General features: G+C 36.1%; 57 protein-coding genes and 1 riboswitch (2 of these 58 only partly in view). Of the genes, 29 read left to right on the forward strand and 28 right to left on the reverse strand.

Annotated elements, in window-relative coordinates; translation table 11 throughout:
* Positions 1 to 208, reverse strand: partial view of a low molecular weight protein-tyrosine-phosphatase gene (locus tag GFU89_RS15760; protein ID WP_318848042.1) — the start only. The gene continues 245 nt to the left of window position 1, outside the view; the window shows 208 of its 453 coding nt (coding positions 1-208); its start codon is at positions 206 to 208; its stop codon lies beyond the left edge, outside the window.
* A gap of 99 nt (positions 209 to 307) precedes the next feature.
* Positions 308 to 1762, reverse strand: coding sequence for a chromosomal replication initiator protein DnaA (gene dnaA / locus GFU89_RS15765; RefSeq protein ID WP_318848043.1), 1455 nt, complete (start codon positions 1760 to 1762; stop codon positions 308 to 310).
* A 136-nt stretch (positions 1763 to 1898) separates the two neighbouring features.
* Between dnaA and GFU89_RS15770 the strand changes: the two genes are divergently transcribed.
* The 5 genes from GFU89_RS15770 (at position 1899) to GFU89_RS15790 (ending at position 7326) form a co-directional block, all read left to right on the forward strand.
* Positions 1899 to 2309: a thioesterase family protein gene (locus GFU89_RS15770; protein WP_318848310.1), complete on the forward strand. Its 411-nt coding sequence runs from the start codon at positions 1899 to 1901 to the stop codon at positions 2307 to 2309.
* A 200-nt stretch (positions 2310 to 2509) separates the two neighbouring features.
* Complete coding sequence (gene pheA, locus GFU89_RS15775) at positions 2510 to 3358, forward strand: prephenate dehydratase (protein ID WP_318848044.1); 849 nt, start codon at positions 2510 to 2512, stop codon at positions 3356 to 3358.
* 362 nt (positions 3359 to 3720) lie between these two features.
* Positions 3721 to 4431, forward strand: a complete 711-nt coding sequence (locus tag GFU89_RS15780; RefSeq protein ID WP_318848045.1) for a hypothetical protein — start codon at positions 3721 to 3723, stop codon at positions 4429 to 4431.
* Between the two features lie 110 nt (positions 4432 to 4541).
* A complete protein-coding gene (locus tag GFU89_RS15785) occupies positions 4542 to 6773 on the forward strand; it encodes a DUF2339 domain-containing protein (RefSeq protein WP_318848046.1) in 2232 nt (743 codons plus the stop codon).
* 115 nt (positions 6774 to 6888) lie between these two features.
* On the forward strand, positions 6889 to 7326 hold the full coding sequence (locus GFU89_RS15790; RefSeq protein WP_318848047.1) for a hypothetical protein: 438 nt from the start codon (positions 6889 to 6891) through the stop codon (positions 7324 to 7326).
* A 48-nt stretch (positions 7327 to 7374) separates the two neighbouring features.
* Here the strand turns inward: GFU89_RS15790 and GFU89_RS15795 are convergent, their stop codons facing one another.
* Positions 7375 to 8652, reverse strand: a complete 1278-nt coding sequence (locus GFU89_RS15795) for a replication-associated recombination protein A (RefSeq protein WP_318848048.1) — start codon at positions 8650 to 8652, stop codon at positions 7375 to 7377.
* Between the two features lie 102 nt (positions 8653 to 8754).
* Between GFU89_RS15795 and yidD the strand changes: the two genes are divergently transcribed.
* Both yidD and lgt read left to right on the forward strand, forming a co-directional pair.
* The gene (gene yidD / locus GFU89_RS15800) at positions 8755 to 9006 is read left to right on the forward strand and encodes a membrane protein insertion efficiency factor YidD (protein WP_047423501.1); all 252 of its coding nucleotides are present in this window, start codon (positions 8755 to 8757) and stop codon (positions 9004 to 9006) included.
* Positions 9007 to 9449: 443 nt separating this feature from the next.
* Positions 9450 to 10331: a prolipoprotein diacylglyceryl transferase gene (gene lgt, locus GFU89_RS15805; RefSeq protein ID WP_318848311.1), complete on the forward strand. Its 882-nt coding sequence runs from the start codon at positions 9450 to 9452 to the stop codon at positions 10329 to 10331.
* A 99-nt stretch (positions 10332 to 10430) separates the two neighbouring features.
* Here lgt and GFU89_RS15810 read toward each other — a convergent pair whose 3' ends face one another.
* Positions 10431 to 11948 (reverse strand): NAD(P)H-hydrate dehydratase, encoded by a 1518-nt coding sequence (locus tag GFU89_RS15810; RefSeq protein ID WP_318848049.1) that lies wholly within the window; start codon positions 11946 to 11948, stop codon positions 10431 to 10433.
* 245 nt (positions 11949 to 12193) lie between these two features.
* Here GFU89_RS15810 and mscL point away from each other — a divergent pair, with 245 nt between their 5' ends.
* Positions 12194 to 12571 carry a large conductance mechanosensitive channel protein MscL gene (gene mscL, locus GFU89_RS15815; protein ID WP_318848050.1) on the forward strand — a complete coding sequence of 126 codons (378 nt, stop codon included), beginning with the start codon at positions 12194 to 12196 and terminating at the stop codon, positions 12569 to 12571.
* A 70-nt stretch (positions 12572 to 12641) separates the two neighbouring features.
* Here mscL and GFU89_RS15820 read toward each other — a convergent pair whose 3' ends face one another.
* Both GFU89_RS15820 and GFU89_RS15825 read right to left on the reverse strand, forming a co-directional pair.
* Positions 12642 to 13601, reverse strand: coding sequence for a D-2-hydroxyacid dehydrogenase (locus GFU89_RS15820; protein ID WP_318848051.1), 960 nt, complete (start codon positions 13599 to 13601; stop codon positions 12642 to 12644).
* Positions 13602 to 13688: 87 nt separating this feature from the next.
* Entirely contained in the window at positions 13689 to 14099 is a 411-nt protein-coding gene (locus GFU89_RS15825; protein WP_318848052.1) for a phosphoheptose isomerase, read from the reverse strand.
* Between the two features lie 319 nt (positions 14100 to 14418).
* Here GFU89_RS15825 and idi point away from each other — a divergent pair, with 319 nt between their 5' ends.
* From idi to gcvT, 3 genes are read left to right on the forward strand one after another with little or no spacing between them, the layout of a single operon-like run.
* Complete coding sequence (gene idi / locus GFU89_RS15830; protein WP_318848053.1) at positions 14419 to 14928, forward strand: isopentenyl-diphosphate Delta-isomerase; 510 nt, start codon at positions 14419 to 14421, stop codon at positions 14926 to 14928.
* Entirely contained in the window at positions 14929 to 15402 is a 474-nt protein-coding gene (locus tag GFU89_RS15835; RefSeq protein ID WP_318848054.1) for a hypothetical protein, read from the forward strand.
* A gap of 9 nt (positions 15403 to 15411) precedes the next feature.
* Positions 15412 to 16488, forward strand: a complete 1077-nt coding sequence (gene gcvT, locus GFU89_RS15840; RefSeq protein ID WP_318848055.1) for a glycine cleavage system aminomethyltransferase GcvT — start codon at positions 15412 to 15414, stop codon at positions 16486 to 16488.
* 57 nt (positions 16489 to 16545) lie between these two features.
* On the opposite strand, the gene GFU89_RS15845 is transcribed toward gcvT, so the two are convergent.
* Both GFU89_RS15845 and GFU89_RS15850 read right to left on the reverse strand, forming a co-directional pair.
* Positions 16546 to 16734 (reverse strand): hypothetical protein, encoded by a 189-nt coding sequence (locus GFU89_RS15845; RefSeq protein WP_318848056.1) that lies wholly within the window; start codon positions 16732 to 16734, stop codon positions 16546 to 16548.
* A 165-nt stretch (positions 16735 to 16899) separates the two neighbouring features.
* A complete protein-coding gene (locus GFU89_RS15850; RefSeq protein WP_318848057.1) occupies positions 16900 to 17253 on the reverse strand; it encodes an arsenate reductase family protein in 354 nt (117 codons plus the stop codon).
* Positions 17254 to 17374: 121 nt separating this feature from the next.
* Here GFU89_RS15850 and GFU89_RS15855 point away from each other — a divergent pair, with 121 nt between their 5' ends.
* The 5 genes from GFU89_RS15855 (at position 17375) to GFU89_RS15875 (ending at position 22363) form a co-directional block, all read left to right on the forward strand.
* The gene (locus GFU89_RS15855; RefSeq protein WP_109738137.1) at positions 17375 to 17842 is read left to right on the forward strand and encodes an acyl-CoA thioesterase; all 468 of its coding nucleotides are present in this window, start codon (positions 17375 to 17377) and stop codon (positions 17840 to 17842) included.
* Positions 17843 to 17942: 100 nt separating this feature from the next.
* The gene (locus GFU89_RS15860; protein ID WP_318848058.1) at positions 17943 to 18773 is read left to right on the forward strand and encodes a GLPGLI family protein; all 831 of its coding nucleotides are present in this window, start codon (positions 17943 to 17945) and stop codon (positions 18771 to 18773) included.
* A gap of 89 nt (positions 18774 to 18862) precedes the next feature.
* Positions 18863 to 18930: riboswitch (Fluoride riboswitch) on the forward strand.
* A 31-nt stretch (positions 18931 to 18961) separates the two neighbouring features.
* Positions 18962 to 20269: a voltage-gated chloride channel family protein gene (locus GFU89_RS15865; RefSeq protein WP_318848059.1), complete on the forward strand. Its 1308-nt coding sequence runs from the start codon at positions 18962 to 18964 to the stop codon at positions 20267 to 20269.
* Between the two features lie 104 nt (positions 20270 to 20373).
* On the forward strand, positions 20374 to 21249 hold the full coding sequence (locus GFU89_RS15870; protein ID WP_318848060.1) for a LysR substrate-binding domain-containing protein: 876 nt from the start codon (positions 20374 to 20376) through the stop codon (positions 21247 to 21249).
* A gap of 178 nt (positions 21250 to 21427) precedes the next feature.
* Positions 21428 to 22363 carry a YeiH family protein gene (locus GFU89_RS15875; protein ID WP_318848061.1) on the forward strand — a complete coding sequence of 312 codons (936 nt, stop codon included), beginning with the start codon at positions 21428 to 21430 and terminating at the stop codon, positions 22361 to 22363.
* Between the two features lie 79 nt (positions 22364 to 22442).
* Here GFU89_RS15875 and GFU89_RS15880 read toward each other — a convergent pair whose 3' ends face one another.
* The 8 genes from GFU89_RS15880 to GFU89_RS15915 form a co-directional block, all read right to left on the reverse strand.
* Positions 22443 to 22625 (reverse strand): hypothetical protein, encoded by a 183-nt coding sequence (locus GFU89_RS15880; RefSeq protein WP_318848062.1) that lies wholly within the window; start codon positions 22623 to 22625, stop codon positions 22443 to 22445.
* A 169-nt stretch (positions 22626 to 22794) separates the two neighbouring features.
* Positions 22795 to 24036, reverse strand: coding sequence for an MFS transporter (locus GFU89_RS15885; protein ID WP_318848063.1), 1242 nt, complete (start codon positions 24034 to 24036; stop codon positions 22795 to 22797).
* Between the two features lie 73 nt (positions 24037 to 24109).
* Entirely contained in the window at positions 24110 to 25678 is a 1569-nt protein-coding gene (gene rny / locus GFU89_RS15890) for a ribonuclease Y (RefSeq protein WP_318848064.1), read from the reverse strand.
* 229 nt (positions 25679 to 25907) lie between these two features.
* Positions 25908 to 26195 carry a cell division protein ZapA gene (locus GFU89_RS15895; RefSeq protein ID WP_103233999.1) on the reverse strand — a complete coding sequence of 96 codons (288 nt, stop codon included), beginning with the start codon at positions 26193 to 26195 and terminating at the stop codon, positions 25908 to 25910.
* On the reverse strand, positions 26195 to 26497 hold the full coding sequence (locus GFU89_RS15900; protein WP_318848312.1) for a hypothetical protein: 303 nt from the start codon (positions 26495 to 26497) through the stop codon (positions 26195 to 26197). The genes GFU89_RS15895 and GFU89_RS15900 overlap by 1 nt, the downstream gene beginning before the upstream one ends.
* 138 nt (positions 26498 to 26635) lie before the next feature.
* Positions 26636 to 27418, reverse strand: coding sequence for a porin family protein (locus GFU89_RS15905; protein WP_318848065.1), 783 nt, complete (start codon positions 27416 to 27418; stop codon positions 26636 to 26638).
* A 3-nt stretch (positions 27419 to 27421) separates the two neighbouring features.
* Positions 27422 to 28153 carry a bifunctional demethylmenaquinone methyltransferase/2-methoxy-6-polyprenyl-1,4-benzoquinol methylase UbiE gene (gene ubiE, locus GFU89_RS15910; protein WP_318848066.1) on the reverse strand — a complete coding sequence of 244 codons (732 nt, stop codon included), beginning with the start codon at positions 28151 to 28153 and terminating at the stop codon, positions 27422 to 27424.
* A 3-nt stretch (positions 28154 to 28156) separates the two neighbouring features.
* Entirely contained in the window at positions 28157 to 28726 is a 570-nt protein-coding gene (locus GFU89_RS15915) for a hypothetical protein (RefSeq protein ID WP_318848067.1), read from the reverse strand.
* A gap of 101 nt (positions 28727 to 28827) precedes the next feature.
* Here GFU89_RS15915 and GFU89_RS15920 point away from each other — a divergent pair, with 101 nt between their 5' ends.
* Both GFU89_RS15920 and GFU89_RS15925 read left to right on the forward strand, forming a co-directional pair.
* Positions 28828 to 29895 carry a ketoacyl-ACP synthase III gene (locus GFU89_RS15920; RefSeq protein ID WP_318848068.1) on the forward strand — a complete coding sequence of 356 codons (1068 nt, stop codon included), beginning with the start codon at positions 28828 to 28830 and terminating at the stop codon, positions 29893 to 29895.
* A 68-nt stretch (positions 29896 to 29963) separates the two neighbouring features.
* Positions 29964 to 31169, forward strand: a complete 1206-nt coding sequence (locus GFU89_RS15925) for a metallophosphoesterase (protein ID WP_318848069.1) — start codon at positions 29964 to 29966, stop codon at positions 31167 to 31169.
* A 141-nt stretch (positions 31170 to 31310) separates the two neighbouring features.
* On the opposite strand, the gene GFU89_RS15930 is transcribed toward GFU89_RS15925, so the two are convergent.
* Both GFU89_RS15930 and GFU89_RS15935 read right to left on the reverse strand, forming a co-directional pair.
* Entirely contained in the window at positions 31311 to 32063 is a 753-nt protein-coding gene (locus GFU89_RS15930; RefSeq protein WP_318848070.1) for a polysaccharide deacetylase family protein, read from the reverse strand.
* A gap of 84 nt (positions 32064 to 32147) precedes the next feature.
* Positions 32148 to 33113 (reverse strand): NAD-dependent epimerase/dehydratase family protein, encoded by a 966-nt coding sequence (locus tag GFU89_RS15935; protein ID WP_318848071.1) that lies wholly within the window; start codon positions 33111 to 33113, stop codon positions 32148 to 32150.
* A 215-nt stretch (positions 33114 to 33328) separates the two neighbouring features.
* Between GFU89_RS15935 and ggt the strand changes: the two genes are divergently transcribed.
* Together ggt and GFU89_RS15945 are read left to right on the forward strand one after the other, a co-directional pair.
* The gene (gene ggt / locus GFU89_RS15940; protein ID WP_318848072.1) at positions 33329 to 35017 is read left to right on the forward strand and encodes a gamma-glutamyltransferase; all 1689 of its coding nucleotides are present in this window, start codon (positions 33329 to 33331) and stop codon (positions 35015 to 35017) included.
* 249 nt (positions 35018 to 35266) lie between these two features.
* Positions 35267 to 36547, forward strand: a complete 1281-nt coding sequence (locus GFU89_RS15945) for a dicarboxylate/amino acid:cation symporter (protein WP_318848073.1) — start codon at positions 35267 to 35269, stop codon at positions 36545 to 36547.
* A gap of 182 nt (positions 36548 to 36729) precedes the next feature.
* Here GFU89_RS15945 and GFU89_RS15950 read toward each other — a convergent pair whose 3' ends face one another.
* The 6 genes from GFU89_RS15950 to gyrB form a co-directional block, all read right to left on the reverse strand.
* A complete protein-coding gene (locus tag GFU89_RS15950) occupies positions 36730 to 37620 on the reverse strand; it encodes a diacylglycerol/lipid kinase family protein (protein ID WP_413228598.1) in 891 nt (296 codons plus the stop codon).
* Positions 37621 to 37624: 4 nt separating this feature from the next.
* Complete coding sequence (locus GFU89_RS15955; protein ID WP_318848074.1) at positions 37625 to 38449, reverse strand: RsiV family protein; 825 nt, start codon at positions 38447 to 38449, stop codon at positions 37625 to 37627.
* Positions 38450 to 38551: 102 nt separating this feature from the next.
* Positions 38552 to 40486 carry a DUF3857 domain-containing protein gene (locus tag GFU89_RS15960; RefSeq protein WP_318848075.1) on the reverse strand — a complete coding sequence of 645 codons (1935 nt, stop codon included), beginning with the start codon at positions 40484 to 40486 and terminating at the stop codon, positions 38552 to 38554.
* 2 nt (positions 40487 to 40488) lie between these two features.
* The gene (locus GFU89_RS15965) at positions 40489 to 42381 is read right to left on the reverse strand and encodes a DUF3857 domain-containing protein (protein ID WP_318848076.1); all 1893 of its coding nucleotides are present in this window, start codon (positions 42379 to 42381) and stop codon (positions 40489 to 40491) included.
* 398 nt (positions 42382 to 42779) lie between these two features.
* A complete protein-coding gene (locus tag GFU89_RS15970) occupies positions 42780 to 43202 on the reverse strand; it encodes a DUF5684 domain-containing protein (RefSeq protein ID WP_318848077.1) in 423 nt (140 codons plus the stop codon).
* Positions 43203 to 43284: 82 nt separating this feature from the next.
* A complete protein-coding gene (gene gyrB, locus GFU89_RS15975) occupies positions 43285 to 45219 on the reverse strand; it encodes a DNA topoisomerase (ATP-hydrolyzing) subunit B (protein ID WP_309434878.1) in 1935 nt (644 codons plus the stop codon).
* Positions 45220 to 45453: 234 nt separating this feature from the next.
* On the opposite strand from gyrB, the gene GFU89_RS15980 reads away from it, so the two are divergent.
* From GFU89_RS15980 to GFU89_RS15990, 3 genes are read left to right on the forward strand one after another with little or no spacing between them, the layout of a single operon-like run.
* Positions 45454 to 46797, forward strand: a complete 1344-nt coding sequence (locus GFU89_RS15980; RefSeq protein ID WP_318848078.1) for a cytochrome ubiquinol oxidase subunit I — start codon at positions 45454 to 45456, stop codon at positions 46795 to 46797.
* Complete coding sequence (locus GFU89_RS15985; protein WP_318848079.1) at positions 46794 to 47798, forward strand: cytochrome d ubiquinol oxidase subunit II; 1005 nt, start codon at positions 46794 to 46796, stop codon at positions 47796 to 47798. Before GFU89_RS15980 ends, GFU89_RS15985 begins: the two co-directional genes overlap by 4 nt.
* A gap of 7 nt (positions 47799 to 47805) precedes the next feature.
* Positions 47806 to 48321: a ClbS/DfsB family four-helix bundle protein gene (locus GFU89_RS15990; RefSeq protein ID WP_318848080.1), complete on the forward strand. Its 516-nt coding sequence runs from the start codon at positions 47806 to 47808 to the stop codon at positions 48319 to 48321.
* 36 nt (positions 48322 to 48357) lie between these two features.
* On the opposite strand, the gene lysS is transcribed toward GFU89_RS15990, so the two are convergent.
* The 4 genes from lysS to GFU89_RS16010 form a co-directional block, all read right to left on the reverse strand.
* On the reverse strand, positions 48358 to 50058 hold the full coding sequence (lysS, locus tag GFU89_RS15995) for a lysine--tRNA ligase (RefSeq protein WP_318848081.1): 1701 nt from the start codon (positions 50056 to 50058) through the stop codon (positions 48358 to 48360).
* Positions 50059 to 50217: 159 nt separating this feature from the next.
* Positions 50218 to 51150, reverse strand: coding sequence for a 23S rRNA (adenine(1618)-N(6))-methyltransferase RlmF (gene rlmF, locus GFU89_RS16000; protein WP_318848082.1), 933 nt, complete (start codon positions 51148 to 51150; stop codon positions 50218 to 50220).
* A 3-nt stretch (positions 51151 to 51153) separates the two neighbouring features.
* Positions 51154 to 51528, reverse strand: coding sequence for a c-type cytochrome (locus GFU89_RS16005; RefSeq protein ID WP_318848083.1), 375 nt, complete (start codon positions 51526 to 51528; stop codon positions 51154 to 51156).
* On the reverse strand, positions 51528 to 51746 hold the full coding sequence (locus GFU89_RS16010; protein ID WP_318848084.1) for a hypothetical protein: 219 nt from the start codon (positions 51744 to 51746) through the stop codon (positions 51528 to 51530). Before GFU89_RS16010 ends, GFU89_RS16005 begins: the two co-directional genes overlap by 1 nt.
* A gap of 201 nt (positions 51747 to 51947) precedes the next feature.
* Here GFU89_RS16010 and GFU89_RS16015 point away from each other — a divergent pair, with 201 nt between their 5' ends.
* From GFU89_RS16015 to trpC, 6 genes are all read left to right on the forward strand, one after another.
* On the forward strand, positions 51948 to 52400 hold the full coding sequence (locus GFU89_RS16015) for a cupin domain-containing protein (RefSeq protein WP_318848085.1): 453 nt from the start codon (positions 51948 to 51950) through the stop codon (positions 52398 to 52400).
* A 301-nt stretch (positions 52401 to 52701) separates the two neighbouring features.
* Positions 52702 to 53343: a hypothetical protein gene (locus GFU89_RS16020; protein WP_318848086.1), complete on the forward strand. Its 642-nt coding sequence runs from the start codon at positions 52702 to 52704 to the stop codon at positions 53341 to 53343.
* 253 nt (positions 53344 to 53596) lie between these two features.
* On the forward strand, positions 53597 to 55021 hold the full coding sequence (locus GFU89_RS16025) for an anthranilate synthase component I family protein (protein WP_318848087.1): 1425 nt from the start codon (positions 53597 to 53599) through the stop codon (positions 55019 to 55021).
* A gap of 85 nt (positions 55022 to 55106) precedes the next feature.
* Positions 55107 to 55706 carry an aminodeoxychorismate/anthranilate synthase component II gene (locus GFU89_RS16030; protein WP_318848088.1) on the forward strand — a complete coding sequence of 200 codons (600 nt, stop codon included), beginning with the start codon at positions 55107 to 55109 and terminating at the stop codon, positions 55704 to 55706.
* 41 nt (positions 55707 to 55747) lie between these two features.
* Complete coding sequence (gene trpD, locus GFU89_RS16035; protein ID WP_318848314.1) at positions 55748 to 56734, forward strand: anthranilate phosphoribosyltransferase; 987 nt, start codon at positions 55748 to 55750, stop codon at positions 56732 to 56734.
* Between the two features lie 183 nt (positions 56735 to 56917).
* Positions 56918 to 57671 carry the 5' portion of an indole-3-glycerol phosphate synthase TrpC gene (gene trpC, locus GFU89_RS16040; RefSeq protein WP_318848089.1) on the forward strand. The gene runs 20 nt beyond the window's last position, so 754 of the gene's 774 nt are visible here — the first part of the coding sequence; the start codon lies at positions 56918 to 56920; the stop codon falls past the right edge of the window.

Below are 57671 nucleotides of genomic sequence, written 5' to 3' on the forward strand. Positions count from 1 at the left end.
TGGTAATGGGTCTTGATTTCTGTTTTGAGATATCAATATTATGATTCGCGGCAGTTTTAATGGCTCTTTTGTCGGGATGTTCTCCTTCATGCATTGAAATAGTTCCGGCTGAGTCTACTACAAAAGTTTCCGGCACTTTTGTTTTCATAATTCCTTCTGCCAGAGGACTTCTGCAAATATTTCCCAGACAAACCATTAATATTTTCATATTCTATCTATTTAAAAAGAGTCTTTTGTCTCAACAAAACTAAATAAAAAATGAAGAATAAAACTATCCTTCATTTCAATTTATTTCTGGTCAACAATATTATTGTTTGATTCTTTCTGCAAGGTCTTTTACGTACTTCTTGATTTCTTTATCAATTTTCGATACGTCTTTGATGGTATCACAAGCATACATTACTGTAGAGTGATCTTTACCTCCCATTTCCTCACCGATTTTACTAAATGTAGAATTGGTTAATTCTTTAGAAAAATACATAGCAAGCTGTCTTGGTAAAGCAATTTCTCTTTTTCTTGTTTTTGAGAGTAACTGTTCTTTTTTGATTCCGAAATAATCACATACAACTTCCTGGATGTAAGGAATATTGATGATTTTTTTCTGGTTAGCCGCAATTCTGTTGATGGTCTCTTTTAACAGTTCAAGACTCAGGTCTCTCTTATATACTGTAGAGTAAGCGATCACAGAGTTGATCACTCCGATAAGTTCTCTTACGTTGGTTTTCGTTTCCACAGCAAGGAAGTCAAGCATATCTCCCGGAAGAACAATTCCGTCTCTGCTTAGTTTATCTTCAATGATTTGTCTTCTTGTAGATAGATCCGGAGATTTGATTTCTGCAGAAAGTCCCCATTTGAAACGGGAAACAATTCTGTCCTGAATATCCATAATATCAGCAGGCGCTTTATCTGAAGTAAGGATGATCTGTTTTCCGTTTTGATGCAGGTGATCAAAAATATGGAAGAAACTATCCTGCGTAGCTGATTTTCCGGATAAGAACTGAATATCATCAATAATCAGTACGTCCACCATTTGGTAGAAATTCGCAAATTCAGTCTGTTTGTGTGCTTTGGCAGCAGAGATAAACTGCTGGATAAACTTTTCAGAAGACAGATAAAGGACTACTTTATCAGGGAACTGGTTTTTTACTTCAAGCCCTACCGCTTGTCCTAAGTGGGTTTTTCCAACTCCGTAACCTCCATATAAGAATAACGGGTTGAAGGCAGTTGCTCCAGGTCTTTTTGCAATGGATCTGGCTACAGTCGCTGCAAATTTATTGCTTTCCCCTTCTACATAACTATCAAAAGAATAGTCAGGCTTAAGGTTTGAATCTATATTTACTTTTCTTATTCCAGGTACTACAAAAGGGTTTACAATATTAGCAGAGAATCCCTGCGGCATTGTTTCCTGTGTTTTTGGAGTAGGAACACTTTGTCCCTTGATGTTCATGGTAACCGGTTTTTCTTCACCTTTTGGTCTGTTTTCCATCACAGAATACCATAATTTCACTCCTTTTCCAATATTTTTCTTCAGGGCAGCAGAAAGTAAGGACAGGTAATTGTCCTCTATATATTCCTTGTAAAAATCGCTCGGTACGATAAGCGTAAGGTTGTTTGCTACTAATGAAAGCGGCTGAACCTTATCGAATAACATATCGAAAGATTTTTCAAGTTTTTTCAGGTCAGAATTGTCTTCAGCTGCGTTCAGGTTATCACGCATAAACTGAAGGCATTTCTGCCATATCATCATTAAATTGTCATCCATTTTTTATGCCCCGATTATTCTTTGTTTGTACTGTGTTTAGAAGGAAGACAAAGGTCCAATTTTTTCTTTTCAAAAAAAAATATTGCAGGTATTGATTATTTAAAAATATATTTGTATGTATAATTTAACACCTAAAATGATACACACAACACACTCAATAAGAGTACGTTACGCAGAAACAGATCCAATGAAATATGTATACTATGGCAACTATGCAACGTACTTCGAAGTGGGGAGAGTTGAGCTCTTCAGAAGCATAGGAATTTCATACGATGAAATTGAAAACCAAGGAATTTGGCTTCCTGTTTCGGACTATAAAATTAAATATATCCGACCAGCTTTGTATGATCAAAAATTAGAAATTCATACTTATGTTAAAAAAATTCCGGGAGTAAGGATCGAATTTGAATATGAAATCTACAATGAAGAGCATGTTAAAATAACAGAAGCTTCCACTACTCTATTCTTTTTGGATGCAAAAACCAACAAGATTATCAAGTGCCCTGATTTTCTAATGGAAATGATTGAGAAGAATTGGAACGAGTAGTCAGGTGACAGGAATTAGGTGGCAGGTTGTAGGGATTAGAAGTTTTAAAGCTAAAGACCCAAGGTTTATGTAACCAGCATCCTGCATCACATAACTCGCATCACGTAACCCGCAACTTTATACCCCGAAAATTGAACTCTATTTATGAATTAATTCGCACCTTTGTACCTTTATTTTAATCATCCCTTATATATTATATTATGAAGATTGCATTTTTGGGACCTCATGCCAGTTTTACCCAGCTTGCCGCAGCGCAGCTTTTCCCTGACGAAGACTTATTACCACAAGCCAGTATTCTGGATTGTTTTAATGCTGTTGAAAACAGAGAAGCAGTAAAGGCAGTTGTACCTTTGGAGAACTCTATTGAGGGAACAGTTTCTATGACGCTGGACTATTTATATAAGACCCCGTCTATTAAGATTGAAGCAGAAGCAGTGATGCCTATTGCGCACCACCTGATGATTCATCCGGAAAATTCTGTTGAGAATATTGAAAGAATATATTCCCACCCTCAAGCTCTGGCACAGAGCTTCCATTTTCTGGATACTCATTATAAGGACATTCCAAAACAGGATTTTTCTTCTACAGCCGCGGCTGCAAAATTTGTTTCAGAGAATAAGGATACTGCTATTGCTGCTGTTGCCAATCAGTATGCCGCCAATTTGTATGGACTGAAGATCATCAATCGTAACATTCAGGATTTCGAACAAAACCATACCCGCTTTATTATTATCTCTAAACAACAATGCATCTACCAAAATAACAATCTGGAAACTTTAGGAGAAAAAGCAGGAATGCTGATCACGCTTCCGGAAGATCATCCCGGTGGGTTACACCAAGTTTTATCTGTTTTTGCATGGCGAAAGATGAACCTCAGCAAAATTGAATCCAGAACTTTAAAGACCGGACTAGGCAATTATTTCTTCTTTATCAATGTGGAAGGCCCCTGGGAAGAAGTCTTACATGGAAACGCCCTGAAAGAGCTTGAATCTATCAATGCTGATGTAGATTTTCTTGGAAACTATAAAGAATTCCTCTTAGAAAGCTAAAATAAGTTAATAAATACATTAAAAACACTGCCATTTGAGCAGTGTTTTTGCTTTTAAACCTACTAAAAACAGGAAAAAAAACAATTTTTATAAAAAAATATCCGGTGCCCGATAACATACCTTTATCAAATAAATAACCCACACAATAGAGATAAATAATTTTCTCTAAACACCTTATAAACAATCAATTAATTAGAAGTAAAATATAATAACTCGTAATTAAATTATGAGGTAATTTTACCCAAAATATAAACATATGTTTAAATATATTACATCATATTAATATTAAAATTATAAATTTCACAATGAAGGGTGTAATTTTTATTGTATATTTGCTAAGCAACTAATTAAAAATCTTGATCATGAAAACCAAACTTTACAGCTTAATGTTAGCATGCGCAACTCTACCTTTATTTTCGCAAGTTGGTATCAATACAGCTACTCCATCTGCAACTCTAGATGTTAATGGAACACTTAAAGTTAGAGATACACCCGCAGCTACAGCATTACCTGGCTATCAGGTTTTAGCAATTAACCAGGGGAGCACTCAGGTTTACACTGTAGATCCTGCACTATTAATTGCCGCATCAGGAACCAACACTTCTGTATATGCAGCAAAAAAAACTACAGGAATCAACCTACTGAGCGTGGGAATTTTCCCTGCAGCATTCCAGCCAGTTAACTTTGTGGCAGCTGATCGAAACATAGGTAGCGCCGCTTTATTTACAGACACTGACGGTTCTTACACCATCCCATCTACAGGAGTATATGCTGTTGGATTTGCATTCAGATATGGATCAGGACTACAGGCATCATTATTGTCAGGAGGTCCGGGAATTGGAATCGCAAGAACCAGAGCAGCAGTGTCAACGATAATAGACACTCGTCCTTTCAGTGGTATTAACCTTGCGCTAGCAATCAACCTAACGCTTTCTGATTCCAGCATCAACTCTTTATATTCATTCCAGGCAGGAGATAAAGTCTCTTTTGGACTTGTAGATTCTGGTGTTATTAATGCAGGTCTTCTAGGATCCAGTATTGCATCATTCTACATTTACAAAGTATCCAACTAGTAAAACATATTGTTAGTTATCTATACCATTTAACCCATCACTTATACTGTGATGGGTTAATTTTTTAAATCGCTTTTCAAACATTTCTTATATTTGATAAAACTAATGAAATGAATGAACTTGTTGCTGCCATTATCCTTATAGTAATCTTCATCATTTTCAACAATCTGAATACTAAAATCAGAAGACTTGAAAAGGAAATCACTGACCTTAATTATAAAATCAATAAGGCCCCGGTTCAATCTGAAGTAATTCATAAGAAAGCTTCAGTAGAAGAAACTATTATTCCACAGCAAGTACAACCTCATCAAATTTATCCTGAAGAAATAAAAAACAGGGAAGAAAATAAAGAAATCCCAATACCCGTTCAAAAAGACTGGTTAACTCCCGTTTTTGATTTTTTAAAACAAAATGCACTCACCATCATTGGTATTTTTACCCTCGTTCTCGGAATCGGTTACTTTGTAAAATATGCTATTGATAAAAACTGGATCGGAGAAACTGCACGAGCTGGCATTGGCTTTTGTACCGGAGCAGGAATTATCGTTATAGGACATTTTCTCAGAAAAAACTATACCGTATTTGCTTCTATTATAACCGGAGGCGGAATTGCTGTGTTATATTTCACTGCTACCATTGCTTTCCGGGAATATCATCTTTTTACACAGAATACAGCTTTTGTTATTACCGCCCTTATAACAGCGGCATCTATTATCTTATCCTATTATTATAAAAGTGAAGTCTTAATTATTTTCTCATTAATAGGAGGTTTCAGTGCTCCTTTGATGATCAGTACCGGACAAAGTAACTACCCTTTTCTTTTTATTTACCTTACTCTTTTGAATATTGGAATGCTGGTAGTCTCTTTTCTTCAACGCTGGAAAAGTGTGGGATGGACTGCCTATATTTTCACGACCGCTTATCTTTTTTCTTGGACGAATGAAAGCCCGGAGCTTTTAAGCATTACTTTTTACATGATCAGCTATGCAATTTTCTATCTTTTTGCCCTGTATGATTACATCAAAAAAAATATACTTTCAACTTCTGATATTTTAATACTTGCTTTCGCTAATTTTTCAAGTGTTCTGGGGCTGCTCTACATTTTTGATACTTTAGCATATGAACCTCCCATTATTTTTCCGCTTGTCTTTGCGGCAATCAATTCTATCCTGCTCTTCAGAGAATATGGACGAAAAAACTTCGGAGTTGCTTATTCTGTATTTGCAGGGCTCGTTACCAGCCTTATCACTATCGCCATAGCTATTCAGTTTAAAACCCATCTTATCACCAGTATCTGGGCAATAGAAACCACCCTGCTGCTTTTCATCTGGAAAAAAACAGGTCATAAAATTTTCAAGATATTCTTTTACATCCTTTTTCCATTGGTCATGATCGCTCAGATTGTAACCTGGACAGAATATTTTGGGACAACAAATTTCAATATCATCTTCAATCCTCCGTTTATTACCAGTTCGTTTACCATCATTTCTATCATCATCAATTTATATTTATTAAGGAATACAGGAAAAGAATCAGATGAGAAAGTCAATACCCTTTTTGAAGATCTCGTTACTATGGTCAGCTATGGAGTTATTTATATCAGTTTTCTTCTTGAAATCACCTACCATGTTTCAGAAATGCCTTGGTCAGCAATTGTCAGCATAGGATTGCTATTCAGTATTTATTATGTTTTCATATTATTACTTTTCAGGAAACCTTTGAATATCAGAAGTGATATCCAAACCGTTCTGATGTATCTTTTTTTCTTTCTGATCACTCTTAATGCATCAGTTTCTACACTGCCAATTGTCACAGCAATTTTAACAAAAAAACTACATCTAAGCTTTTATTTACTGCACCTGCTTCAGTGGATTCCTTTCCTATATGTATGCTTCAGAATCATTCCATTCTCAGAATTTCATAAAGCCAGGATTTCCTATTGGATCTTATCTTTGGCACTTATTATCTGCATAAGCTGTGAAATGCACCATTCTTATGTTTTAATGGTTTCTAACAATCTTACGCATTCTTATGAAGCCAGCGCACACTTCAACATGCTTTACCTACCCATTATATGGACTATTCTTGCCAGCATCTCTATTTATATGGGCTTAAAAAAAGATATTCAGGAATACAACAAGGTCGGTTTTGCATTGATAGGGCTCATGGTTTTAAAACTTTACGGTTATGATGTATGGCAAATGGATAATATTTCAAGAATAAGCGCCTTTATTGCTCTCGGAATTATCTTATTATTAAGTTCTTTCGCTTTTCAACGACTGAAAAATATCATCAGAAATATGGTAGATAAAAAAGATAAAAGCCAGGAAACTACAGATTAATAATCAAGATAAAAGTTTTTATTCTAAATAAAATGTAAAACAATCTAAGATTTCATTCACATTTTATAAAAAATAACTATATTTATCACGTTTTTAACAGTTACATATTCTGATTATGAAAAAAATACTCTATTCTTTTTTAATACTATCTTCAACTACTTTATTTGCACAGCAAAAAAATCCTGCCGTGAAGTTTGCAGTTGCTGACAATGCTATCGGAACAGTAGAATTGTTCAATGCGAGAAAGAACGTATTACAAGTCTCCAAGGTATACAATACTGCGGCAAGCCTTCCTCAAAGTTTAAAAAAATACAGTTCTGTTTTTACAAAAGGGGTGACTGAATACAAGTTCAAGAACGGAGAAAATATATTAGATAGAATGGCTTTATCTAATATGAATGCTCAATATAATATTCCGGCAGACAACCCTGTATTTATTGAAGGCTATGAATTTACAGACACCAGCACAATGATCTATCCTGAGATCAAGAAAAAAGCAGAAACAAAAGATTACAACGGTAAGAAAACTTTATTTATTTATACTACCGAATAATTTAATATTCATAAAAAGGATGCCGTTTTTCAGCATCCTTTTTTCTTTTTAATATTTATTGTTCCATTTTTTCTTAAGCTCCTCATAAATCTTCTTTTCCGTGGAGTTTTTACCGGGCTCATACAATTTCACATTCCTGATTTCCTCTGGGAGAAAGTCCTGTTCTACAAAATTGCCTTCATAAGAATGAGCATACTTATATTCTTTGCCATAATCCAGATCTTTCATCAGTTTTGTAGGAGCATTTCTCAAATGAAGAGGTACGGGCAGATTCCCGGTTTGTTTCACCAAAGCCAAAGCCTCATTAATGGCCATATAAGCAGAATTACTTTTGGGAGAAACTGCAAGATATATGGCTGTTTCACTAAGAATAATCCTTGCTTCAGGATTCCCGATCACATTGACCGCCTGAAAACAATTATTAGCAATCACCAGTGCATTAGGATTAGCCAGCCCTACATCCTCAGCAGCCAGAATAAGCATCCTACGGGCAATAAACTTTATATCTTCCCCTCCGGCAATCATCCTTGCCAGCCAATAAACCGCTCCATTGGGATCACCACCACGCATTGACTTGATAAAGGCTGAAATAATATCATAATGCTGTTCACCGTTTTTATCATACAGCGCCATCGTCTCCTGAAGAACTTCAAGAACATCAGTGTTAATGATTTCTGTTGTGTCAGAATTTTTATATTGATTCAAAACCAATTCTACAGAATTGATTAACTTCCTGGCATCACCACCCGAGTATTGAATGAAAGCTTCTTTCTCAAGGATTTTAAAATCAGTTTCTTCATCTTTATTAAATCTTTCAGAGGCAATATCAATCAACTCTTCAAGTTTTTCATAACTCAAAGCTTTTAAAATATAAACCTGGCTTCTTGAAAGCAACGCTGAAACCACTTCAAAACTTGGATTTTCCGTAGTTGCTCCTATCAGAACAATCCAGCCTTTCTCTACTGCATGCAGCAATGAATCCTGCTGAGACTTATTGAAACGGTGAATCTCATCAATAAATAAAATGGGTGAATTTCCTGAAAACAGATTCTGTTTTTTGGCATCATCAATGACATCACGAACATCTTTTACTCCTGAAGAAACGGCAGAAAGTTTATAGAACTTCCTTCCTGACTGCTCTGAGATAATTTCAGCCAGTGTTGTCTTCCCGGTTCCCGGAGGCCCCCAAAGAATCAGCGAGTTCAGGGTATTGTTTTCAATCATTTTTCTGATCGTTCCTTTATCGCCGGTAAGGTGTTCCTGCCCCAATACATCGTTCAGGGTTTTGGGTCTTAATTTTTCAGCTAATGGAATATTTTGATTCAAAGTAATTCTATTTTTTAAGATCAATGTTCCGGATTTTCGATCTCCGAAACTTATAACAAAATTAAACTAATTTTCATTTTTTTACCCTATTTTTGCATTGTTTTGAAACTTACATTCAATAAAATCATTACATTTCCGCTGGTAATTTTGATAAAATTTTACCAATGGTTCATCTCGCCCTTACTTCCCAAAAACTGCCGCTACGAACCTACCTGTTCTCATTATATGATTGAGTCTCTTCGGGTTCATGGGATCTTTAAAGGATTCTGGCTGGGATTTAAAAGAATTCTGAGATGCCATCCGTGGGGAGGCAGCGGTTATGATCCCGTTCCACCCAAACATAAATGTCAATAATCAAACTATTAAATCAATAGAAAATGAATACTATTTTTTTCAGAATTTATCTTGTGCTGTTTGCGTTCACAACGCAGTTTCTTTTTGCACAGGAATACCCTGGAGGTTTATCTGACGGAACTTTAGATATCAACGGAAGCAATGTTCCTGTAAAAATCTATTCTACCACAGAAATTGGTGACCTGAGTGCTTTTCCGGACAGAGCCATTAATAATAATGTTGTGGTTATCCTCAACGGATCCAGCCTTGAACCTTCTTATTATAATTATGCGGCTTCAGCATTAGTAAGGTTCAAGGATTCCAACTATCAGTTTTTTGATAAAAACTTTAAGCTGATCAATACCGCTGCTACCCAGGAAAATGTTGCAACATTTAAATATGCGGTAAAAACTGCAAAACCTATTGCAGCTTCTGATACAGTAGAACTTGAAACTCCATTCAAAATATGGGATCCTTCAAAAGGTATTCATATCGGATCTTTTACCCTTCACTTTTATAGTTTGATGTTTGTATTTGCATTTGGTTTCGGATATGTTTTAATGACCAGAATCTTTAAGATTGACAATATTAACCAAAGATACCTTGAACCTCTTTTCACATGGACATTAATTGGAACCATCCTTGGGGCAAGATTAGGACATGTTATTTTCTATCAGCCGGAATTGTTTAAAGAGGATTTCTGGAGTGTATTTTTACCCATAAGTACAAAAAATGGTTTTAAATTCACTGGATTTTCAGGACTGGCAAGTCATGGGGCTACCATCGCTTTGATCTTCACGACGTTGTATTATTCATTTAAAATCATCAGAAAAAATCCGTTTTGGGTATATGACAGATTAGGTATTGTAGTAGCGCTAGGAGGTGCATTTGTAAGAATGGGGAACTTTTTCAATTCTGAAATCGTTGGTAAACCAGCTGATCCCAATTCTCCGTTTGCCTTACTCTTCCCACAGCAAAGCAGTGAATATGGTCTTACTGTACCTCGTTATCCAAGCCAGCTATTTGAAGCTGTAGGGTATGTTCTTCTTTTCATTTTATTATGGATACTTTACAGAAAAACAGATAAAAAATATCAGCAGGGATGGTTATTCGGACTGTTCTTTATTATTCTTTGGGCCATCAGATTCTCTGTTGAGTTCCTTAAAGAACCGCAAGGTGATGAATTCATCCAGATCGGAGGTCTGAATACAGGTCAGGTTCTTTCTATTCCGTTTATGATTGCAGGAGTTGTTATCATGATCGTTTCTAAGAAATTTAAGATTACTCCGGAAGAAAACGAGAAACCTGAATATATAGAAAAAGGTAAGGACACTACTGGAGTTTAAAGAACTACAGTTTTAAGATAAAAAAGGCAAATTTGTACTCCTACAGATTTGCCTTTTCTTTTTAAGCATAATTTTAAAAGCCATCAGTTCATTTGTCTATTACAAACTTCTCGCAACTTTCCTGTTAAGCTCCTCAAAAACACTTCCAAATTCACCAATAACATCTGTAGGAAGCATAGATTCTTTTGAATGCCTTTCCGAAGCAAGATCAGCCGATTTTCCGTGAAGCCACACTCCCAAAATACAGGTTTCTTCTTCAGAATATCCCTGTGCTAAAAGTGAGGTCAGAATTCCGGTAAGGATGTCTCCACTGCCTCCTTTCGCAAGACCTGCATTCCCGGTTATATTGTAAAACACATTTCCTTTCGGAGTAATAATTTGGGTATGATGATCTTTCAATACGATATAAATACCATACATTTTTGCCTTTTCTCTGGCTACCTCCAGCCTTTTAAAAGAATTTTCTGTGCTTCCGAAAAGCCTTTCAAACTCTTTTGGATGAGGCGTAATGATAGATTTTTTTGGGATTAATTTTAAATTCCCCGGGGTTTTAGAAATAATATTTAATGCATCCGCATCCAGAATCAGCGGGCTGGTATAGTTTTTCAGAAAGCTCAGAAGACTTTTCTCAGTATCCGGATGAGTCCCCAGTCCGGGTCCTATGCCAAAAGTAAAGTCTTTCTCTGCCTCAAAGTTTGTTATAAACTGCTTTCCTCCTTCTATAAACATAGCTTCCGGGCATGAGGTCTGCAGTATTTCATATCCACATTCCGGTGCCAGAGTAAAAGTAAGGCCAGCTCCGGTTTTTAAGGCCGATTGTGTAGCCAGAACGGCAGCTCCTATTTTTCCATAACTTCCTCCTATAATAACCGCTTTTCCATAGCTGCCTTTGTGAGAGAATTCCTGCCTTGGTATGAATATCGATTCTATCAGCAGATCATCAATCACAGTATAGCCTGTTTCAGTCTGATCTGTATAGTCTTTGCTTAAATCAATATTCAGCACTTCCACTTTTCCGGTATACTTTCCGGTTTCAGGGTGAAGAAAAGACCGTTTCCAGCATTGAAAAGTAAGTGTATAATCCGCTTTCAGGACGGAAGGATTATTGTCAAATATATAATCGATAGATAATCCTGCAGGAATATCTATCGATATTTTAATATTCTTTTGGGTATTCAACTGCTCAACAAGCATTTTGTACTCACCTTCCAAGGGTCTGGATAATCCCGTTCCAAAAAGAGCATCTATAATGATTGTTTTATCATCAAAATGATAATGTTCATTCACGTCAATTTTTTTGACTGAAATACCTGAAAGGTCCCGAAGTCTTTTGAGGTTGACTGAACCATTCTCTGATAACTTTTTTCTGGAATCACCTACAAATACATCTACGTCAAAACCTTTAAGGTACAGTATTCTTGCCATAGCCAAACCATCTCCTCCATTGTTTCCGTTACCACAAAATACGGCCAGCTTTTTATGATTTTTACAATGTTCCGAAATCCAATGGGCTGCAGCCATCGAAGCTCTTTCCATCAATTGAATGGATGAAACCGGTTCATGGGAAATCGTAAACTGATCCCAACTGCGTATCTGTTCTGCTGTGAAAATCTTCATAGGTAAATGAAACTTTTAAGCAAATTACAAAAGATTTTTCATTATGATATCACCTCAATAATAAAAATAAAGAGACCTCATGAATGAGATAAGGTATCTGTATAAAGCTAAAATATTCATTAAAACAAATTCTATAAAATCATCATAAAACTCAATGTTTTGGGAATAAAAAACTATAAAAAGTAGTGTTTTTTACATTTTTTAATTATATTTTTGTCTATATACTAATTAAAAAAATATAAATTATGGGATTTGTAAAAGAATTTAAAGAGTTCGCCTTTAAGGGGAATGTTCTCGATCTTGCTGTCGGTGTGATCATTGGTTCAGCATTTGGTAAAATTGTTTCGTCTTTGGTAGAAGATGTAATCACTCCTCTGATTCTGAATCCGGCATTGAAAGCAGCCGGTGCAGAAAATATTGCAAAACTTACATGGAATGGTGTAGCTTATGGAAATTTCCTTTCAGCCCTAATCAGCTTCCTTTGTATTGCTATGGTTCTTTTCTGGATCATCAAATTAGCCAATAAAGTCAACAAAAAAGAGGCTCCGGCTCCTGCAGGACCTACAGAAGATCAAAAACTACTAACAGAGATCAGAGATTTGTTGAAAAGCAAAAATATATAATCAGTAACCTGATAACAGTATAAAAAATAAAAGCACCTCCATGGAGGTGCTTTTGCTATATCTTTCCGGATTATTGAATCTGTAAAATACTTGAAATCTGCTCCGCCAGGGAAAGTCCTATTCTATCCTGCGCCTCAAGAGTAGAAGCTCCTGTGTGAGGGGTAAGAGAGATTTTAGAGTGATTAAGAATTTTCTTAGATGGAGTCGGCTCATTAATGAAAACATCTAATCCCGCAAATCTTACTTTACCGGAATCCAATGCCTGAATTAATGCTGCTTCATCAATAACTCCTCCTCTGGAACAGTTAACAACAGCCACACCGTCTTTCATCATTTCAAACTCTTTCGCACCAATCATATAGCCCTCTTTCTGAGCCGGAACATGCAGTGTAATAAAGTCTGAATGTTTTAAGACCTCCTGCAGCGGCTCAGTTTCTATGTCAACATTAATAAACTGGTTGTTATAAAACTTTACTTTGATACTGGCCTTTCCTACATTATTATCAGCAGCAACCACTCTCATCCCAAGCCCTAAAGCAATTCTTGCTACTTCCTGCCCTATTCTTCCCATTCCTACAATACCAATCGTCTTTCCTCTCAACTCGATACCGGCAGCATATGCTTTTTTAAGACCTGAAAATTCAGTATCTCCTACCAAAGGCATTTTTCTGTTGGAATCCTGAAGAAATCTCGCTCCAGAAAACAAATGAGCAAACACAAGTTCAGCCACCGATTCTGACGAAGCTGAAGGAGTATTGATCACATGGATCCCTTTTTCTCTTGCATAGTCTACATCAATATTATCCATACCTACCCCGCCTCTGCCAATAATGTCGATAGATGGGCATCCGTCAATAATATCTTTTCTTACCTGCGTAGCACTTCTTACCAATAAAGTACGAATTTTGTGCTCGTTAATATAATCTACCAAAAACTCCTGTGGAACTTTTGTAGTGATTACTTCAAAGCCTTTTTCTGTCAATGCATCTATTCCAGATTGATCCAGGCCGTCGTTTGCTAAAACTTTCATAAAATATCAAGTATATTAAAAAATGAAAGATTTAAAAATTAAAGGAACCGGGTTCACAATTAATTTTTAAATCTTTGAATTATATTTTTATTCGCCGTCTTCTTTGAATACTTCAATGGTCACTTGCTTTTCTACCAAATCCGTAAATCTCCCTTTGTATCTTGTAGCTCTTACCAGGTGATTGTCTATCCAGTGATAGTTTCCTCCTCTTGGTTTTCCGCAAAGTACACTGTGGTATTTGAAACCATGCTTATCCAGCCAGTCTATGGTGATTTGTTTCAGATTTTCGGTTCTTGAAGTAAAAAAGCAGATCTGATGCCCTTCATCATACCATCTGTTGACAGTTTCCAATGCATCAGGATAGGGTTCACAGGTAACCATTCTTTCCGGTTCTTCGTTTGGAACATCATCGGTAATGGTTCCGTCGATATCTATTAAGTAATTTTTTATGTCATCCTTTAGAATAGGACTAATGTGTTCAATGTATTCTAATTCCATTACTAAATATTAAGTAACAAAGTTAGGGTTTTTACAATTATAAGGCACGTTAATCTTAGTTTAAGTTAAAAATTTACTACAAAAACTATTATTTAAAGAATAATATCAATATTTTATCAACCATTTTATTGCAAATAGTTAAAATTTTTCGTTTTGAGAATTCTTTTTATGAGTAATATTTAAGAACAGTCGAAAAAAGGCAAAAGTGAATTTGTAGATTTGTCTATAAGCATTCTCTACTTTCTCAGGATTATTACAAAAAGTATGATGTTTATCTAAAAATTTCCAAAATACATTTATTACTCTTACATTTGTAGGAATGGAAGAATTTGTCGTTTTAGTAAATCCTGAAGATGAAGTTTTAGGGCTGATGGAAAAACAGCAGGCTCACATCAATGGCCTGTTACACCGTGCTTTTTCTGTATTTCTGTTCAACAGTAAAGGAGAAATGCTTCTTCAGAAAAGGGCTTCAGGAAAATACCATTCTCCCAATCAATGGACCAACGCTGTATGCTCACACCCCAGAGATGGGGAAACTTATAAGGAAGGAGCAATACGCAGACTTAAGGAAGAACTCGGAATTGAGGCAGAACTTTCAGAAAAATTCAATTTTATTTATAAAGCAGATGTAGGCAGCGGCCTTTGGGAGCACGAGCTGGATTATGTATTTGTGGGAAACCATGAAAGTCATTTCAATCTGAATAAAGAAGAAGTGGAAGAGGTAAGATTTATTTCCCTGGAAAATCTGGATAAAGAAATCACTGAACATCCTGAAAACTTTACAGAATGGTTCAAAATCATCCTCGAAGAATATAAACACCATTTTTAAATGATGAAGAAAATATTGTTTTTTTCTGCAATGTTAACGGGAAGTCTGTTTTTTGCCCAAAAAGCAAAAGTATTTGAAAGTCCCAACTACTCTATTAATGTTCCTGACGGCTGGAAATCTACAAATGACAGTGAGATCATCAATATTTTTCCTACCAGCCAGATAGGAGCCATTACCATTTCGGAATATCACGATTTGGCACTTCCGAAAGAAGAAGTGAAAAAATTCATCCTGGCACTGTATCAGTCACAGGATCAAGAGAATAAAATAAAAGACAAAAAGAGCCAGAAAGGATATACAGAATATCTATATGAACACTTTGATGAAAAAGAGAAGCTGTTCTGGATAACCAAAGTCTTTCAAAAAGACAAAAACTTATATTTAGTTTCCATCAATTGTGGCCAGAAATTCTGGAACGGAAACTACATGACCCAATTCAATGAGACTTTTAACAGTTTTAAAATAAAGAAATAAAAATTAAATATGAAGAAAACAGCCTTGTACGACAAACATGTTTCTTTGGGAGCTAAGATCGTACCTTTCGCAGGTTTTGAAATGCCTGTTCAATATTCAGGGGTTACAGAAGAGCACTTTGCAGTAAGAGAAAAAGCAGGATTATTTGATGTTTCCCACATGGGACAGTTTTTCATCGAAGGGCCGGGTTCAAAAGATCTTTTACAGTTTGTAACGACCAATAATGTAGATGCTTTGGAAAATGGAAAAGCTCAGTATTCTTGTCTTCCGAACGAAAACGGAGGAATTGTAGACGACCTTATCGTTTACAAAATAGAAGATGACAAATATTTCGTGGTTGTAAATGCTTCTAACATCGACAAAGACTGGAATCATATTTCAAAATACAATACTTTCGGGGCTAAAATGACGAATGCTTCTGATGAGATGTCATTATTGGCAGTTCAGGGGCCTAGAGCTACTGAAATCCTTCAAAAGCTTACAGAAGTAAATCTTTCAGAAATTCCTTACTACCATTTTACAGTAGGAAGCGTTGCTGGAGAAAACAATGTGATTATTTCAAACACAGGATACACAGGAAGCGGTGGTTTTGAGATTTATTTCAATAACGGAAGTGCTGAAAAACTTTGGGATGCCGTAATGGATGCCGGTAAAGAAGAAGGAATTATCCCTTGTGGATTAGCTTCCAGAGACACTTTAAGACTGGAAAAGGGATTCTGTCTTTACGGGAATGATATTGATGATACTACTTCTCCTATTGAAGCTGGTTTAGGATGGATCACTAAGTTTGATAAAGATTTCGTTTCTAAAGATACTTTCGCTCAACAGAAAGAAGAAGGAGTTACAAGAAAATTAGTTGCTTTCGAACTTACAGACAAAGGAGTTCCAAGACATGATTATCCTGTAGTAGATGCTGAAGGAAATGTAATTGGAAAAGTAACTTCCGGAACACAGTCTCCAATGAAGAAAGTAGGTTTAGGTCTTGCTTATGTAGACAAGCCTCATTTCAAATTAGGATCTGAAATTTTCATTCAGGTAAGAAATAAGAACATTCCGGCAAAAGTAGTGAAAGCTCCTTTTGTATAATTGGAAAAAATAGTAAAAAGAGAAGAGGCTGTGAACATATCACAGCCTCTTTTTTGTTTAAAGACAGATACAGCATATTTTTCTATCAGGAGAGCAGACATCACCTACTCCGGGTGTATTGGAAATCACTCCGCCTGCACCCCCGCATAATCTATTACAGTTAACCGGAAGAATATTACCTCCACCATCAATTTTTTTTAAAGCTGATCTGTTAAGACTCTTTGTTTTTAAAAAGTTTGTTTTCATATTATAAATTTTGGTAATGACAAATATATACATTTCAACATAAAACTAAATAATAATCAAATACTTATGGAATAAAAACATTTTAATTAGAATAGAAAATGTCCTGCTCAATAATGAAGAGTATCATACTGAACAGGACAGATTAGCTATTCAAAGTCTTATGAGTTAATTTACCCCAAAGAATTTCTGCAATTCTTCAACATTCTTTTTATCATTTCCTACAAAGATTTCCTTGTCTGTAATAAAAACAGGTCTTTTCAAAAAGGTATAATGATCTAACAGCAATTCTTTAAAATCTTTTTCAGTCAGTGATTTTACATCCAGACCTCTTAATTTGATCTGAGTAGATTTTTTACTGAACAATGCTTCGTATGATTTTGTCTTTTTATGCATTTCAGCCAGCTCTTCTTTGGTGATTGGCTCTTTTTTGATTTCGCGAAGTTCCCAGTCTGCAAGATCAAATTGGGCTAAAATTTTTCTGCAGGTATCACATGTGTTGAGATAAAATACTTTCTTCATTACGGTTTCTAAATCTGTTATTTGTTAAAATTCTCTTTCATTGAACGTTTCGTCTTTCAAAAGTAGGATTTAATCTAAAACTTTGGAAATTATTAAATAACTTTATTAAAATTTTATAAAGATGCAGAACAAGCCTATTACTTTTCAATTTATTTCGGAGCCTTCAGATGTTAATTACGGAGGAAATGTACATGGAGGAAGTGTTATGAAATGGATTGACCAGGCCGGTTATGCATGTGCGACAACCTGGAGTGGTAATTATTCCGTCACCGTATATGTAGGCGGAATCCGTTTTTATGACCCCATCAAAATTGGTGAAGTGGTAAAAGTAGACGCTCAGGTGATCTACACCGGAACTTCAAGCATGCATATCGCCATTAATGTCTTTTCAAGAAACCTGAAGCAGCCTAATTTTGAGAAAAAAACCCATTGTATCATTGTTTTTGTTGCTGTAGACGAAAATGGCAAAAAACTTCCTGTACCCAAATGGATCCCAACAACCGAAGAGGAAAAGCAGCAGGAAATATATGCAAAACGCCTGATGGACCTGAGAACGCAGATTGAGGATGAGATGAAACCGTTTTTGTAGAGACTAAGTGCGGGATGTGAGGGTTTAAAGCTTAAGGTTTAGAGTTCAAGGTTGTGAACACTAGATTACCAGCAACTATTAACAAAACTAACCACATTATATGAAACATATTTTCACCTTAATGGCATTGCTTATGGTAGCTTTGGTCCAATCTCAGACCCATCGGTTTATGTATGAACTGCAATATAAGATGGATTCTACGGAGGTCACTTATGAAAAACTGAACATGATTCTGGATATTGCCCCAAAAGAGGTGAAATTTTACGGAAGAAATCTTATGGCTACAGATTCTTTAAATAAGAAATTCGGTATGAATAGCAGTCATACCGATATGTCTGGACAGGTAGTGAAAAGAAAGATCAATTCTTTTGAGAATGAAAATTTTATCAATATCAAAAACGGGTATTATTCTTTTAAAACCACAGATAAAATAAACTGGACCATCTCTGATGAAACCAAAAAAGCAGAAAACTATACCTTACAAAAAGCTGTCACACACTTCGGCGGAAGAGTCTGGACGGCCTGGTTCTGTAAGGATATTCCTTTTAACGAAGGTCCTTTTAAATTCCGGGGGCTGCCGGGTTTAATTTTTGAACTTTCTGATACAAAGAAAAATTTCATTTATCATCTTATCAAGAGTCAGGAACTTGCAGAAGTGTACCCTACAGATAATTTTCTTGAATCCAATTTCGGCAATAAAGCGATTCCTATCAATGAAAAGCAGAAGCATAAACTGGTCATGGAGTTTTATAATGATCCTTTTGCTTTTGAAAGAAACAATTTCAGCAAAGCTAACAATGATCTGAAGATAAATATCAACGGAAAAGAAATTCGTACCGTTGATGAGCTGAACACGCAGACTAAAAATATGCAGGAAGTGATAAGAAAGTACAACAATCCGCTTGAGGTTGATAAGGCCATACATTATTAAAATCATAAAAGTTGTTTAGCGACAATATCTTTTATCTTTTATCTTTTATCTTTTATCTTTTATCTTTTATCTTTATTTATATATTTGCATAAGCAAAAGGAAATGGTGTTCTTCCTTACCCAACCGCTTTACAAAAGCTGATGACGCCTGATTAAAAGATTATTAACAAATAACTAATCAGGATTATTATGTCAAAAAGTCAAAGAACACTTGGTAAAAAAGTAATTTTTCACACTCATTTTTTCTTCAGAAAATTTCCGGCTCTGCCTTATATTTTAAAATGGTTATGTATTAGTATCATTATTGGAGCATTGGTAGGAACAGCTTCCGCAGGGTTTCTTCAATCATTGGAATGGGCGACAAATTTCAGAGAAAGTCATCTCTGGCTGATCGCTTTGCTTCCCGCAGCAGGATTTCTGATAGGACTTCTCTATTATTACTTCGGAAAAGATGTGGAAGCAGGAAACAATCTGCTGATTGATACCATTCATGAGCCTAAAGGAATTATTCCGTTCAAAATGGCTCCTTTTGTTTATCTCGGAACGATGGCAACTCATTTCTTTGGAGGATCTGCAGGCCGTGAAGGAACAGCTCTTCAGATGGCTGGTGCTATAGCAGATCAGCTTACGAAACCTTTTAAACTTGACAGAAATGAAAGAAAAATATTAATCATCGCGGCCATTGCTGCCGGATTTGGTTCTGTTTTCGGGACTCCTTTGGCTGGAGCTGTTTTTGGACTTGAGGTTTTTCTGATCGGAAGAATACGATATAATGCAATATTTCCTGCTTTTGCCTCAGCCATTCTGGCGGACTGGGCAACCAACCTGTGGAATGTAAAACATACTCATTATCATATTGATATCATTCCTAAACTGGAGTTTTTGCCTATTCTCTACAGTATTCTGGCAGGAATAGCCTTTGGTGTCTGTGCTGCTGCTTTCAGTAAAATCATTCACTGGATGGGTTCTGTTTTCAAATCAAAAATTAAGTATCCACCCCTTCGTCCTGTAGCAGGCGGAGTTATCATTGCTCTGGCAGTTTTTGCAATGGGTACCACCCGATATATCGGACTAGGAGTTCCTGTAATTGTGGAATCTTTTGAGAAACAACTTCCTTTGTATGATTTTGCATTAAAAATGGTTTTTACCATTGTTACCCTTTCAGCCGGATTCAAAGGTGGGGAAGTTACCCCGCTGTTCTTCATTGGGGCTACTTTAGGCAGTGCCTTGTCTCTTTTTATTCCTTTGCCGTTCGGATTACTGGCAGGAATGGGATTTGTGGCTGTATTTGCCGGAGCCACCAATACTCCTTTAGCCTGTATGCTGATGGGAATCGAATTATTCGGGACAGAATGTGGTGTGTACATAGCCATTGCCTGTGTGGTGTCTTATCTACTTTCGGGACACAACAGTATTTATACCAGACAAAAAATTGGAGAAGCGAAAAACAGAAGATTTGAGAGTCAACAGGACAAGTCTGTTTCGGATTTTTTATAAGTTGCTTTTTGTTGCTAGTTTCCAGTTGTTTTTATTTCTAGTTACTTTAAACCCCGAATCCTGCAACCCTCAACATTTCCAACTATAATTCGTAATTTTACCCCATGTTCGATTACAGATTAAAAGTTTTCCATACGGTGGCTTCCCGATTAAGTTTCACTAAGGCTTCAGAAGAGCTTCATATTTCACAACCTGCTGTTACCAAACATATTAAGGAAATTGAAACTCAAATAGGTGCCAAGCTGTTTGACCGTAAAGGAACTTCTATTCAGCTGACTCAAAGCGGAAAAATTCTGTATGAACATGCAGAAAAGATTAGAAATATCTACCGTGACATGGAATTTGAGATCAGCCAGATCAATCAGCAGCATAAGGGAAAACTGATTATTGGGGCCAGTACAACCGTTGCTCAGTATATTTTACCTGAAATTTTAGCGAAATTCAATACGTATTATAAAGATATTAAGATTGAGCTTCTTACTGGAAATACGGAAGCTATTTCTACCCTTTTGAAAGAAGAAAAAATTGATCTGGGAATTATTGAAGGGGAATCACAGTCTTGTTATTTTGAATATAAAACTTTTAAACCTGATGAAATTGTTCTGGCAGCGAAGTCAGATCACCCTCTTGCTCATAAAACTTTAAACTTAAAAGACCTCTATCATCTGGATCTGATCTTCAGAGAACAAGGCTCCGGAACGCTTGAGTTTATACAAAACAGACTTAAAGAGAAAGAAATCAATATTTATGAACTGAATACCGTTATGCAGCTGGGAAGCAGTGAAAGTATCAAAAACTATCTTCTTCATTCGGATTGTATGGCATTTCTCTCTATCAGCACCATCCTGAATGAACTGAAAAATAATGTCCTGACCGTCATTGATATCAAAAACTTCAGCATTGAAAGAGATTTTCATTTTATCCTTCCTAAAGGAGAACAATCTGAACTGATTAAGCTTTTCCTCAGATTCGCAGAGTAGCAAGCAATAAGCAATAAGCAATAAGCAATAAGCAATAAGCAATAAGCAATAAGCAATAAGCAATAAGCAATAAGCAATAAGCAAAGATATAACTTTTAGTTATCCAATATAACAAAATACGATTTATTTTGTTATACTATTTTTCGGAATTTTGATGCAGATTTTAAAAGTTCGCATTATGAAAGATTTCATCCAAAATGAAATGACCCGAAAAGTATTTTTTATTGTATTGGCAGTTTTATGTCTTACCCCTCTTATATCTTCGCCAATTGCCCTTGTTTTGGGTTTTGGTCTGGCCATTTTTATCGGAAATCCTTTTGAGAAACATCTTCATCACTATATTCATTTACTCTTGCAGATTTCAATTGTAGGCCTGGGATTCGGGATGAAACTGGATGAAGCTTTACATGCTGGAAAAACAGGCTTAATGTTAACGGTTGTGAGTATTTTTACAGTAATGGTATTAGGTTATTTTCTGGGGAAAATATTTAAACTGGAAAGACCTCTGTCTTATCTTATTTCTGCAGGAACAGCTATTTGTGGAGGAAGTGCTATTGCTGCAGTATCTCCGATTATAAAACCAAGCACAAAACAGATTTCTCTTGCTTTAGCCATTGTTTTTACCCTAAATTCTATTGCCCTGTTTGTCTATCCCGCCATAGGGCATCTGCTGAACCTTTCACAGGAACAGTTTGGGCTTTGGTGTGCAGTGGGAATTCATGACACAAGTTCTGTTGTAGGTGCAGCCAGTAAGTATGGCGATGAAGCTTTAAAAATAGCAACGACTGTTAAATTAGCCCGTGCCCTTTGGATTATTCCGGTTTCATTGATTACAATGTTCATTTTTAAAAGTAAAGATTCAAAAATAAAAATTCCGTGGTTCATTGGTTATTTTATTGTAGCTATTCTTCTGAATACCTATTTCCCGTTTCTTGACCGTTTCAGTAGTTCTATAACTGTTTTAGCAAAATCCGGACTGAATCTGACCCTGTTTTTCATTGGTTCTACCCTTTCTCTTCAAACCCTGAAATCAATAGGATTAAAACCTTTATTAACCGCTGTACTCCTTTGGATTACCATAAGTGTCGGCAGCCTTCTTTATATCATCCATTAAAATGAGCAGAACCCTTTTGATATCAAAAGGGTTCTGCATATTAAATGTGGAAATGTTTATTTCGTATTGAAATAATTTCTTAAACCTCTCCGCAAGTATAAACCTGCAGACAGCCCATATATATGGAGCAATATTCCGGTCCTGTTACAGCGCCTGAGCAGCTGCATCCGCAAAGAGACAAATCAGGTTTTCCGCTTACTCCTCCTGTAATGTTTTTCAAGTCTTGTTTTCTCAGCTTTTTAGCGTTTTTCATAATGTTCATGTGGTTTAGTTTTGATTAAACAAATATAGTTTTAGTTACCTTCCAAAGTTAAACAAATATTAATTACACGCAACAAAAATCAGTATAAAATTAATAATTTATTGATTTAAAAGTAATTATACTATTCAAAATAAGTCATAGCACATGCTTATTTTTTAAACAGCTTAAATTATTCTGTAAATTCAAGGTCTTTGTCATGGGTTTCAGAAATGGTAAGTGAGGAATAAAACGCAAGCCCAAATACTACCACTCCAACTATAGCAGCACTTTCCACAACGGGAAAATGTCCTTTAAGAGAATCAAAAGAAAATATCATAACCGGCACAAGTCCTCTTACCATATTGGGAACAGTTGTGGTTGCCGTATTTCTGATATTGGTTCCGAACTGTTCTGCTGCAAGCGTCACAAACATAGCCCAATATCCTGTTCCGAAGCCAAGCCAGACACAAAACAGATAATATTTTGTTTCTGTATTGGTATTACCAAACAACATGATGGCTACCCCAATCAGGGTAAAGATCAGCATATAAAAAATGGCCATTTTTCGGGATTTTAAGGCATGAGAAATAAAACCACTCAAAAGGTCACCGACAGAAATCCCCACATAAGCCCACATAATTGCTTTTCCGGGGTTGATCTCCTTTATCCCGAATTCAGGGGCAAATTGATTAGCTAAAACAGCCAGAATCCCTATGCAATACCATGTTGGCAATCCTACGGCAATACATTTTAAATATCTTGTCAACCTGTCTTTATTGGTAAAAAAGGATAGAAAGTTACCTTTTGAGACATTTTTATGTTCAATATTCTTATAAATTCCGGATTCTGATACACTTATTCTCAGTACCAATAACATGATTCCCATGATTCCACCGATAATATAAGAGATATTCCAACCTCCGGCCAGTTCTACTGTAAGCTGAGCCACCACAGCTCCCATTAATCCAAAACCGGCGACAACCGAGGTTCCGATTGCTCTTAAACTCTTCGGCAGACTTTCAGAAACAAGCGTAATTCCCGCTCCAAGCTCTCCGGCAAGGCCAATACCTGCAATAAACCTCAAACCAGCATATTGATACAATAAATGTTCTTTTGGGAAATAAGGAAGAAAACCGCAGGCAATATTAGCTAAGGAATACACTAAAATAGATCCGAAGAGCACAGAAAGCCTCCCCTTTTTATCTCCGAAAATCCCCCAAAAAACACCACCGATAAGAAGCCCCACCATCTGACAGTTCAGAATAAAGGTTCCGTCAGCATCCGGATTAAGTCCCAATGCTTTTAAACTTGGTATTCTAACGATCCCGAATAAAAGGAGGTCATAAATATCTACAAAATAACCTAAGGCGGAAATAATAACGGGAATGGAAAAAATGTACTTCAGTTTTGAAGACATGGACAGTTCTTGCATTTTTAAGTTTTGATAAAAATAAAAAACCTTTCAATTTCTTGAAAGGTTTTTATTAAATATCTTTTTCTGATTATTATCTGGCAATATTCACAGCTCTCGTTTCTCTGATTACTGTTACTTTTACCTGTCCCGGATAAGTCAGCTCATTCTGAATTTTCTCAGAGATATCGTAAGACAGTTGAGAAGCTACTTCATCGTTCACTTTTCCGCTCTCTACCATTACTCTCAGTTCTCTACCAGCCTGGATCGCATAAGCACTGGATACTCCATCGAAGCTTAGTGCTGCAGATTCAAGATCTTTCAATCTCTGGATATAAGATTCCAATACCTGTCTTCTTGCTCCCGGTCTTGCTCCTGAGATTGCATCGGCAACCTGGATAATCGGTGACAATAATGACTTCATTTCAATCTCGTCGTGGTGAGCTCCAATAGCGTTTACTACTTCTGGGTTTTCACCATATTTCTCAGCCCACTGCATACCTAACAGGGCGTGTGGTAATTCTGATTCCTGCTCAGGAACTTTACCGATATCGTGTAAAAGACCTGCTCTTTTTGCTAGTTTTACGTTTAATCCTAATTCAGCAGCCATTGTTGCAGCAATGTTTGCTACTTCTCTTGAGTGCTGTAGTAAGTTTTGTCCATAAGAAGAACGGTATTTCATTCTACCTACGATTTTGATCAGTTCAGGGTGCAATCCATGGATTCCTAAATCAATGATGGTTCTCTTACCCACTTCAATGATTTCCTCTTCGATCTGTTTTCTTGTTTTTTCAACTACTTCTTCAATTCTTGCCGGGTGGATTCTACCATCGGTAACCAATCTGTGAAGTGATAATCTCGCAATTTCTCTTCTTACCGGATCAAAACATGAAAGAAGGATTGCTTCCGGAGTATCATCAACGATGATTTCTACTCCTGTTATTGCTTCTAAAGCACGGATATTTCTACCTTCTCTACCGATAATTCTACCTTTTACTTCATCAGACTCGATGTTGAAAACGGATACTGAATTTTCAATAGCCTGCTCAGTTCCGATTCTTTGGATGGTTTGAATAACGATTTTTTTCGCTTCGTTTTTCGCATTCATCTGAGCTTCTTCCATGATGCTCTGAACGTGTGCCTGTGCTCTGGTTTTAGCTTCAGCTCTCATGGTTTCTACCAATTCTGCTTTAGCTTCATCAGCGGTATAATTAGATATTTTTTCAAGTATTTCTACTTTCTTAGCCGTAGCTGTATCTAATTCCTGCTGTTTTCTTTCAAGGATTTCGTTCTTTTTAGCGTAGTCTGCAATCTGCTTGTCTAAATCTTTTTCAAGTTTTCCGGTCTTGCTAAGTTCATCATTAAGCTTATGCTCCTTGTCTTTCGTTCTTTTTTCAACTTCCTGCATTTTCTTTTCACGGGACTGAATGTCTGCATCATGCTGAGATTTCAGTTCCAGAAATTTTTCTTTTGCCTGAAGGTTTTTTTCTTTCTTTATGGATTCGGCTTGTACGTTAGCTTTTTCTATAAGGTTTTCGGCATTTTTTGTTGCATCATCTATGATAAATTTTGCCTTAGTATTCAGTGAGCTTTTAGAGAAAAACATCCCTATTATTGCCCCAATAACTAAGCAAATAACGCCGGCTATAATGGCTGTTGTCATAATATATATTGAGTTTTAATTGTCTTCATATTCAAATAAAAAAAGCCTACAATAATCCAGGGATTGAGAGTAAACTCCTAATCAACACGATTTGAACTGATTTCCATTGTCTGTAATCCGGAAATCCGGCACGCCATTCGATGGACATTTGTTCGGTAATTGTTTAGCGTTGAGTTTACCTTTAATGTGTTAGAATTATTGTAGGCAGTAATTTTTCAGGAAAAAAAATCTATTTCCCGACTTCATTCAACGATTGATTAATCTGAACTAATCTTTCGTTGGTAGAATTAATATTTTTTTCGTAGTTAAGAGAAACTACTTCTGCATTGGTTCCCAGTTTCAGGGCACACATAGCCAAAGCATCCTGTTTATCTCTTACATCGAAGTTCTGTTCAAAATCTTTAATCATATTCTCGATCTGCTTCCCTACTTTACGCAAAGTTTCTTCCTCTGCTGCCGGTACGTTCAGCGGATACACTCTTCCTGCAATGTTGACGGTTATTCTCCTTATCTCCATTATAATCCACTGTTTTGAAGCTGAGCAATACAGAAATCAATTTCTTTCACCAATCTGTTGATATGGTTTTTCATTAATCTATTGTGTTCAGGATTTCCTGATATTGCTGAATAAAGTTTTATATTTTTTTGTTCTTCTGCTAATACCTGATTCTTTCTTCTTTCCTCATCATACTTCTTCTGCAACTCTTCATGCTCAATATTTAATTCTTTTAAATTTTCAGTAAGATTTTTATAGTTCTTTTGAAGAGTCAAAATCTTTCTCTCTAATTCTGAAAAATTGTTTTCTAAATCTTGAAGCATTTCAGGTTTGTATATTCTAACTAGAAGCAAAAATAAAAAAATAATAACACTAACAAAAATAAAACGCTCTATATTTTGATATACCAACAAAAAAGGAGGTACTAATGCACCTCCTATGTATTTTAAATGGAATATTTTTTATTCAAATTTCAGAACAAACATTACGGCTCTTGTCTGTAATGTTGAAACTGCAGAAGCCCAGTACGGAGGTGTAGTCGCATTATCAGCCACTTTCTCGTTATTCATGAAGAATGTTCCTCTGATGGCAGGAGTCAGTTTAAATTTGTTGAAATAAAACTGGATTCCCATTTCCGCAGACCATGCAAAGTTGTGGGTAGTTGATCTGTAGATCCCCTGCATGTTATCATCTGTAGACGTTGCGTTAGACTGAAGGTTTACAACATAGTTCACCCCTGCTGCAACGTAAGGTCTTGAATTGTACCATCTTTGTCCGTGAAGTTCCAAAAGCACAGGAACATCAATCAATGTAGATTTAATTTCTCTTACTTTATCCTTTTCCTGTAAAGGGAATGGCATAAAAGGAGGATTGGTTAAAGAACCACCTGCATAAATGTCATTGGATTGAGTATTAAAAGTCAACTGTCTTTGCGCAAACTGTAAACCTGGTTCTATCCTTACATCAAGATAATCATTCAGTCTCCATTTTGCAATAAGTCCGGCACCGAAGCTATAACTTTCCTTAGATGTGACAAGGTTTTCATTATCATTCATCCCGTATTTCGGATGCAAAACAATGCGGTAATCCAGTCTGTTCCCGTTCAAATAAAACCCCCAACTGAATTTCTGTTCGTCGAAATCTTCCAACTTATCCATTCTGTTTCGGGTTCTGAATTGCGCGTTTGCAAAAACGGCAACATTTACTGAGGTTAAAACCAGTGCTTTTAATAGAAATTTATTCATAGGTTACTTTGTTGCTTTATAAATTGTGGCTATACCTAAACTTAATTTTTTATATTCTACTTTCTTAAATCCCGTATCTAAAAGAATTTGCTTCATCTTCTCCCCGAAAGGAAAAGCATTTACAGAATCCGGAAGGTATGTATACGCCCTATTATCCTTAGAAACCAATCTGCCAATGGCAGGCAATATATTTCTGAAATAAAACATATAAAATGGCCCCATGAAACCCTCAACCTTTGAAAACTCCAGTATATAAACACTTTTGTTATCTTTAACTACTCTTCTTAACTCTGCTAAACCTTTGGGAAGGTTTTCAAAATTCCTTACTCCAAATGCAACGGAAACAGCATCAAATCTATTGTCCTCGAAAGGTAAATTTTCTGCATCCCCTTTTTGCATGGAAATTTTGCCGTCTAATTTAAGTTTTTTTATTTTAATAACGCCAACATTCAGCATTTGTTGTGATAAATCTAATCCAACTACTTTGGAACCGGTACCTTTTTCAATGGTAATTGCCAGATCTCCCGTTCCTGTAGCCACATCCAGCACTTCCTGCGGATTGTCATTTTTCATCCATTTTACCAGTTTATTTCTCCACAGAATGTCAATTTTCATGGATAAAACACGGTTCAGAAGGTCATACTTCGGTGCAATATTGTCGAACATATCCTCTACCTGGCTCTTTTTTGTAGCCTCTGAATTGTAGGGAGTAACTTTGGTGATATCTTTTGTCAAAACTTAAAACTTGTAATATTCTTTATAATAATTTAGGTAATCCTGCTTTCTGAAGATTTTAGATCGTGATTCCACTTTCTGGATATTCTTGATCACTTTATCATAATCTTCATCTACATTGTAATAAAAATCTTCTGTGTAAAGCTTATTGAAGCGTTTCGCTCCGCCGTAATAATCCTTTCCGTCAATGACCGTTTTATCAAGGTTGGCCAGTAACGAATCTTTTTTAAGATTGTATCCGTAATACTGATCATTTACATAGTAATCCTGATGGGTAATATTAATCAGCCCACGAAGCTTATTCACTTCAAATGCCGAGTCATACAGCATTTTTTTTTTCTGATCAAAAACCTGAATAGAGTTTTTCCCTTTATTCAAATCCACATGCACATACTGCCCCGCAGATATGATTCCTTCAGAACCGTTATTGATCTTAAAGTAATACGTATTCGGGGTAGGATTATCTACAACATAATAATTCTTCTTGGCTAAAAAAAGGAAGTAGATCCCAAAGGCAACGATAAATGCCACAGCTGCAATAAGTAAGCCTTTTAAGGACGAGTTGTTTTTCATAGATTGTAAAGTACAATTTTTGCAAATTTAATAATATTTTTAATTCTCCGTTATTAATATTAATTATTAACTTTGCATCTTTAAAAAAATCATATAAACGAATGCCGAATACGATCATTATTGGCTCTGGATGTTATATTCCGAACAGAGTTATTGGTAGAGATTACTTCATGAACTCCGAGTTCTACACAGAGGATGGAGTAAAGATTGAAAAACCTGCGGAAGAGACCATTGCGAAATTTGTAGAGATTACAGAAATCGAAAACAGGAGATTCATTGAGGATGATCTTTCCAACTCACAAATCGGTTATGAAGCTGCAAAAATTGCCCTTGAGGACGCAAAAGTAGACGGAGAAGAACTAGATTATATCATTTACGCAAGTAATTTCGGGGAAGTTACTGAAAACGGATATGCTGATTTTATGCCAACAATGGCAGCAAGGGTAAAGAATAAACTAGGCATCAAAAACAGAAAATGTGTCACGTATGACATGCTTTTCGGATGTCCCGGATGGGTGGAAGCTATGATTTTGGCTGACAACTTAGTTAAAGCTAAAGTAGCAAAAACAGTTCTTGTAATAGGAGGTGAAACACTGAGCCGTGTAACAGATCCGCATGACAGAAACAGAATGATCTTTGCTGACGGTGCCGGAGCTGTAGTGGTAAAAGCAACTGACGAAGAGAATGTAGGAATTATCGCACACAATACAATCTGCGACAATGGTCCGGAACTTAATTATCTTGAAAACGCCCCTTCTATCAATAAAGAAGTAGACCAAAAACGTCTTTATGTAAGAATGCTGGGAAGAAAAATATACGAATACGCGCTTAAAAATGTACCTGTTGCAATCAAAGATACGATTACAGATGCAGGTCTTTCTATTGAAGATATAGATAAAATCTTAATTCACCAGGCCAACGCCAAGATGGATTACGCTATGATTGAAAGACTTCACAGGCTTTATGACATTAAGGAATATGACCATGCGATCTCTCCTATGACAATTCAGGATCTTGGAAATACTTCTGTAGCAACGATTCCTACCATGTATGATTTAATAATTAAAGGAAAAATGGAGGGTCAATCGTTTAAACAAAAAGGGAACATTGTAATGACTTCGGTAGGTGCCGGAATGAACATCAATGCGCTCGTTTACAGATTTCCTTAAAATATTTAATAAACAAAAAAATATAAAAGCACAGGGAAGTTATTCTTTGTGCTTTTTTTAATCAGAACATGCAAAAGAATTTTTTAATCATCGCTGGAATCTTCCTGTTTTTGGAAGTTTATATTTATCAGGCTATCAGAACACTTACTGATAACTCATGGATAAGAATCGGATATTGGGTACTCTCTTTAGCCGTGTATGGTATTTTCGCTTATGAGGTCACTCACTTCCAAAGATCAGACAGAAGTACGGTAAGGGCTCAGATTATGATCTCGTTATTTTTGATTTTTATCCTTCCTAAAATCTTCGTGGTTCTGTTTTTATTAATTGATGATATCATCAGAACCGGAGGCTATTTGATCGGTTTCACCCAATCTTCGGAAAATTTCTTTCCGGAAAGAAGGAAATTCCTAAGCATTGTAGGCCTGGGAATGGGAGGTATCCTTTCTGCTCTTTTTATAGACGGGATTACTTTTGGTAAATACCGTCACACCGTAAGAAGGGTAAGAGTAAAATTCAATAATCTTCCGAAAAGCTTTAAAGGATATAAAATCATCCAGATTTCTGATGTTCACAGTGGAAGCTTCTCGGATCCAGGCAAATTACAGCATGCCATTGATCTGATTAATGAACAAAAACCGGATTTAGTACTATTCACTGGAGATATGGTCAATAATGTTGCGGATGAGTTCAAACCTTTTATTCCTTTGTTTTCAAAAATCCAGGCCAAAGATGGCAAGTTTGCGGTATTGGGAAACCATGATTATGGAGATTATGTAAGCTGGGAATCTCCTGCAGCTAAAAAAGAAAACCTTGACACTTTGATCAGTTATGAGAAGCAGGCAGGTTTTGATATGCTGAGAAACGAACACAGGATCATTGAAAAAAACGGAGAAAAAATATACATTCTGGGTGTTGAAAACTGGGGATTAAAACCCTTCCCTCAATTCGGAAAAATAGACGACGCTTTAAAAAACGTACCGGAATCCGCAACTAAGATATTAATGAGCCATGACCCTACCCACTTTGATTATGTGGTAAAAAAACACCCTGCAAACATCCACCTGACACTTTCAGGACACACACACGGGATGCAGTTTGGACTTGATCTTAAAAATGTAAAATGGTCACCCGTTCAGTACCGATACCCAAAATGGGCTGATTTATATGAAAGCGAAGGAAAACTACTGTATGTAAACAGAGGGTTTGGCGTATTGGGATACCCGGGAAGAGTGGGCGTATTGCCGGAAATCACTCTTTTTGAGCTGAGCTAGTTGAGAAGTGCAAGGTTTAATGTTTATAGTTTAATGTTAGAGATTTAGAAATTGAATTGTTATTTATCACGAGAAATAGTTCTCCCTAATCCCTTTAACCTAACACCCGCTACCTAATATCTACAACCTATCACCTGCAACCTAAAAAATATAATCTTTCATACGGGAAGTAGCCATTTCCCGGTCGTTCAGAAAAGTAAGGAGGGCATCTAGTTTGTCCTCCATTTTTTTGCCCGAAAATAAGCTTCTGTAAAAAGGAATATCAAAACGGTATTTTTTAAAATCTGTAAACTGCCATGTGTTCAGGTAGATCAGTACAAATTCTTCATTCTGCAATGTTTCCAGAACCATATTCTGATAATACTTCATGGGCAGGATCTGAAACACGAAATCATTATAGGGAAGCTGACTGTAAGGAGAGATACTTTCCGGGACAATACTCAGCCCGTCCTCTTCTGTAATTTCCGTATCTCTTTTGAGCCTTTTGAAAGGAAAAAGAATATTGGCATTATCAATATTAGAAACATAATTAAATTCCATCAGCTTCAAAATTTCCTGTGAAACTTTTACATCTTTCTGACGAATTCCTCTGATCTGTTTTTCCAGAAGATCCTGAATATTCTTTTTGGCATTTTCAATTTCTTCAGGATTTGAGTCTTTATTATAAAAAGCAATTTCATGCCCTTTGGATGAAATTGCTTTTATTAAATTTTGAAGTTTTTCAACAAGAGAAACCTCTACAAAAAAACTTGATTTGATATCATGAATATCTAAAATTCTAAGAATTGCTCTGGTATTATTTTCTGTAATTTTCAATCGCTCATCATCGTTAATTGGGGAGCCGTTTTTTACTTCAGCTTCAATACAGGTGATGTTAAAAGTCAATAATACCATTTAAATTAAAGTTTATATAAATTATATAAAATATTACAAATCAGATGTTAAAATAATTATTAATTAAAGTAAAACTTTACATTATTAATCCTTACCTAATTTTACTTTCAGATTCTTGATCATATCCTTTGTCATTTCAGAAATTCCGAAATCATAAGTCAGACCCCAGTCTTTTTTCGCTACTGAATCATCAATAGAAGCCGGCCATGAATCTGCAATTGCCTGTCTGAAATCCGGGTTATAATCGATTGCAAAATCTGGAATTTCTTTCTTAATTTCTACTGCCAGTTCTTTTGGAGTAAATGACATTCCACCCAAATTATAAGAAGAGCGAACGGATAAACTTTCTTTCGGAGCATCCATTAATTTCAAGGTTGCATTGATGGCATCATCCATATACAACATTGGCATTCCTGTATCTTCGGAAATGAAACTTGTATATTTTCCATCTTCAATTGCTTTGTAGAAAATCTCAACAGCATAGTCAGTAGTTCCACCCCCGGCTGGAGTTTTCCATGAGATCAATCCAGGATATCTGATACTTCTTACATCTACCCCATATTTATCGAAATAGTATTCACACCACTTCTCCCCTGCCATTTTGGAGATCCCATAAACCGTTGTTGGATTCAACACTACATCCTGTCCCACATCATGCTTTGGAATTCCTTTTCCAAATACAGCGATAGAACTTGGCCAGAAGATCTTTTTAAGAAGCCCTTCTTTCGCCATTTCACAAAAATGAAGCAGTGGCTCAAGATTCAGTTTCCACGCAAAAATAGGCTGCTTCTCCGAAGTCCCGGATAAAAGCGACGCTAAGTGATACACTGTAGTAATCTCGTAATCATGAATCACCTGTCTTACCAATTGTGTATTGGTAACATCCATTCTTTCATAGTGTCCAGCAGAAGTAATTCCTTCCTGCCATCTGTCCAATCCTGAAGCAACAACGTTCTCTGCTCCGTGGATTTCAACAAGTCTGTTCGTAAGTTCGGTACCAATTTGTCCCAAGGCACCTGTAATCAGTATTCTTTCCGTATAGGATTCCATTTTTCAGATTTTTTTAGAATTGTACAAAAGTAAAAAAAACATGCCAACCATAATAAAAAAGGTGTATTTAAAAACACTCCTCCCATAATGAATACAGATATATTCAATTCAAACAGGTAAAATTCTCTTTAAACAATAGAAAAAATCAAATGCAATAATCACAGTCTATGATTAACTTAAAATTCAATAATTTTGTTTCAAGAAAAAACAATCATATGAAGAAGATTTTAATTGCTTCGATTTTACTGGCCGCTCAGCTTAGCTGGGCTCAGTTTACCAACTTCAATATTATCAAGGAAGCACAGGTAAAAAATAAAGGTGTTGTAGTGTCTGCACATCCCTTAGCCAGTGAAGCTGGAGCCAAAATCTTGAAGATGGGCGGAAATGCCTATGATGCTGTTACAGCAACACAATATGCCCTTGCTGTAGTGTATCCTCAGGCAGGAAACATAGGGGGTGGCGGATTTTTAGTAGGCGTAAAAAATAATGGGGAAAAATTCACATTAGACTATAGAGAAACAGCTCCGAAAAAAGCTTCCAGAGACATGTACATTGATAAAAAAGGAAAAGCAGATACAGATCTTTCCCAAAATGGAAGACTCGCAGTAGGTATTCCCGGAAGTGTGGCTGGTTTTTTTGCTACCCTGAAATACTGTAAACTGCCTATGGAAAAAATTATTCAGCCTGCCATTGACCTTGCAGAAAAAGGATTCGCTATTACAGATAAGGAAGCAGAAATGCTGAATAACCAGAGGGAAAAATTCCAGAAACATAATAAATCTTCTATCATTTTTGTAAAAGATGCTCCATGGAAAGCCGGAGATCTGTTAATCCAAAAAGACCTGGCCGAGACCTTGAAACTGATTCAGAAATTAGGAGCAAAAGGGTTTTATGAAGGGAAGACAGCTGATCTTTTAATTGCTGAAATGAAAAGAGGCAATGGAATCATCACACTGGAAGATCTTAAAAATTATAAGGTTGCCGAAAGAAAAGCTCTTGAATTTGAATACAAAGGAAGCAATGTGGTAACCATGCCTCTGCCATCAAGCGGCGGAGTTCTTCTTGCTCAGATGCTGAGAATGGCAAGTTTTGAAAACCTTGAAAAATATCAGCAAAACTCTACAAAAGCTGTTCAGATCATGACTGAAGCGGAAAGAAGAGCCTTTGCAGACAGAGCAGAATATATGGGAGATCCGGATTTTATTCAGGATAAAACGTCTTATCTGATCTCTGACAACTATCTGAAAGGAAGATGGAAAAGCTTCAGTTTTGATAAAGCTACACCAAGTGCAGAGGTAGGTAAAATCATAGAACAACCTAAAGAATCTATGCAGACTACTCATATTTCCGTATTGGATAAGGATGGAAATGCTGCTTCTGTAACTACAACTCTGAACGGTTATTACGGAAGTAAAGTATTGGTTTCAGGAGCGGGATTCTTTTTAAATAATGAAATGGATGATTTCTCTATCAAGCCGGGTGTACCAAATATGTTTGGAGCAGTAGGTGGAGAAGCCAATGCTATTCAGCCTAACAAGAGAATGCTTTCTTCCATGACTCCAACTATCCTTCTTAAGAATGGAAAACCTTATATGGTGGTAGGAACACCTGGCGGAACTACAATCCCTACTTCAGTATACCAATCTATTGTGAATGTTGTAGATTTTAAACTGAACGCCAATATGTCAGTGAACACACCAAAATTCCATCATCAGTGGCTTCCGGAAACCATTACTGTAGAAAACAACTTCCCTGAAAGTACTATTTCTGAGTTGAAAAGCAAGAATTACATCATAGAAAAAATAAAATACATCGGAAAAACAGAAATGATTGTTCTTGATGAAAATGGAAGTATCCATGCAGTGGCAGACGGCCGCGGAGATGACTCTGTCGCCGTGGAATAATAATAATAATAATAATAATAATAATAATAATAATAATAATAATAATAATAATAATAATAATAATAATAATATCCGTCCATTTTACAATACAGCTCCGGCTTCATTCTAAAAGGCTTCTGCCTTTTTACGAATGAAGCCGGAGTTTTTTATTAATCAATCCGCCACTACAGATACTTTTCAATGACTTTTATCATGTTTTCAGATAAATTTTCTTAATTTTCGCCCTTAAAAAAACAAAACGACTGTTCTTTGAAAGCAAAAAAAATATACAATCAGCTTTATTTCCAGGTGATTATAGCAATAGTTGCCGGTATTCTTCTTGGAAAATTTTATCCTGAATTAGGAGAAAAAATGAAACCTCTGGGCGACGGATTCATCAAATTAGTGAAAATGATTATTGCCCCGGTCATCTTTATTACCCTTACGCTGGGAATCGCCCACATGACCGATTTGAAAAAAGTAGGCCGAATTGCCATAAAAGCAATGATCTATTTTTTCACATTTTCAACTCTTGCGCTTATCATCGGATTATTTGTAGGGAATATTTTACAGCCTGGTCATGGTTTAAATATTGATCCTGCTACCCTTTCAGGTGATGTTTCACAATACCAGGCAAAAGCTCATGAATCAACGCTTACAGGATTCATTATGAATATTATTCCGGAGACTTTATTCAGTCCTTTGGTGGGTGATAATATTCTTCAGGTTCTGCTGGTTGCTATTTTAATGGGAGTTTCTCTAGTTTTAACAAAAGAAAAAAGCCAGAAGGTAACTGATTTTCTACAGGATCTAGCAACTCCGGTATTTAAAATCGTTCATATGCTTATGAAACTGGCGCCTATCGGAGCATTTGGGGCTATGGCATTTACTATCGGAAAGTACGGGCTTCATTCTGTACTGAACCTTATATTCCTTGTTGGGACATTTTATATCACATCTATCCTTTTTATAGTGCTGGTATTAGGATCTGTAGCCTGGTATAACGGATTTAACATTTTCAAGCTTCTTTTTTACCTTAAAGAAGAACTTCTTCTTGTTTTAGGAACCAGCTCTTCAGAGTCTGCTCTACCGGGAATCATGGAAAAACTTGAAAAAGCTGGCTGCTCCAAAGCGATTGTAGGTCTTGTAGTGCCTACAGGATATTCCTTCAATCTCGATGGAACCAATATTTACATGACACTGGCCTCTCTGTTTATCGCACAGGCATTAAACATCCATCTTCCTATTGAAAAACAGCTAATGCTTCTGCTGGTAGCCATGTTAAGTTCAAAAGGAGCCGCTGGAGTTACCGGTGCCGGATTTGTAACGCTGGCAGCCACCCTGGCAGTAGTTCCTGAAATTCCAATTGCCGGAATGACGTTAATCCTTGGAATAGATAAGTTTATGAGCGAATGCAGAGCGCTGACGAATGTAATTGGGAATTCTGTAGCTACGGTAGTGGTTGCCAACTGGGAAAAACAGCTTGATAAAAAACAGCTTCAATACTGTCTGGATCATCCGGCTGAAGTTGAGAAAAAACTGGAAGTGTGAGAGGGATTAGGTGGCAGATAACAGGTTGCAGGAAAACAGCTGTGAAGTATTGATCAAGATTAACTAAGGTTAATAGTGAATTTTGCTTCACAAGTGAATGGTGAATTTCATCAGTAACTAACAACCAGCAACTGATAATTTTATACTATGTCCCTGTAACTTTAAACTCAAAACCTTGAATTTTAAATCAAAATACTTAAGCTTGACGGCTGTACTTTAACATGAACTGGTGATTTTATCTTGTTAAATTCCCCGTCCAGATGCCAGTTTTTGGTATTGACTTTAAAAGATATTTCGGAGACTGGAAGATAAGTGACGTATTCATCATCTTTCAGTCTTTTGGTAAACATTCTGAAAGCAAACAATGCAGAATAGGTCAAAGGAAACTTTTTCACCAAAACCATATCCACCAAACCATCACTTTTGCTGGCTTTCGGAGCAATGTAAGCGTTGTTTCCAAACTGGCGGGTATTGGCAATATTCATCATCAGATATCTCCCGTTGTACTGCTGATATTCTTCGTCAAAAAACTTCACCTTGATTGGCTTATAGTTGAAGAAAGTTTTTAGGGAAACTTTGATATAGTTTTTGAATCCGCGGCTTGTTTTTTCAAATTCCTTGACAACTTTACCGTCAAACCCTGTTCCTGAAACATTGATAGACAGCCTGTCGTTCACCGTAAAAGTATCAATCTTTCTGGAATTTTTGGTTTTTATTTTTTCTAAAAGTTCATCCAGATTTTTACTGAACTGGGTCTCATTGGAAAATCCGTTTCCTGAGCCAGCTGGGAAAATAGCCAGAATTTTTTCTGTATTAATCAGATTTTTGGCTACGGTAGAAATGGTACCATCTCCTCCTATGGCTACAAAAATATCCACTTCTTCAAAATGCGCCTTGATAAACTCATCTGTTCCCGGAATAGATTCTGAAACATAATACAACGGGTTATTAACCTTTGTTTTAAGTTCGTTCAAAAACGGCTGATAGTTCTTTTTGGCCGAAAAAGGGTTGATAATAAAAGCTACTTTTTCCATTACTGCAAAATTAAAAAATGCTTCCTGATCTGGAAGCATTAATTTACTTAATTTTCATTCTTTCTTTAAATTCTGAATTTAATGTCCCTTTAAGGTCTTCCCAAGAGATTGGAATTGTGATATCTCCTGCTGCAAAAGCTGCAATTTCGTAAGGACTGTAATGGAAATACAGGTTTTTATCATCAAAATAAAAGTTATCGGATGCCGGAATCTTCTCAACTAACAGCATTTCTGAGTTTTTCACTTCTCCGTCACCATCCATCGTTCCGCTGTTGATTTTATTGATATTTTTCATCAGAATTGCTTCAATTTTATGTTTACGCATTGAAGTAATATCTTTCAATTCTAATTTTTTGCTGTTTTTAAGATCAAAAACCCTTTCTGAAAAACCATAATTGTCATGAGCTCCCCCTTCGTATCCGCTTCCTACATACTGAATATGCATATAATCATTTGTATTGGACATCAAATTCATATGTGAGCTTGAATACCAATTCTGAGCATAGGTAACATCTGAAACCCAATCTTTATTATCATTTTTCATAGAACTGAAATAATCATTCTTTTCTTTATCAAGATAAGCCTGCAGCCCTGCTTTGGAAAAGTCTTTGATTTTTTCATTCTGGAAATAGATGCTGTCTAATAGCTTTTTATCTTTTAATGAAGGAAAAACCAACAGTTTTGAAGTGTAGCTCACTTTTAAAGAGTCTGTAATTTTTGTAGAGTCATTTACTTTCACAGAATCTACTACAAACCCTTCAGTGACTTTATTTTCAGTTTTTTCTATCGGCTCTGCCTTTTCATTTTTTTTACAGGCAGTCACCGCTAAGAAAGAAGATAATGCTATAACAGCAATCGTATTTTTCATAATTCTGATTTTTGATATCAAATACAAAAACCATTCAAAAGATGAATGGTTTTTGAAAAAACTTTATTTTTTTTAAAAATATTATTTAAACTCTCTTAAATATTATTTTTTAACAAGGCTGATTACTTGATTTTCAAACTTAGATGCTACACCCCAGATTTGTTTAAATGCAGAATAATATTCTTTCGGATAATCTGAACTGCTAATTTTTGTTGTTGTAGTCACTTCCAGTTTATTTCCTTTTTGTTCTACAGAATAGGTATATGCAATTTCTTTATCTTCAGTAACGATTCTTTTTTCTTTAGGCATTTCCTCAATCACATATCCATCAGGGATTTCAAGAATAATCTTTTTCACTTTGGTGATAGGTGATCCAAAATCGATAGGATATTGTCTGACTTCCGTCTGATCAAACTCGTTGGAACTTTTGTTTAAAAACAGCATCGGATTGATGATCATTTTCTTTCCTACTCTATCAATAAGGTTCATTGAAGAAAACTTCATGCTGCTTTCAAAATCTCCATTTTCTAAAACTTTTGAATTGATATCCGTAAAGTCCATAGAAAAGTTTTCTTTATACTGCTTTTTATATTTTTCTGCATTATCATCATAGTTGTCTTTCACATACATTGCATAAGCTCCCGTATCTCTGTCTGAATAGGTTCCAGAAATACTTCCGTCGTCATTGATTTTAGCATTGGCTGTAAGGAAAGTATTGCTTGATTTTATATTGGTCATTTGAATCTGCAGAACCTTTTCTTTAGTTACCAAAATCCCATATTGATTCCAGTTTTTAAGAGGGATTTCATCCAGCGAGGATTGCTTTGAAGTGGCGTCATAAATATGCAGCTGATTATCAATATTAATCGCAGCCAATACAAAATTCATATTTGAAATATTAGGTGACACCAGATTAATCAATCCATTTTCCACGGTAGAAATCACCAACGGATCAGCCTTAAGACCGGCTTCACGAAGCATCATCACTAAAAAAAGATTAATTTCTGCCGCATTTCCAACTTTAGTTTCCAACAATTTTTTGATACCATCCTCAGTGTAAACCCCTTTGTCTTTGTTCCATGTAAAAGTTTTCTGAACATATGAAAAAATAGCATTTGCCTTTTCAAGATCGGTTTTCATTCCTGAAACTGCTGTCGGCATATTTTCTTTTGCCAGTTTTGTTCGTTTCAATTCTCCTCCAAAATCGTCGCTTTCGTAAAGTCTTTTCCCAATCTGATCCCATGATGATGAATACAGTTTAAGCTCACCGAAGTTAGTAGAGTTCAGCTCAGCTCCAATTTTTGTTCTGAAATTCCTGTCATTTCTTACGAATTTTTCAGTTTTAAAGCCCTTTAGGTTTTCATAAGCAAATCTGAAGGTTTTGTATTGGGCACCGTACAGATTCCTTTCCTCCATTTCCCTGTGTTTAGGTGAAAGTCCGCCGGTATAGTTTACATTATAAGACATGTTGATAGGAGCATCCAAAACATATTCTGTGTTCAGAGAAGGGGTATCGGATTCTATCAATACTTCCGGAATAATGAATCGAAATGGTGATATTATTTCATACTGATATTCTAAGATAGAGCCATTTTTCACGCTCGGAAAAGCAAATTTCGTCAGGGTAACATATTTATTCTCTTTACTTTTATATTGTGAACTCTTTTCCACTTTCACAGGAACCGTAACTCCGTTTTCAAGATTGTATGTAAAAGCCTTGAATTTCCCCAGGGATTCTCTGTTGGTCCCAACATTATAAATAGGAATTTCAAGATTCAGCCAGTCTTCAGCCTTATCTTTATCATAAATCTTAACTCTGTAATAATATTTTTTGTGCAGATTCCCTGTGTTTGCATCCACCATAAAGTATGCAGATTTATACAGAATCTCAGCAGGAGCATTTTCATCCAATAAAGATTTTGTTTTAGACAAATCTGCATCATTGAATTTCGGAGGATTCAGAAATTCGTATTTCTTCTGAGCATTCATCATTATTGCATTGGCAGAGCAAAAGACCAATACTATTAGTTTTTTCATGGTTATATTTTTGTTATTAATATTTTTGAATTATCCATGTTCAGAATTTTCTTTCTGAAACTTATATAATCGTTATATTTTTCTTTTGGGTACAGACCTTTATTGATCTGCATTTTTCTAGTCACTTTTATCTGATTATCATTTTTAACAAAACTTAGCTTGTATGACCCAAATTCAGAAGTGAGGTTTGAATTATCAGGAGTTTCATCAACTTTATATCCCAGAGGAAGCACAAAATCAATTTCATATTCGTCTTCGAAAGACATATTCACCTCAAAAGGAAGTTCACGGTTTTCATCTGTCTTGTAAACAACATCGGAAAAAATGGGTACAGATCTGAATAAAAGGCTATTTCCTGCTTTTTTAGAAAAATTATTGGTTTTAAAATCAAGGTCATACGTAATAACAGCATTGTCTCTGTCATTGGTAAAGTTTTTCATTTCCACTTTTTCAAAGTTTAAAATGTCAAAATTTGATTTTACTGCGTCATTTTTCTCTTTTGGGTTAAGATTGACAAACCTTAAATTATAATCATACTGGTTTCCTGTGTAGTAAAAATTCCCTGTTCCGGCAATACTGTTATCCTCGTTAAGGTTAATTTTCAATACCTGTTTTTCCTTATTCTGTTCGGCTTTATACACCGGTGTATTGATAAGCTCGATTCCTTTTGGAGTTACTGCCAGTGCATTTCTATCAGTTGTACTGTAGCTTAAATGATTAAAAGCGATCTGCTGAGAAGTATTTTCAAGCCAGATATTTCCTTTTTCAGTCGGAACCATCAGGATAACGTGATTTCCACCCATAGAAGGAAATTCAGGGTCAAAGGAAACCTGCGAACGGCCAGAGGTAATGATACAATAATTGGAAGGAATCCCTGCCTCATTCAGAAGAACTTTCATATAATTCGTAAGTCCCTTACAGTCTCCATAGCCTTTTTTCTGAACCTCATCCGGCAGCATGGGCTGCCAGCCGCCAATTCCTAATGCCACAGCAATATATCGGCTTTTGTTCTGCATATACTGATAAATTTTCTTCACTTTATCTTCTACAGATCCCTTCAGCTGTAAAGACGCCACTTCAGCCTTGATAGCAGGAGTAGAAGCAGAAACAGGTATCAGAAGATCATTATAAATCCAGGTTCCGAAATCCGTCCAGTTATTCAAAGTTCCCTGCTTACCTGCCAGACTGAACCTTGCCAGAGCAAAGTTTACTGCAGGCAAGATTTTAACGGGCTGCGGAATCATAAAAGCATCATCAATGGCAGGTACGTTTTTGTATGAATAGGTTTTATCATTTGCACTACCACTCTCTATAACAGAGGCATAGTTGTATTTTGATGGATATATCTTAGTTCGAAGTTCAATTCCTGAAGTATTGATGATTTTAAACTGTGCTTCTTCCAGAGATGTTCTAACAGAATTAAATGGCACAAAATCAGGAATAAAAACTGTATTTTCATCATCCGTTTCATAGGAAAAGTCAACGGTATAAGGGTACTGAACGGGTGTATAAGAATATACCAAGACTCTGTTATCAGAATAAAAGATTCCCTGAGGGTTGTTTGCTACATCCTGAAAATCGGACTTTGAAACACTTTTAATCTTTTTTCCGGCTTCATCATAAATGGTCACTTTTACATTTGAAATACGTCTTTCTTTATCGTAAGGGATATAGGCAGTAGCATGATCATTTCCATCTTTATTCAGAACAGTAGTTACTGTATTATACTGATATTTTATTTGATTAATTTTATTTATCTGTGCTGTTGTAAAAGATTTTCGTATCACAACATTAGCATTTTTCTTTAAATTCTCAGGAATTGCAGAAGCAGGATAGCTTTGTGCAAAATATAATGAGGCAACAGACAATGCCCCAAGAACTAATACTTTCATCATAGTTATTAAAATTATGCAAAAATAAGAAAATCTTAATAACTGTTAAAAAAAATATAAAAGGCTTCAACACGTGAAGCCTTAACCTAATACTTAAAAAAGTACTTTTTAAATGTACTTATAAGGATATGAACACATTAGCAACTCTTCATTATTATATTCTGAAAAGTTAAAACAGAATATTTATACTCATTCTAGATTTGAAAGGATATTTATTCTGTGTAATGAAGCGATAAAACTTCATATTGTCTGCGTTCCAAATTTAAAATAAATTATGATTCATATAATTCAAAAGCTGTAGAATTAATAGTAAACAGAAGTACAATAAATTCTACAATACTAAAGAACCCCAAATAAAAAAAGACCTCATTTCTGAAGTCTTTTTGTTTTTAATTTTCTTTCTAATCATTTGGAACCAGTTTACTGTCAAAAGGATCACTTCCAAGACCCAATACAGGAATAAAGATAAATCCCAAAAAGAAAATCAGAATGGTGTACAGAGGAGTTTCTTTGGCAAAACCTTTGGCCAGTCTGTCATATACAACCCAGAAGGCATAAATGTTTACCAATGGAATACAGAAAAGAATAATCCACCATATCGGTTTCTTCACAATTTCAAGCAGAACTATTGAATTGTAAATCGGGATAAAAGCAGCCCAGGCATCTTGTCTTCCTGCTTTCTGAAAGATTTTGTACATGCAGTATCCATAGAAAATATAGCATAGTAAGCCGAAGAACATTGTTCCGATTCCTAATCCGGCTGCGGCGGCGCCAGACACGGCATCCGTCCCATTGTAAGGGTCTGTTTGTAAAAGAGTTAACATATTATTGTTTTTTTGGTTTCTCCAAATATAAAAAAAGCTTCTAAATAATTAGAAGCTTTTTTTATTATATTTTTAAAAACGTTTATGCATCAATTTTTGCATATTTCGCATTTTTCTCGATAAATTCTCTTCTCGGCGGAACCTCATCTCCCATTAACATTGAGAAAACGCTGTCTGCCTCCACTGCATTATCAATGGTTACCTGCTTCAGAATTCTGTGTTCAGGGTTCAGAGTTGTTTCCCAAAGCTGTTCAGGGTTCATTTCCCCAAGACCTTTATAACGTTGTACTTCTACTCCTTTTCCATCCGGAGACATTTCTAAAGTAAACTCTTCACGTTCTTTTTCATTGTACGCATATACTTTTTTATTCCCTCTCTTTAACAGGTACAAAGGAGGTTGAGCGATATAGATATATCCGTTCTCAATAAGCTCTTTCATATATCTGAAGAAGAAAGTAAGAATCAGAGTAGAGATGTGAGAACCATCGATATCAGCATCGGTCATAATCACAATTTTATGATATCTAAGCTTCGCCATATTCAAAGCTTTGCTGTCTTCTTCAGTACCTACAGATACTCCAAGGGCAGTATAGATATTTCTGATTTCCTCGTTGTCATATACTTTATGAAGCATAGATTTCTCTACGTTCAAAATTTTACCTCTTAACGGAAGAATAGCCTGGAAGTGTCTGTCTCTTCCCTGTTTTGCTGTTCCACCTGCGGAATCTCCCTCTACAAGGAATAGTTCAGATTCAGCCGGATCTTTGGATGAACAATCAGAAAGTTTCCCGGGAAGACCAGAACCTCCCATTGGAGATTTTCTCTGAACCATTTCACGCGCTTTTTTCGCAGCCTGTCTTGCCTTAGCAGCTAAAACAACTTTTTGAACGATTACCTTCGCTTCATTAGGGTTCTCTTCCAGGAAGTTCGTAAGCATTTCCCCTACAATTTTATCAACAGCACCAGAAACTTCGGAGTTTCCTAATTTTGTTTTGGTCTGTCCTTCAAACTGAGGTTCCATTACTTTTACAGAAATTACAGCTGTTAATCCTTCACGGAAGTCATCACCGGTAATTTCTACTTTTTCTTTTGCAGGAAGTCCTAATTCGTCTGCATACTTCTTTAAAGTTCTTGTTAAAGCTCTTCTGAAACCTGCAAGGTGAGTACCTCCTTCGTGAGTATTGATATTATTAACGTAAGAGTGAAGATTTTCGTTGAATGACGTGTTATAACGCATCGCCACTTCAACAGGAATATCATCTCTTTCGCCTTCCATGAAAATCACGTGCTCCATAATAGATTCACGGTTACCATCAATATAAGCAACAAATTCTTTCAGCCCTCCTTCAGAATGAAAAACTTCTGAACGGAAAGAACCGTCTTCTAATTTTTCTCTTTCATCGGTAAGCGTAATTGTAATCCCTTTATTAAGGTAAGAAAGTTCTCTTAAACGGCTTGCTAATGTATCATAGTTGTAAATCAGTTCCGTAAAAATGGTATCATCTGGCTGGAAAAACTGCTTTGTTCCTCTTTTTTCACTATGTCCGATTTCTTCAACCTGAGTCTGTGCTTTTCCTTTAGAGTAAATCTGCTGATAAACATTCCCATCTCTGTAAACAGTAGTTACCATTTCATTGGAAAGTGCATTCACACATGATACCCCAACTCCGTGAAGACCACCCGAAACTTTGTAAGAGTCTTTATCAAACTTACCTCCGGCTCCAATTTTTGTCATTACAACTTCAAGGGCTGATTTCTGCTCTTTTTCGTGGAAATCAACCGGGATACCTCTACCGTTATCACTTACTTCAATTCCGTTTCCTTCCTTGATGCTAACGAAGATCGTGTCGCAGTATCCTGCCAATGCCTCGTCAATAGAGTTATCTACTACTTCATAAACCAAATGGTGAAGACCTCTTGTTCCTACATCACCAATGTACATTGAAGGACGCATACGAACGTGCTCCATTCCTTCCAATGCCTGAATACTACTAGCTGTATATTGTTTTTGACTCATATTAAATATTAAAAATCTTGCTCTATGCAAAGACTTACAAATATCGTGATTTTTTTCGAGGTATGAAAGTTAAAAAGTGTCAAAAAAATGTAGAGTTTTCTTATTGAAAACATAAGGAATTGTAATTCATAAAAGAATCAAAATTAATCTGTATTCCTGAAATACCAACTGTTTTAAATCATACTCAACATCAATAATTTATGCGTAAATTTATTTACTGAAAAGTTGATATTTATGGATGATTTTATTGCTGCCCGTGCTCAGATGGCACTTTCTCTGGGCTTTCATATCATATTCTCCTGTGTGGGTATGGTGATGCCTTTTCTCATGGCTTTTGCCCATTGGAAATACCTAAAAACTAAAAATGAAGTATATAAAGGACTTACAAAAGCATGGAGCAAAGGAGTAGCCATCCTTTTTGCTACAGGAGCTGTTTCAGGAACAATGCTTTCTTTTGAACTGGGGCTTTTATGGCCTGGTTTTATGAAACATGCAGGTCCTATTTTCGGAATGCCATTTTCACTTGAAGGAACTGCCTTTTTCATTGAGGCTATTGCTATTGGTTTCTTTTTATATGGATGGGATAAATTCAACAAATGGTTTCACTGGTTTTGCGGATTCCTGGTTGGGGTAAGCGGGCTGGCCTCCGGAATTCTGGTAGTGGCAGCCAACTCATGGATGAATTCTCCAACGGGTTTTGATTATATCAATGGACAGTATCTTAATATAGATCCTATTAAAGCAATGCTCAATGATGCATGGTTTCCGCAGGCTCTTCACATGACTGTTGCGGCATTTTGTGCGACAGGATTTGCGGTGGCCGGAGTGCATGCCTTTATGATTATTCGAAAAAGGAATATTGAATTTCATACCAAAGCTTTTAGAATTGCGGTAGGTTTTGCTCTTATCGGAGCATTTGGAGCGCCTTTAAGCGGTGATATTGCTGCAAAATCGGTAGCAGAACGCCAGCCTATTAAACTGGCAGCCATGGAAGCTCATTTTGAAACCGAAAAAGGAGCTTCATTTATTATTGGGGGAATTCCTGATGAAGAAAAAGAAGAGGTAAAATATGCTGTAAAAATTCCGAAGGTTTTAAGTTTTCTGGTGAGTAATGATTTCAATGCTGAAGTAAAAGGTCTTAAAGATTTCCCGAGAGATGAATGGCCTCCGATTGCAGTTGTTCATTATGCTTTTCAGATCATGATTTTCTTTGGAGTGGTCATGATTGGTATTGGAGTCATTTATTTATATTCTTTCTTCTTCAGAAAGGAATGGCTGAGTAAAAACTGGCTGTTAAAAACGTTCTTAATAGCAACACCATTCGGATATATCGCTCTGGAAGCCGGATGGACAGTTACCGAAGTGGGAAGACAGCCTTGGATCATTTATGGGATCATGAGAACAGTAGATGCCGTTACTCCCATGCCGGGAATACAGTATTCTTTCTACTTCTTTACAGCTATTTTCATATCCTTATCATTGATTCTTGTTTTCCTTTTAAAAAGACAAATCCAAATGGTACCGAAGCTTTACGACCCTACCGATTCTCAGTTTAACGATAAAAACAAACAATCATGATCTACGTTGTAATAGGTTTTCTCTGGCTATCTATCTGTCTTTATATTATTCTGGGAGGCGCTGATTTCGGAGCCGGAATTGTAGAGCTTTTTACTCATAAAAAAGCCAGAAATAAAACTCATGAAATCATGTATGAGTCTATTGCTCCTGTATGGGAAGCCAATCATATGTGGCTGATTATTGCGATTGTAATTCTCTTTGTAGGATTTCCCGAAATATATACTACCATGTCTACCTATCTGCATATTCCTTTAGTCCTGATGCTTGTAGGGATTATTGCAAGAGGAACGGCATTTACCTTCAGGCACTATGATGCCGTGAAAGATAACTGGCAGGTTTTATATACCCAGATCTTCTATTACGCGAGTCTTTTAACGCCTTTCTTTTTAGGATTAATTGCTGCTGCAACGGTTTCCCACTCTATCAATCCTGACGCGGTAAGTTTTGTGGACTTATATATTTTTAGCTGGCTGAACTGGTTCGGGGTTTCTGTAGGTTTATTCACTGTTGCATTGTGTGCTTATCTGGCTTCTATCTTTTCATTAAGAGAAACCCGTGATAAAGCAGATCTTTTATTAATGATAAGAAAGTCTAAGCAGACAATGATCTTTGTGATAATTACCGGAATTTTGGTATTTTTCACAGCCTATATTTCAGATATTCCACTTTTAATGTGGGTATTTTCCAAGCCTTTGGGTATTATGTCTATTGCTTTTGCTACGATTGCATTATTGCTTATTTTAAGAGCGTTGAACCGACAAAAACTGCTTCCGGTACGTGCGTTGGCAGGATTTCAAATGGTCATGATTTTAGTGGCTGCAACGTATCAGCACAATCCGAATATCATTTTATTAGGAAACGGACAGCATCTTTCATTACTGGAACATATGGCTCCTGAAAAAACCATCGCCGCATTGGGATGGGCTTTGATGCTGGGCTCCTTATTTATTCTTCCGTTTTTATTTTATCTGATGGCTTCTTTCAGTAAGCTGAGAAAATAGGTGAAATATGCAAAGTTATAAGGATAAAAAAGAGCTTATTGAAGAACTGAAGAAAAGATATCAGCTTTACGATCAGGAATTTGATGACCTCCAAGAAGCCGAAAAGGATCTTTTGCAGCCTGGAGTTGACAAAACCCCATCGCAGAATATTTCCTATCAGCTGGGATGGACACATCTGCTTTTGCAATGGGAAGCCGACGAAAGAAAAGGAATTGAAGTAAAAACACCAACTCCCGAATACAAATGGAATAACCTGAAGGGATTATATCAGTCATTTTATGATCAATACGAATCTTATAGCTTACATGAGCAAAGAACATTATTACAAAATCAGGTTAATGAAATTATTGCATGGATAGAAAGCCTTGACGATGATACATTATTTATTCCTGGACAAAGAAAATGGGCAACTACACCGGCTCAGTGGCCAGTCTGGAAATGGATTCATATTAATACCGTAGCTCCGTTTAAAAACTTCAGGGCACAACTTCGGAAATGGAAAAAAGAAAAAGGTACAGAATAATTCTGTACCTTTTATATTTATATCTTCTGAGAAATCTTAAGCCAATTTCATCAAAACATTTTCGTCAATCTTCTCTACTTTCACAATATTGTTCTTTGTCAGAGTTTTGGAAGCTTTATCCCATTTTTTACCGGATAACTGGCTTCTTTGTTTTACTTCAGCTAAAGACATTGCTTCTTCCTGAGAATTAAGGATTTCAAGGATTACCTTTTCATCTTCTCCTAATTCAATTTGTGGAACCGCTTTTTCAGGTCTCATCTGAGGGAAGAATAGAACTTCCTGGATAGAAGCATTGTTCGTTAAGAACATAATTAATCTGTCCATACCGATTCCCATTCCCGAAGTTGGGGGCATACCATATTCCAATGCTCTTAAGAAATCTTCATCAATGAACTGCCCTGCTTCATCATCCCCTTTTTCAGATAACCTTAGCTGATCTTCAAAACGTTCTCTTTGATCAATTGGATCATTCAGTTCAGAATAGGCATTGGCAATTTCTTTACCACAAACCATGAGTTCAAAACGTTCTGTAAGACCTTCTTTGCTTCTGTGTTTCTTTGTTAATGGAGACATTTCAACAGGATAATCTGTAATGAAGGTTGGCTGAATGAAGTTTCCTTCACATTTTTCACCGAAAATCTCATCAATCAATTTTCCTTTACCCATCGTTTCATTTACGTCAATCCCGATAGATTTTGCAAAGTCGAATATTTCCTGTTCTGTTTTCCCAGTAATGTCAAAACCTGTATATCTCACAATAGCTTCCGTCATGGAAACTCTTGCAAAAGGAGCTTTGAAGCTTATCTCATGTTCCCCAAATTTTGCATTCGATGTTCCGTTTACCTGAGTCGCACAGAATTCCAATAATTTCTCAGTGAAATCCATCATCCAGTTGTAATCTTTGTAAGCTACATAGATTTCCATTACAGTAAATTCAGGATTGTGTGTTCTGTCCATTCCCTCATTTCTAAAGTTTTTTGAGAACTCATAAACTCCGTCAAATCCACCAACGATCAATCTTTTAAGATATAACTCATTGGCAATTCTTAAATATAAAGGAATATCCAACGCATTGTGGTGCGTAATAAAAGGTCTTGCAGCAGCTCCACCAGGAATTGGCTGTAAAACAGGTGTTTCTACTTCAAAATATCCTGCTTCATTGAAGAAGGTTCTCATTGCATTGAACAGCTTTGTTCTTTTTACAAAAACATCCTTTACATATGGATTTACTAATAAATCTACATAACGCTGTCTGTATCTTAATTCTGGATCTGTAAATCCATCATGTACTACTCCGTTTTCGTCAGTTTTAGCCTGAGGAAGAGGACGTAAAGACTTTGTAAGAATTGTAAAGCTTTTCACTAAAACAGTCTTCTCTCCTACCTGAGTTGTAAACAAAGTACCCTCAATACCGATAATATCACCGATATCCAAAAGGTGTTTGTATACTTCATTGTATAATTCTTTATCTTCACCCGGACAGATCTCGTCTCTGTTGAAGTAAACCTGAATTTTTCCTTTAGAATCCTGCAATTCAGCAAAAGAAGCCTTCCCCTGAATTCTGCGGGACATCAATCTACCGGCGATCTTCACCTGTTTACTTTCAGAAAAGTTCTGTTTTATAGATTCTGTAGTATCTGTGATTGTGTATTCATCCGCAGGGAACGCATTAATCCCCATTTCAGTAAGCTTATTCAGCTTTTCTCTTCTAATGATTTCTTGTTCTGATAATTGCATTTCTTATTTTTCTAAAAGCGTACAAATTTAGGCATTTTTGAGTTGACCGTCAATTGATTTTTCAGAAATTTTAAAATGTGGACAGTGAATGGAGCTGAAATGCGGGATACGGGGTGGTGAGATTCGGGATTTAAACGCTCATACAATTAACCTTGAACCTTAAATTTCGAACCACGTTTTCCTATCCTTCTGAGGAATAAACGTCCAGGCCAGCATTCTGCTTATTTTTTGCCCCTGAGCCATATCGATCGTTTTTACTTCAATTGCTTTTACCTTCTTTAAAAGATTCATCAGCTTACTCAGGTTTTCTTTTTTGGAAACCAAACACGTAAACCAAAGAACCTGTGAGGAAAATAATGCACTTTCATGAATCATCTTAGTGATAAAAGCCAATTCACCACCTTCACACCATAATTCTGACTGCTGACCGCCAAAATTGAGCACAGGCTGCCTTGATTTTGCTATTTTAAGATTTTTTGTTTTTCTGATGTTTCCTTTCATTGCAGACGCTTCAGAATCATGAAAGGGAGGATTACACATCGAAAAAGTAAACCTATCACCAGGACCAATAATATTTGTAAAAATATGATCGGCATCAGGCTGATTTTTCAACTGAATATAAGATGAAAGATCCGGATTTTGATTTAAAATATGCTGGGCATTAGTCAAAGAATCCTGATTAATGTCGGTCCCCAACATGGTCCAGCCGTAAGATTTGTGACTGATTAAAGGATACACAAGATTAGCTCCTGTACCTATATCCAATCCTTTTACAGAATTTCCTGTTGGAATTCCATCAAGATTTTCAGCTAAAAGATCGGCAATATAATGTACGTAATCTGCTCTTCCGGGAATGGGAGGACATAGATTGGTGTCGGGAATATCCCAGCCTTTAATATGGTAAAAATGTAAGAGTAAAGCTTTGTTGAGGAGTTTTACTGCTTTGGGAATACTGAAATTAATGGTTACCGTCTGGTAAGCATTCTTAAAAACATAATGTTTCAGTTCTGGCACACAAGAAATAAGCTCATCAAAATCATAAGGATTGCGATGCAGATTTCTTGTGTGCAGACTGGATTTTTCAGCAGACATATTTTATTTCTTCTGGCTTAAAATATATTCCACCATTTTTTTGGCATCTTCTTTAGATACCTGTGGATGGGCTGCCATAGGTACGCTTCCCCATACTCCACTTCCGCCTTCTATAATTTTGGAAGCCAGCAATTCTGTATCTTTTTCAGAATACTTTCCTGCAATTTCCTTATAAGAAGGTCCTATCATTCTCTCATTCACAGCGTGGCATCCTGAGCAATCCAATGTTTCCATGATCTGATCACCTGAAAGATTAGTTTTTGCCGGTTCCGAAACAGTAGTTGTTTCAGAAGAAGCTGCCACTTCTGCTGTATTTTCTTTTTTAGAACAGGAAAGAGTCATAAGACCCAATATTCCTGCTAAAAGTATTTTTTTCATTATTTCTTCGCTGTAGAATCTGTTTTAGCAGCTTCAGGAGCAGGTGTAGCCGGAGTTGCAGCAGCAGGAGCAGTAGTTTTAGCTGTAGAATCTACAACAGTAGTTGCTTCTGGCTCTTCCATCATAGTGTTGCTATCCTGTAAAGAGTGATCTGGCTTTTTTTTGCAGCTTGCTAATAATAAACCTCCGATAAATGCGATTGCTAATACTTTTTTCATTTTTTCTAATTTGATAGCAAAAATATAAAAAATAAAGTTTTAAACTTATGACAAATGTTTTCTTTGATAAATATTTTTTAAGGACTGAACCATAATCAGATTAATAAAAAATAATTCAAACAGTAGGGAAATTTAAACAGGCTTGTTATTTTTGTATCACGGATGATCCGAACCAAAATCAATCTATTAATTAAAAAGTTTATGACTAAAAAAAATCTATTGGGTACAGCTTTCTTTGCTTTACTCACTTCCCTGCTTCTTTCCTGTGATAATTCATCGAACGAGCCACAATCAGAATATACTGATAAAATAGAATCAGTAACCCTTTTAAAAACGACAAAGTCATGGGATGGAACGGTGTATCCGGCTTATCCCACCACACAGCCTGAAATTTCGGTGCTTAAAATTGCCGTACCCCCCCACAAAGCTCTGGACTGGCATAAACACCCTGTCATTAATGCTGCATATGTAGAAAAGGGAGAAATTCAGATCGAAAGAAAAGAAGATGGCAAAACACAATGGGTAAGAAAAGGCCAGGTACTTCCTGAAATGGTCAATATTGCCCACAGAGGAAAAACCGGAGATAAAGGAGCAACTCTGATTGTTTTCTACAGCGGAACGCCTGATATTCCTTTGTCTGAACCAGTAAAATAGTTGTTTTAAACGCCAGGTTCGCAAAGTAATGATGATTAAAATCTATTTTTTTGTTTGCAAAGGCACTTCGTTTAGCTAATGATGGCGGACTTTGCTAAGTGAAATGTCCTTGCGACCATTTTAAATCTTTGTCTTCATTATATTCTTGCGACCTCAGCGTTTAAATTCTTTAAATTAACACAGAAATTTAAATTATCTCCTACACATCTTACTGAATGAAAAGCTTTTGCTACAATTTTAATAATAATTTAATAACATTCATACAATCTCAGCGTTTAAATAAAATAATTATATTTAATGCATGGTTTTAATTTCAAAAATTCTGTTTTTCACCAGTCATCATGGTTTTTATACTGTGATCCTGCTGTTCGTGTTCTTTGGTCTTCTCTCCTATCTGACTAAAAAAGCATGGTTTCTGATCCCGATTATTCCATTGGCTATATTAAATGGGTTTGGAGGACAGTTTTTAAATGCTTGGTTCTTAAATAAATACGGAGTTGAAAGCACCGCAATCATCACGTCTGATGTAGAAACCAATTCTACCCTGAACGAAATGTATATTCATGATTATGAAGCTATTGTAAAAAAACAGGACGGAAAATACACCACTACTTTTTTCTCCACTACTTCTGCAACGATTTATCCTATCAGTAATTCGATCAGAATTCCTGGTGATAAGGATATTCCTGTAAAATACATTCCCGGATATGAAAAGAACATAGTTATTCTTTATGATCAGTCCAGAGAAGGCAAAATTTTACGACAATATGAGAAGCAAGCCCCTGTCAACTCTGCAAAAACCAAGTATGAAGCAGATAGAACCAATAAGGAATTCATTGAAGAATACATTGCGGCATTGGAAGAGTATGTAAAATATTATGATGATGAAACTTATAAAGAGAAAATCAAAGAATTACAACTTGAGCTTAAGCAGCTTCAATAGGATATTCTTATATTAAGTTTTTGTATTTTTTACTATTTTTTAGTTTTTGTATTAAAAAAATTTCTACATTTGTCCCATGTTTAAAATGAGCAACAATATTTGGTGGTGGCTTTCAAACTCTTCGTCGGGTCTGGAGGTATTGTCATGTTGCTAATCATACAGCAGAAATAATCAAAAAACAATATATAGGCTTTGACGGATACCGTTGAAGCCTTTTTTTATTCCTTAATCTCACAAAAAATACAACAACAAGATGTTTACAGACACAATTAAAATAAAAACTGTTTCGAAAAAAACGCTGGGAGACCTTCATACTCCCATGAATATTTACCTTAAGATCAGAGATAAATTCCGGGATACGATCCTTCTGGAAAGTTCAGATTCAAAAAGTATTGATAACAACTTTTCCTTTATCGCAGTGAATGCCATTGCAGGAATTGAAGTGAAGAACCTCAGCGAATATGAAATTAAACTTCCTGCTTCTGCTCCTGTAAAGCAATTTATGATGGAGCACAATATCACAGATATATTTGAAGAATTCAGGAATATTTTTAAATGTGAAGAAACCAACGATCCTATAGAACAGACGGCCCAGAGTCTTTTTGGATATACAAGCTTTGAAGCGGTACAGTTTTTCGAAAAAATCAATCTTAAAGCACAAAGTAAGGAAGTTGAAATTCCTATTCTGAGATACAGATTATATCAATATGTGATTGCAATCAACCATTTCAACGATGAAATGCACATTATTGAAAATTCTATTGACGGGGTAAAATCTGAGTTTCATCTGTTGGAAAACCTTATTAAAAATCAGAATACGCCAGTGTATCCTTTTGAAAAAACTGATGAGGAAACGTCTAATATTACCGATGAAGACTATATCGAACTGGTAAAAACAGCCCAGAAACACTGCATGCGTGGAGATGTCTTCCAGTTGGTTCTGAGCAGAAGATTTGAACAGAAATTCAAAGGAGATGAATTTAATGTATATAGGGCTTTAAGGAATATCAACCCTTCTCCATATCTTTTCTATTTTGATTATGGAAATTACAAATTATTCGGATCAAGCCCTGAAAGCCAATTAATTATAAAAGACAATAAAGCAATCATTCACCCGATTGCCGGAACATCCAAAAGAACAGGAAACTTTGAAGCTGACCTTCAAGCTATTGAAGAATTGAAGGCAGACCCCAAAGAAAATGCAGAACATACCATGCTGGTAGACCTGGCAAGAAATGATCTTGGAAAACTCGGAAAAAATGTAACGGTGACCAAGCTTAAAGAAATTCAGTTGTTTTCTCACGTTATCCATATGGTAAGTGAAGTAACTGCCGACGTTTCCGAAACTATCAATCCTCTTGAAATGGTATCTGCAACCTTTCCCCAGGGAACACTCAGTGGTGCACCAAAGCATAAAGCTCTTCAACTTATCAATCAATATGAAAAAGATTCCCGCGGATATTATGGCGGCTGTATAGGAATTATCGGATTAAATGGAACATGCAACCAGGCCATTATGATCAGAACTTTCTTAAGTAAAAATAATACACTCTTTTACCAGGCTGGTGCCGGTATTGTGGCAAAATCAGTTCCGGAAAATGAACTGCAGGAAGTCAATAACAAACTTAATGCGCTTAAAAAAGCTGTAGAAAAAGCAGAAAAAATAGTTGAAAAATAACAGTTCCATTCAACTAGCAACTAGCAACTAGCAACTAGCAACTAGCAACTAGCAACTAGCAAAAAAACAACCTAACAAAAAAGAAATGAACAACAATATAAACACTCAGCAGCCACTTAAAGTTCTCGTTTTTGATAACTATGACAGCTTCACTTATAACCTGGTCCAGATTATTGAAAGAATTCTGAATCAAAAAGTGGATGTGGTAAGAAATGATGAAATTACCCTGGAAGAAATCGGAAAGTACGACAAGATCATTCTCTCTCCAGGGCCTGGAATTCCTGAAGAAGCAGGTATTTTATTAGACCTTATTAAGGAATATGCCCCTACAAAAAGTATACTGGGGGTGTGTCTCGGACAACAGGCTATCGCTGAAGCTTTCGGAGGAAATCTGATCAACCTGACCGAAATCTTCCACGGAGTAGCAACGACTACTGAACTGGTAAAAGAAAATACGAAGCTATTCAAGGATCTAAGTTCAGGGCTGGAAGTCGGAAGATACCACAGCTGGGCAGTAAATACTGAAAGTTTCCCGGAAGAACTGGAAATCACAGCCGTAGACAAAGACGGAATGATCATGGCTTTACAGCATAAAACCTATGATGTACACGGAGTACAGTTTCACCCTGAAAGTATTTTAACTCCCGAAGGAGAAGTAATCATTAAAAACTTTCTATTGTCATGAATACCTTAGAAATTCCTTCAACAACAATAAAAACTCCACAAATGAAAGAAATACTGCAATACCTGTTCAACCATAATACGCTTTCAAAATCAGAAGCTAAGGCTACCATGATTGAGATTGCACAGAATAAATTCAATGCTGCAGAAGTTACTGCTTTTGTCAGCGTTTTCCTGATGAGAAATATTACCCTGAAGGAAGTGGAAGGATTCAGAGAGGCTCTGCTACAGATGGCTGTTCCTGCAGACATAAATGCCAGTGATGCCATTGACATTGTAGGAACGGGAGGTGACGGAAAAGACACCATCAATATATCAACATTAGCCAGCTTTGTGGTGGCAGGAGCCGGGCAGAAGGTAACCAAACATGGAAATTATGGGGCTTCTACTATCACCGGTTCATCCAACGTACTGGAAGAACTGGGCTATCAGTTCAAAAACAGTTCGGAGCAATTGAATGAAGACCTTGAGAGAGCCAATATCTGCTTTTTACATGCTCCTTATTTTCATCCCGCGCTGCAATCTGTTGGATTATTGAGAAAATCTTTAGGATTAAGAACTTTTTTTAACCTTTTAGGACCATTAGTTAATCCTGCAAAACCCAAATATTCAATGATTGGAGTATACAACCTGGAAATTGCAAGAATTTACCAATACCTCCTTCAAAAAGAGGAACGCGAATTTATCCTGGTACATGGCCTTGACGGATATGATGAAATAAGTCTTACTGACGACAGCAAAATCATTACAAAAAACGGAGAAGAAATTTATTCTGCAGAAGATTTAGGTTTCAATCCGGTAACGTTGGAAGATATTAAAGCTGGCAGCTCTGTTCAGGAAACGGCAAAAATATTTATGAATATCCTGGAAGGAAAAGGTACGGAGCCACAAAATTCTGTGATTCTGGCTAATGCTTCAGTAGCGCTGTACAACACTCATAAATTCGGAACATATGATGATTGTCTTCTTTTAGCTAAGGAAAGCCTGCAAAGCGGAAAAGCACTGAACGGTTTTAATCTTTTAATTAATTAGTCTTATTATTTTTTTTAACCATTAAGAATTTTTAAGTGGTGAAGAATAGTTAAGATCATAGCTAAAGCTATTTATTTAGCGACATCCTTCATTCTCCATCTTTGATGGAACTTAATTTATCTTATCATCTTAATATCCCTTAATGGTTTATCATTTTTATCATCTTATTAAATTCTGTATCAAATGACCATACTTGATAAAATTATTGAACGAAAAAAAGAGGAAGTTGCCAGAGCAAAATCACGCATATCTCTTGACCGGTTAAAAAACACAGGCTTTTTTGGGAGAAAAACCCATTCTCTGAAAGAATCCATCAAAAATAAAAGCGGAATTATCGCTGAGTTTAAAAGACAATCTCCTTCAAAAGGAATCATCAACAATAGCGTAGAGCCTTTAGAAGTGGTTTCAGCATACGAAAATTTTGGAGCCAGCGGAATTTCTATCCTGACTGATCATGACTTTTTCGGAGGAAACTTAAATGATATTGTAAGTGTAAGAAATGATATTAACATTCCGATTCTGAGAAAAGATTTCATGATTGATGAATACCAGTTCTATGAAGCTAAAAGTATTGGAGCAGATGTCATTTTACTGATCGCTTCATGTCTTTCACCTGCTCAGGTAGCTGAATTTACAGATCTCGCTCATGAACTGAATATGGAAGTTTTACTGGAAATTCATACAGAAGATGAACTGAAACATTGTAATTCAAAAATTGATCTTGTGGGGATCAATAACAGAAACCTTAAGGATTTCAAAGTGGATCTGCAGCATTCTGTTCAGTTGAAAAACCAGCTTCCAAAAGAAGTTTTATCTGTGGCGGAAAGCGGTATTTACAACCTTGAAGATTTTCAGTTTTTAAAAGAAAAAGGATTTGACGGCTTTCTGATGGGAGAATACTTCATGAAAAATACGAATCCAGCCAAAGCATTTGAAG

Source organism: Chryseobacterium sp. JV558 (genome assembly GCF_033712365.1).
Classification (GTDB): Bacteria; Bacteroidota; Bacteroidia; order Flavobacteriales; family Weeksellaceae; genus Chryseobacterium.

Bases quoted from the DNA above. Each gene is read 5' to 3' on its own strand.
- GFU89_RS15985 (WP_318848079.1), top strand. From the start codon at position 46,794: ATGATCTACGTTGTAATAGGTTTTCTCTGGCTATCTATCTGTCTTTAT.
- GFU89_RS15885 (WP_318848063.1), bottom strand. From the start codon at position 24,036: ATGCAAGAACTGTCCATGTCTTCAAAACTGAAGTACATTTTTTCCATT.
- gyrB (WP_309434878.1), bottom strand. From the start codon at position 45,219: ATGAGTCAAAAACAATATACAGCTAGTAGTATTCAGGCATTGGAAGGA.
- mscL (WP_318848050.1), top strand. From the start codon at position 12,194: ATGGGATTTGTAAAAGAATTTAAAGAGTTCGCCTTTAAGGGGAATGTT.
- GFU89_RS16010 (WP_318848084.1), bottom strand. From the start codon at position 51,746: ATGAAAAAAGTATTAGCAATCGCATTTATCGGAGGTTTATTATTAGCA.
- GFU89_RS15820 (WP_318848051.1), bottom strand. From the start codon at position 13,601: ATGAAAGTTTTAGCAAACGACGGCCTGGATCAATCTGGAATAGATGCA.
- trpD (WP_318848314.1), top strand. From the start codon at position 55,748: ATGAAAGAAATACTGCAATACCTGTTCAACCATAATACGCTTTCAAAA.
- ggt (WP_318848072.1), top strand. From the start codon at position 33,329: ATGAAGAAGATTTTAATTGCTTCGATTTTACTGGCCGCTCAGCTTAGC.
- GFU89_RS15825 (WP_318848052.1), bottom strand. From the start codon at position 14,099: ATGGAATTAGAATACATTGAACACATTAGTCCTATTCTAAAGGATGAC.
- GFU89_RS15900 (WP_318848312.1), bottom strand. From the start codon at position 26,497: ATGCTTCAAGATTTAGAAAACAATTTTTCAGAATTAGAGAGAAAGATT.
- GFU89_RS15895 (WP_103233999.1), bottom strand. From the start codon at position 26,195: ATGGAGATAAGGAGAATAACCGTCAACATTGCAGGAAGAGTGTATCCG.
- GFU89_RS16030 (WP_318848088.1), top strand. From the start codon at position 55,107: ATGAACAACAATATAAACACTCAGCAGCCACTTAAAGTTCTCGTTTTT.
- GFU89_RS15990 (WP_318848080.1), top strand. From the start codon at position 47,806: ATGCAAAGTTATAAGGATAAAAAAGAGCTTATTGAAGAACTGAAGAAA.
- GFU89_RS15810 (WP_318848049.1), bottom strand. From the start codon at position 11,948: ATGAAGATTTTCACAGCAGAACAGATACGCAGTTGGGATCAGTTTACG.
- GFU89_RS15950 (WP_413228598.1), bottom strand. From the start codon at position 37,620: ATGCTTCCAGATCAGGAAGCATTTTTTAATTTTGCAGTAATGGAAAAA.
- lysS (WP_318848081.1), bottom strand. From the start codon at position 50,058: ATGCAATTATCAGAACAAGAAATCATTAGAAGAGAAAAGCTGAATAAG.
- GFU89_RS15850 (WP_318848057.1), bottom strand. From the start codon at position 17,253: ATGAAGAAAGTATTTTATCTCAACACATGTGATACCTGCAGAAAAATT.
- GFU89_RS15980 (WP_318848078.1), top strand. From the start codon at position 45,454: ATGGATGATTTTATTGCTGCCCGTGCTCAGATGGCACTTTCTCTGGGC.
- GFU89_RS15870 (WP_318848060.1), top strand. From the start codon at position 20,374: ATGTTCGATTACAGATTAAAAGTTTTCCATACGGTGGCTTCCCGATTA.
- GFU89_RS15770 (WP_318848310.1), top strand. From the start codon at position 1,899: ATGATACACACAACACACTCAATAAGAGTACGTTACGCAGAAACAGAT.
- idi (WP_318848053.1), top strand. From the start codon at position 14,419: ATGGAAGAATTTGTCGTTTTAGTAAATCCTGAAGATGAAGTTTTAGGG.
- GFU89_RS15935 (WP_318848071.1), bottom strand. From the start codon at position 33,113: ATGGAATCCTATACGGAAAGAATACTGATTACAGGTGCCTTGGGACAA.
- GFU89_RS15915 (WP_318848067.1), bottom strand. From the start codon at position 28,726: ATGAAAAACAACTCGTCCTTAAAAGGCTTACTTATTGCAGCTGTGGCA.
- dnaA (WP_318848043.1), bottom strand. From the start codon at position 1,762: ATGGATGACAATTTAATGATGATATGGCAGAAATGCCTTCAGTTTATG.
- GFU89_RS15835 (WP_318848054.1), top strand. From the start codon at position 14,929: ATGATGAAGAAAATATTGTTTTTTTCTGCAATGTTAACGGGAAGTCTG.
- GFU89_RS16015 (WP_318848085.1), top strand. From the start codon at position 51,948: ATGACTAAAAAAAATCTATTGGGTACAGCTTTCTTTGCTTTACTCACT.
- GFU89_RS15790 (WP_318848047.1), top strand. From the start codon at position 6,889: ATGAAAAAAATACTCTATTCTTTTTTAATACTATCTTCAACTACTTTA.
- GFU89_RS15855 (WP_109738137.1), top strand. From the start codon at position 17,375: ATGCAGAACAAGCCTATTACTTTTCAATTTATTTCGGAGCCTTCAGAT.
- GFU89_RS15780 (WP_318848045.1), top strand. From the start codon at position 3,721: ATGAAAACCAAACTTTACAGCTTAATGTTAGCATGCGCAACTCTACCT.
- gcvT (WP_318848055.1), top strand. From the start codon at position 15,412: ATGAAGAAAACAGCCTTGTACGACAAACATGTTTCTTTGGGAGCTAAG.
- GFU89_RS16005 (WP_318848083.1), bottom strand. From the start codon at position 51,528: ATGAAAAAAATACTTTTAGCAGGAATATTGGGTCTTATGACTCTTTCC.
- GFU89_RS15930 (WP_318848070.1), bottom strand. From the start codon at position 32,063: ATGGTATTATTGACTTTTAACATCACCTGTATTGAAGCTGAAGTAAAA.
- rlmF (WP_318848082.1), bottom strand. From the start codon at position 51,150: ATGTCTGCTGAAAAATCCAGTCTGCACACAAGAAATCTGCATCGCAAT.
- GFU89_RS15970 (WP_318848077.1), bottom strand. From the start codon at position 43,202: ATGTTAACTCTTTTACAAACAGACCCTTACAATGGGACGGATGCCGTG.
- GFU89_RS15960 (WP_318848075.1), bottom strand. From the start codon at position 40,486: ATGAAAAAACTAATAGTATTGGTCTTTTGCTCTGCCAATGCAATAATG.
- GFU89_RS15865 (WP_318848059.1), top strand. From the start codon at position 18,962: ATGTCAAAAAGTCAAAGAACACTTGGTAAAAAAGTAATTTTTCACACT.
- GFU89_RS15965 (WP_318848076.1), bottom strand. From the start codon at position 42,381: ATGATGAAAGTATTAGTTCTTGGGGCATTGTCTGTTGCCTCATTATAT.
- GFU89_RS15905 (WP_318848065.1), bottom strand. From the start codon at position 27,418: ATGAATAAATTTCTATTAAAAGCACTGGTTTTAACCTCAGTAAATGTT.
- rny (WP_318848064.1), bottom strand. From the start codon at position 25,678: ATGACAACAGCCATTATAGCCGGCGTTATTTGCTTAGTTATTGGGGCA.
- GFU89_RS15880 (WP_318848062.1), bottom strand. From the start codon at position 22,625: ATGAACATTATGAAAAACGCTAAAAAGCTGAGAAAACAAGACTTGAAA.
- GFU89_RS15920 (WP_318848068.1), top strand. From the start codon at position 28,828: ATGCCGAATACGATCATTATTGGCTCTGGATGTTATATTCCGAACAGA.
- pheA (WP_318848044.1), top strand. From the start codon at position 2,510: ATGAAGATTGCATTTTTGGGACCTCATGCCAGTTTTACCCAGCTTGCC.
- GFU89_RS15925 (WP_318848069.1), top strand. From the start codon at position 29,964: ATGCAAAAGAATTTTTTAATCATCGCTGGAATCTTCCTGTTTTTGGAA.
- GFU89_RS15860 (WP_318848058.1), top strand. From the start codon at position 17,943: ATGAAACATATTTTCACCTTAATGGCATTGCTTATGGTAGCTTTGGTC.
- GFU89_RS15845 (WP_318848056.1), bottom strand. From the start codon at position 16,734: ATGAAAACAAACTTTTTAAAAACAAAGAGTCTTAACAGATCAGCTTTA.
- GFU89_RS16020 (WP_318848086.1), top strand. From the start codon at position 52,702: ATGGTTTTAATTTCAAAAATTCTGTTTTTCACCAGTCATCATGGTTTT.
- GFU89_RS15785 (WP_318848046.1), top strand. From the start codon at position 4,542: ATGAATGAACTTGTTGCTGCCATTATCCTTATAGTAATCTTCATCATT.
- GFU89_RS15875 (WP_318848061.1), top strand. From the start codon at position 21,428: ATGAAAGATTTCATCCAAAATGAAATGACCCGAAAAGTATTTTTTATT.
- GFU89_RS16025 (WP_318848087.1), top strand. From the start codon at position 53,597: ATGTTTACAGACACAATTAAAATAAAAACTGTTTCGAAAAAAACGCTG.
- GFU89_RS15955 (WP_318848074.1), bottom strand. From the start codon at position 38,449: ATGAAAAATACGATTGCTGTTATAGCATTATCTTCTTTCTTAGCGGTG.